The sequence below is a fragment of the Rhizobium sp. FG113 genome (assembly GCF_057809895.1).
In genome coordinates this window covers 1-56172 of sequence record NZ_JBMDKV010000027.1, presented here as the reverse complement: position 1 = coordinate 56172, position 56172 = coordinate 1, and the positions used below count along the sequence as shown (strand labels likewise).

Sequence of the window (56172 nt, the reverse complement as noted above, 5' to 3'; positions counted from 1 at the left end):
CTCGCGACCGTCTCTCGGCTCCCCGGCGGATGCTCCGTGTTTGGCGGCCTGCCACCTCGACAATTTGTCGCTGGGCTTCGATGGTCTCGAAGATTAGATGCTCATCGACCGATTGCAGACCACGAGCCCTCAAAGCGGCGACGGCCTGCCGGTGCTCGCCGAGCGTGATCCGCGGCCGGCTGAGGTCTGCAAACCGAACCGGCCAGCTTTCGCCGTTTGGCCCGTCGACGAACACGCAGGAAATGTCGCGAGGATCGTAACGGACCCGCATCTTGTCCGGCGCACCGGTCAACGGGCTCAGGACATCATCCCAATATCTGAGGCCGAACAGGTGCAGTCCGTCGCGACGTATGATGCGTTCCTCGAACGGCAGGAAATCCAGAACGAAACGGTGTTCGTCATAGGGAAGCCGCAGAGGCTCCCGACGCGAGAGGACGGCATCTTCCCAGGCCAACCGAGGCGGAATTTTTAGCGCCCGGTGGATATCAGCGTGATGGCGGCCGATGATCTCAAGGGTGAGCCACCGCTCCAGCTCGTCAAAAGTCATGACTGCATGCTTTTGGGGATTGTAATCGCCACAAGAGCCAATATCGCTCGACGTTGAACCGGGCAGAAAGTGAACGGCGCCCATCATGGTGCCGATAAGCCGCTCGATGTGACCGCCGTAATGTGGGCGAGCAACTGGTCGATGGATGAGATTGATGCCGTGCTCGGCCGCTCCCCACGCCAGCGCTTTTCCCCGAAACTCCCGAGCATTATCGAGATGGATGGCGGTGGGCAGACCGTGGACGGGCCAGTCGCCAGCCGCGTTTCGCTCCGCGAGCCACGATGTCTTCGGCAAAACCATGTGCCGGATGGCCAAGGCGACCGACGTTGACGATGGATGTTCAAGGCTCAGGTAGAAGCCGGCCACCATTCGGCTGGCGACATCGATCGCCAACGTCAGCCAGGGACGCTGCAATGGTTGGCGGTTTACAGCGTCGACAACGAAGAGATCGACCAAGGTATGATCGATCTGAACGACCTCCATCGCGGCTCCGGCTGAGTACTCATCGGTAACGGGTTTGTATTGCTGACGGGCGACGCTGGCCCCCTCTCGGGCCTTGGCCAGCTTCTTCTGGTCGGAGCGATCGATGCGAACCTTCACGGCTTTCCAGGAAGGTGCAGGTATGTCTCGCTGACGGCAAATGACGCGGACATGATCATGAACGGCGGTGATCGTCGGCCGCTCACGACGGCAATAGGTTTCCTGGATGGCGCAGGTGACGGCATCTTCCTGTTCCGATGACAAGAGCCGCCTCCCCTTCTCTGGCCCGGGCGTTTCATCCAGCAATGAGGAGGTGACCGGTTTTCGCCGGAATTGGGCGAGCAGCTGATAGAACCTTGTTGGCTTGAGGCCCAACTCCCTGCACGCGGCAAGTCTGTCCGGAGCGGTCAACTTCTTTTCGAAAGCGATGGGCCGGATGACGGCTTCGCGATTAACCGCCTTTTGCCAAGCGGCCTCTCTGACAAGCATCCTGTCGGGTGTCTGCGCCATTGGAACCTCCTAGCCGAGCTATCAGCTCGGCCACGATCAATCGCTGCACCTAGCAGAATGCCCCGCAACGATGACAGTCAGAAGACACATCGAGTTTGCCATGCACCACTTCTGCGATGAGAAACGGCAGATCACGGCATGGCACTGGCCAGCCACCACGCAGCACGTGATTTTTGCGCCTCATCGAGAGATTGGCGACGTGGCTGCCGTGCCAATGTGCGGATTGGGCGGCTCATCACCAAGTACATGGCCGTACAGCAAACAGACAGGAAACCGCCGCTATCCATCGGTCGTCGCCCGACCGGGTGTAACCAAAGGATCGAAACATGCTGAAACTCATCGCCACAGTCGCAGTCATCGCAGCAACGCCGGCACTGGCCTTCGCTAGCCCGAGCTGCACCAAGGAACCCAAGTCCAAGTGGATGACCGAAGACGCCATGAAGGCCAAGATCGACGCGCTCGGCTACAAGGTCAAGACGTTCGAGGTCACGGGCAACTGCTACGAAATCTACGGCAAGGACAAGGATGGCAAGCGCGCCGAGGTCTATTTCAACCCTGTCTCCGGCGACATTGTCCAGAAGGGTGATTGATCGATGACCGCCATCCGTTCAAGACCGGGGGGCGGCTCGCCCTCCAACAGTGGCCAGCAGGACATAAAGGTCTGGGACCCGGTGGTCAGGATTTTTCACTGGACCATCGTGACTGCCTGCATGCTCAACCTCTTCATCCTTGAAGAAGGAAAATACTGGCATCGCATGACGGGCTATGTTGTCGCGGCCGCCATTGCCGTGCGGATGATCTGGGGCTTCGTCGGCACCCGACATGCAAGGTTCTCCGACTTCTTCCCGACCCCCCGCAGGTTGAAAAATCAGCTTCGGGCTATCGTCAGCAGAAACGAGAAGCGCTATCTCGGCCACAATCCCTTGGCCTCGGTCATGATGCTCCTCCTGATGGCGCTTCTGGCGACGACCGCTCTGACTGGATGGATGACGACGCTCGATGCTTTCTGGGGAGAGAAGTGGCTTGAGCAATTGCACGGCACGATTGCCAACAGCATTATGGTGCTCGCCTTCATCCACGCCGGCGCAGCCATCGTGGAGAGCTGGAGGCATCGGGAAAACCTGGTGTGGTCTATGGTAACAGGTCGAAAGAAGGCATGAGAATTCTGCTGATCGAGGATAGCGCCCGGCTTCGCGAACTCGTTTGCGAGCTCGTGCGCAAGGAGGGTTGGAAGATCGACGCCTTCGGAACCGCCGAAGAAGGACGCTTCGCTCTTCGGGAGAATGGGTATGACCTTCTTCTCCTCGATCTCGGCCTGCCTGACGAAGATGGCATTCCCGTCCTTAAATCCTTGAGGTCTGCCGGCATACAAACGCCGGTCCTCGTGCTGACGGCCAGGGCTGCGATCGACGAGCGAATATCCGGTCTCGATGCGGGCGCGGACGATTACCTGACGAAACCGTTTCACAATGGGGAGCTCACCGCCCGCATACGGGCCCTGATCCGTCGATCGCCCAGCACCGCGATGCCCGTCCTGGAATTCGCCGCGCTGACGCTCGATGTCGCGTCGCGACAAGTCTTCTGCGCGGGCAACGAGATCGCGCTCACTCCGTCGGAGAAAGGACTGCTCGAACTCCTGATGCGTAATGGCGGGAAGGTCGTTTCCAAGTCCAAGATAGAGCACGCCTTCTCCGAGTTCGGCGACGAGAGGAGCAGCAACGCCGTCGAGCTGGCGGCATCCCGTCTGCGCAAGAAACTCGAAAGCCACCCGACGCGCGCGTCGATCGAAACGATACGGGGCGTTGGCTACCTGATGCGCGAGGTTCGGGATTGAGCCGCCTGCGTCCGACACTTGGAGCCATTCTGGCACGTCGCATCGCCTTCTTCGCGGTGCTGGCCATGCTCCTGCAACTCGCCAACGTCTTTGCGGACTACTACTGGAATGTCGGCGAGCTCTCACGGCTTTTCGTGGAACAAGAGACCGAGCGCCTCGCATCCGGAATCACGATCGACAACGGCTTGGTCAACTACAGTTTGCCTGACAGCGTGAAGGATCGCTATCGAAACGAGAGCACGGGCTATGTCGCCCGGATACGCGACGCTGACGGAACGCTGGTCTTCGAATCCTGTGACAGGGCATGTCAGGATCATTTCCTCCCGCGCGACGTTAACCCGCCGGACTTCTGGCTGCGATCGATCAAACCGGGCAAACCGCTTTCGCTCGTCGGTGGACGGGCGTTCATGATTGGCGAACGGCGCTTCCTGGTCGACATCGCGACGATCGACGATACCGCCGACGTCATGTCCGATGTCCTCTGGAACGAAGTGCTGGAGCACATGATCGTGCCGATGAGCATTCTGCTGCTATTGGTGTTCGGCGGAACCTTGTTTGCAATACGACAGGCCCTGCGGCCGGTGCGCGCGGCCGCCGACGCCGCCGACCGCATCGATCCCCTGGATTCGCGGTCGCATCTGGACCCCTCGGATATGCCGCGAGAGATTGCCCATCTCGCCACTGCGGTCAATCAGGCGTTCGAACGCGTGGGCGAACTGATGACCTCACAGAAGGTGCTGACGTCGGGGATTGCCCACGAAATCCGGACGCCGCTCGCTGCGCTGAAGCTCGAACTCGGCCAGATCGATCATCCACGCGCGAGGAAAGCGGAGGCTGACCTCGATGATCTCGTGCGTTTCGTCGCGCAGATCACGGCACTCGCACGACTGGACAGCGTCGACCACGGCATGTTCGAGGATATCGACCTGGTCGCGTTGTCATCGTCCGTGGTCGAACAGCTGGCTCCGTGGGTGTACGATAACGAACACACGCTGGAACTCTTACCAGATGTCACAAGCAGTCATGTGAGGGGAGCGCCATCTCTCTTGAGAGATGCTCTGCGCAATCTGATCGAGAATGCGGTTCGGCACACCCCGGATCACTCGGTGATCTCCTTGAAGGTCGGTGAAAGAAGCATCACGATCGAGGATCGTTATCCACCGTCAACGACGCGGGCTCCCGGTATAACGCGCTCGCACGACGGGCTTGGCATAGGGCTGAGGATTGTTGGCCGCATCGCCGAACTTCATGGAGCTTCTCTGATCAGGTCGGAAGCGTCTTCGGGCCAAACCTTCGAGATCAGATTTTCGTAGCGGCACACGACAGTATGTCACAATTAGAATGCTTCTAAAATAACGCGAACATTCGCGGTTCTCCCTCGTCGCAAGGAAGGCTGGTAGCAATGACCCACAGTGAACGACATTCGATAGATCGCATTGGCTGGTTGCGCGCCGCCGTCTTGGGCGCAAACGACGGGATCATCTCCACCGCCAGCCTTATGGTCGGGATCGCCTCCGCTTCGCCGACAGCAAATGAGGTTATCGTCGCGGGATTCGCCGGGCTTGCAGCCGGCGCGATGGCCATGGCAGCTGGTGAATATGTCTCCGTCAGCTCACAGTCGGATACCGAGGCCGCAGACCTCGCGCGCGAGAAACGTGAACTCGAAGACGCCCCCGAACTCGAACTTCAGGAGCTGGCAAGCATCTATCAAGCCCGTGGTGTGTCGCCGGAATTGTCGCTTGAGGTGGCGCGGCAGTTGACCGCCCATGACGCGCTGGGCGCACATGCCCGCGATGAACTCGGTATCACCGACACATCCACCGCCCGTCCGGTACAAGCTGCGTTGACGTCAGCCGCAACATTCGCGACCGGCGCGGCCATTCCACTGCTCACCGCCATTCTGGCACCTGGCGGTTCAATACATCTGGCCATTCCGGCAGTGTCGCTTGTCGCCTTGGCTCTACTTGGTGCTCTCAGCGCAAGCGCCGGGGGTGCCAACGTTCCGAAGCCGGCATTCCGAGTGGCTTTCTGGGGAGCGCTTGCGATGGTGACCACGGGCATCGTCGGCGCGCTGATCGGCAAGGCAATCTAAAAAACAACGTGATCGCCATACGCATCTTCAGCAAGGATGTCTGTTCAGACAATAGGCGTCCTTGTGTGGCGTCTTACGCCGTATGGTTAACGGTTGAATGATGAACATGTCCACACGTCGCGCATTCCGGCGAATCCGGAAGATTCCAATGATCCTGGCAGGGAATAAGCTGTAACATTCCAACGGAATTGATTCTGCTCAATCAAGCGGATCGACACCACCGAATCTGTGTCAATCCACGCTCTGCAAGGCCTTTTTCCATGGAAGATCGCGTCCGTTTCGCACTCGGAAAGCTGCTCAATGTTGCCAATAGCGATACCGGCCAGAGTCGGCGCGCCGCCAATTTCCTGCTCGCCTGGTGGAATGCCGCCGACAATGGCGGCTTCGACCTGACCGACCTGTCCAATGTCGACCTCGACATCGCCGAAGACATGGTGACGATTTTTACCTGGCTGGCGCGTGAGGAGGAACTTTTCTATCCAACCGAATACCGCGGCGAAATCGAACAGATCATCGCCCGCTGGCGCCCCGAAAACATCCCGGCGTGATGGCAACCGCGAAGAAGCCGCGAGCAAGTCTGGCCGGCGTCGAACGTCGTGCAGTCGAGCTCGACACGATCGCCTCGGTCCTGCCGATCGACCGGCGCGATGAGCTTGCCGAGCTGCTGACGGACGCCGACATTGAAACGCTGCGCCATCTCGTCAACGAGGGAATGGGCGCCAACACGCTGCGCGCCATCACCTCCGATCTTGCCTATATCGAAGCCTGGGCTCTCGCCGCGACGAAACGATCGCTGCCCTGGCCGGCGCCCGAAGCGCTGCTTTTGAAATTTGTCGCGCAGCATCTGTGGGATCCGCACAAGCGTGCGACCGATCCCGATCACGGCATGCCTGGCGATGTCGACGACAATCTACGCGCCCAAGGGTTTCTGAAATCGACCGGGCCGCATGCGCCGGCCACGGTACGGCGGCGGTTGGCGAACTGGTCGACCCTGACAAAGTGGCGCGGCCTTGATGGCGCCTTCGCCTCCCCTCCCCTCAAATCCGCCATTCGGCTCGCTGTGCGCGCCGTTCCCAGAAAGCGTCAGCGGAAGAGCGCCAAGGCGGTCACCGGCGACGTGCTCGCCAAGCTGCTGGCGACTTGTGCAACTGGCACTCTGCGCGATGTGCGAGATCGAGCGATCCTGATGGTGGCCTTTGCCTCCGGCGGCCGCCGGCGCAGCGAGATCGCCGGGCTTCGGATTGAACAGCTGAGCGTCGAGGCGCCGATAGAGGTTTCCGATAGCCCTCCCCTCCCCTCTTTGGCGATCCATCTCGGCCGCACCAAGACTACCAGTGGCGAGCAGGATGATGTCGTCTATCTGACTGGCCGGCCGGTCGACGCACTCAATGCCTGGATCGCGGCAGCCAGGATCGAGAGCGGCAGTGTGTTTCGGGGGATCGGGCGCTGGGGCACCGTCTCGAAGCGATCGCTTGATCCGCAATCGGTGAATGCGATCCTCAAGCAGCGGGCGGAGATGGCTGGGTTGGAGGCTGGGGAGTTTTCAGCGCACGGCCTAAGGTCGGGATATCTGACCGAGGCCGCCAACCGCGGCATTCCTCTTCCCGAGGCCATGGAGCAATCGCGTCACCGTTCGGTTCAGCAGGCATCCAGCTATTACAACAGTGCGAGCCGACGAACAGGGCGCGCCGCCCGCATGTTGTAAGCACTTCAGACAGGGCAGTCAGAGCTCATCATCTAAGTCAATCTCAGGGAACGAGTAGGTCTCATCATAGAATTGGTGAAGCTGGACTCGTCCTAATATCTCCCGATGTGCGTTCGCAAACTGTAGCTTCTCGACGGTGTCAAATCCTCGACGAATGGTGCCAGAAAGACTTTGCAGAAGTTCGACATCTAGCGTTGCCTGGGAGTCGGGGGCACCCATCTCCTCAGCCATTCTACCAACGACGCCGAGCGCAAACGAGAGGCCTCGTGGGATGAACGAAGAAGTCAGTTCCCTCGCCCGCATACAAATTCGAGCGTTCTTCTGCTCCCCATTCGGGTCCCCGCCTAAGGCAAGTTCAATTATGTTGAGAGGCTTACCCTCGATCCAAGCTAGAGTTCCCGAGCAAAGGCGGTCCAGAACACTTGTATCAATCGGGTGGTCTGACGCCTTGCCAGCTGCTGCCAGAGCGGCACGTTCGACGTCACGCAGCAAATACTCCCGCGCACGAGCATCGCTCTTTAACCACAGAAATGCCCACTCTACCCATGCCCTGACGGTGGTCGGCAACTCCCCTATGGACTTTGCGATCCGCGCCCGCAATGTTTCCAACAGGTCAACCGGAAGCCCACTTTGTGTTGCAAGTAGGATCACAACGGGCCTGTCGCAAGTTCTATCCGAGGTCAGAAATTCCCCGGATGCGGCTTGGTTTTCATGCTTTGTTAACCTTTTGAAGTCCGAAGAGGCGTGCAAGTAGGTCGTTCTGGTCGTTGACAGTCCAACCACCGGAAAAGCCGAAGCCCTTCCTCAACCATAGCATGGCTTCGAAACCGGCGATGGTTCGCCGCGCCGTGTTGAATGACTGGAAACCACCGACCTTCGGCATGTTCTTCTTCACCCGGAAGTGGTCGCTCTCGATGCCTTGTTGGAGATGCTTGGTGACATAGTGCACGGGATTGGGACGCAAAAGCCCATCATCGACGGCCATCTTGATCGTCGACGGGAAGGTGTTGGCACCATCCGTGCCGACCTTTTCCGGTGAGAATAACGGCTCCTCCTTGAGCATCTTACGGAAGAAGCGCTTCGCGGCATCGAGGTCGCGACGCGCAGCGAGCAAGAAATCTGAACCGCACCGGGTTTGCCGGAGGCCATTTCGTTTAAGTTATGCGGCCACGGCCGGTGCGTCCAGCATGGCGTAATATCGTTCTTCGGCTTCGGCTGGCGGTATGTTGCCGATGGGCTCCAGAAGGCGACGGTTGTTGAACCAATCTACCCATTCCAGCGTGGCGAACTCCACGGCTTCGAAGTTTCGCCACGGTCCTCGCCGATGGATGACCTCGGCCTTGTAAAGACCATTGACCGTTTCAGCGAGAGCGTTGTCATAGGAATCTCCAACACTCCCGACCGACGGCTCGATGCCCGCTTCCGCCAGCCGTTCGGAATAGCGAATGGACACATATTGCGATCCGCGGTCGGAATGGTGAATCAGTCCTCCACGGTGGACGGGTCGCCGATCATGAAGTGCCTGGTCGAGGGCATCGAGCACAAAGCCCGCGTGGGCAGTCCGGCTTGCCCGCCAACCGACGATCCGGCGGGCGAAGGCATCAATGACGAAGGCCACGTAAACGAAGCCCTGCCAAGTCGCGACATAGGTGAAATCGGATAACCACAGCATGTTCGGCGCGGGAGCGTAGAACTGCCGGTTCACCCGATCGAGTGGACATGGCGCGGTCTTGTCACTGACCGTCGTGCGGATCGGTTTGCCGCGAATTATGCCCTGCAGCCCCATTGCCCTCATAAGCCGAGCGACTGTGCAGCGAGCGATGTCGAAGCCCTCCCGCTGCAATTGCCGCCAGACCTTGCGCACGCCATAGACCTGGAAGTTCTCGTTGAACACCCGGCGTATCTCGACCTTCATGGCAATGTCGCGTCGAGCGCGGGCCGACAGACGGTCTACGTCCGTGCGCTTGGCGATGACCTCATAATAGGTGGACGGGGCAATCGGCAAAAGCCTGCAGATCGGCTCGACCCCGAACACGCCACGGTGTTCGTCAATGAACGAGATCATCGTTTGAAGGGGCGGTCGAGCTCCGCCATCGCGAAATAAGCAGACGCCTTGCGCAAAATCTCGTTGGCCTGACGAAGCTCGCGGTTCTCCCGCTCAAGAGCCTTCATCTTCTCGGCCGCGTCGCTCGGCAAGCCTGCTCGTTTGCCGCTGTCGACCTCGGTCTTCTTCACCCATTCATGCAGCGTGGCTGGCGAGCAACCGATCTTGCCCGCAATAGATGAAACGGCAGCCCACCGCGACGGGTGGTCAGCCTCGTGATCAAGCACCATACGGATGGCGCGTTGGCGGACTTCAGGTGAAAACTTGTTCGTTGTCTTGCTCATATCGGCTCCACTCTCTCAGAAGTTGGAGCCTCCGGCAAACCCGGTGCGGTTCAGTTCGCTGCCGGCGGATATCCCTACGGCGGCCATGTTACAGAGGCCTATTACGCCTACCGCGAGCCCGGGCGTGGGAGCCCTCACCGCCGACAGTTTGAAGAGCAGGTGGAGGCCTCACCCCGAACCCCACCCATGATGATGCTGAAGCACACCAAGTTTTTCGCCACCCCTTGCCTGGGTTTTGCAGGTGAGATCGTCAATCGAGCGACACTCGTCCGCTATGTCGCCAACAAATGCGGTGGTACTCACCACCATAGTTCCCGCACCAAGTTTGACGCGATCGAGAATCGGTTGACCGATATAGGGCACGGATTGCGGGTCCGCGGTGAAGATATGTCTGTTGTGTTCATGGAGACCTTAGGGACGGCGTGGTTTCTGTTGAAGAGCCCAGGCATCACCGCGCTACGGAAAGCTCTAGCTAGCCTGTGATCTCGCAGGAGCGAAATACTTTCACCAGTCGATGTGACGACCTAGACAGATGCCTGTTGCGCGGCGGGCTTGATGAATAACGATGAACAGGAGATAAAGTGCGATGCCGTTCAATGCCCATGGATTCGGGAATGTCGACTATTCATCGTATCACCAGCAATTCGCAGCGCCATTTCTGATCGAGGGAAACGAGGAGAATAACACCCACTTTCTCAAGGAAGCGCAGCAGAACCATATCTACGGCGTCAACAACGCACTCGATGAGCTCATCGTGAATGCCGCACTGTTGGTATCGATTGAATTGAAGCCTGACGCTGAGATGCACCTGCGCTACGGAGTATTACGCCGCTTGCGGATGATATCGACGTCATTTCGACGTTTCCAGGCTCTGATTCCACCAGAGCGAATCGTTCCTCTTACCCTACCCCAATCTGACGATGTCGCCCGTTATCTGAACTCAATCTACATCGACATCCTCGGCCTCATGGATAATTACGCTTGGACACTTGCACATCAGCTCGGTAGCTCGGACACGCTTGCTGCGAACAAAATGGACATCGGCTTGTTCAAGAGAGTCTTGGCGCGGGACCCTGCTACAGGACCGGTCATCAAGGAAATCGGCATGTTTGTCGATTGGGAGAAAGAAGTCAAAGAGAGACGTAATCCTGCCGCGCACCGTATGCCGCTTTATGTCCCGTCCGCGGCACTCACGCCTGAGGATGTCTCGACTTATAACCGCTTGGGGAGCGAAGCCTCTGCGGCTCTACATGACAACAAATTCGAGCGCTACCAAGAACTGCAAAACGCGCAGCAGCGCGTTGGAACGTTCATAGCAAAATTCCTTCATGACCCGGCAGGGCCGGTACACGAAATCTACCCCACCATGCCTACCGATATTGGATGTGCGGTCCTTATCGGTCGAATGGTTCAGACATCTCTGCGCGCAACCGAGAACCCGCCTCCGAAATTGGTGGAACGCACAATAGTGGCCGCGACAGATGAAAATTCAATCACTTAGTATGTAGTCAGCTGACTACGGGGTCGCAGTCTCGCCTTCGTCACATAACCGAAATTCGATCGCCGCATTCATGCTCGCTTCGCCTCATGTCCGTTTGCCCGTAACAATGCCATCAGCACCGGCCCAAGCGAGAACTCACCACGTCGCGCCCTCCCCGTCAGATCTCTCAAATAGCCGCCAGCCGATGAAATATGGCCGGTGCGTTCGAGGATCGCCGCCATCGTGGCGGCGGCATTTTCAGGCCCCATGACCTCGCAAGCGTCCTGATAGGCTGACGGGCTCACCCCGAGCATAGATCGCACCACAACGGCGGCGGCCATCAGATCGCGCCAGTTCTGGATATTGCCTCCGGGGCCATACATCGCGATCTCCGGGCAGGCACGAAGCACCATGCCCAATGGGAAAGCTTTTATCGGCTCGATGTTACGTCCAATATCCGGATTCGGCTTTCCGCCCTGCTCATCTTCAGAGCGAGGTTCAAGTTCATTGATAAATTCGGTATTTGAATTCTGTATGTGCTGCCGGATATCGGCATCATTGGTGTCGGATTTTTGCTTAATATCCTGAACTTCCAATCGGTTGATGACCTCTTCGCGCAGAAGTTCCAACTCTTCAAGCAAGCGCTCGTAATCCTCGGCGGTCTTGGTGATGCGAAGTCGGTCCATCAAGGCAATGTGGACGGCTTCCATTTTCCCCCAGTCGCCAAAGACGCCGTCTTCAACAGCAGCCGTAATCAACTTGCGGACGTCGCGCCGGGCGATCGTAATGCGTTCTTTGACTATCTTCAGATGCCGCTGAGCCGCCACGACCCGCTGAGCCAGCAGAGCGAGTTCTTCAGAGCGTGCAAGAAGTGGCGAAAGGCTAAAGCCATAGGCTGTCTCTATAGCTCCATCAGTGCCCTTACGGGCGTAACGCTTGCCATTGGGGCTGTCACAGCGTTGGATAAGGCCTGCGTCGATGAGATGTGCGAGGTTCTCTCGGAGCGTTGATCCCGCGATCCCGTTCGCCCTAGCCGTCAGCTGGGCATTCGACGGAAAGACAATCAGATTTCTTCCTTCGCTCAAAGCCGCCTCTGGATAGAATGTTAGGAGAGCGTTAAGGACTGCAAGGGCGCGGTCACGCAGGCCCAGCAGTGAGCGCGCATCGCAAGCGTCCCTGAAGACTTTCCACTTATCGATTGACTTGCCCGGTTTGACCTGGGCGGCCCGCATCTGCGATTTCACCAGGGCGAGCGTCATCGGCCGCCGCCCAAAGGGCGTCGTCACATTTCCAACCTGCATGTTCCTTCACCTTTCAAAAGGCAAAAGAAATCCGCTCACCAAAACGGTGCCAAAGACTATTGACTGCGATTCATTGAAATGCGATTCTCAGGCTGCTTAGACCTATGAGAGAGGCTTCCATGACGGCAACGTTTGGGGGCCTTTTTCTTTTGCGCCTGCCTTCCGATTTAGTCCTCTGTTGACGGAGCATTGCTCCTGAAATTGGCATAGAGTTCAGGAAGCCTTTCCATCAAATAGGATGCAAAGGCTTCGTCCTGTTCTCGATTGATCTGAATTTTGCAAAGCTTCCCCGTCAACGACAAGGTCGCGATCTGTTTGCCATCGGATGACCGAGCAACGGCCGGAGCTTCTGGCGTTGCCAAGCTTCCAAGTTCGCCTGTCTTCGCAGCTCTCAGTACGACCGAAAAGCGATCATCGGTATCCTTGTGGGCGAAAGCTTTGTCTTCCGTTGCCTTGCGCGCTTTCTTCTCGGCGCCGGCTACCTTGAGGCTCTCGACCAAATCGAGCCACCTCGGCCGTCCGATCTTTGGTGCGCGCCCGATTGCATCAATCAGCGAGCGAGGCACACCGCGAGCGACACTCAGAAGCTTCTGGGCTTCCTGGCGGTCGACAGAGAGTGCTGTCTGGATCAGCGAGCGCTGGATGCCGCTGTCCTCAAGCTTCAAGGCGAACATTGCCCGCTCGATAAACGTCAGGTCTTCGCGCGCCGAATTCTCCACCCCCTGGGCAACGACGAGACGATCGTCATCCAGCTCGCGGACATAGGCTTTCACCGCAATGCCGAGTTCTGACGCAGCGCGCGCCCGGCGATGGCCATAGGCAATCTGATAACGCCCGGGTGCAGTGGGGTGAACTCGTACAAGGATAGGGATTTCCTGCCCGTGTTCTGTCAGAGAAATCTTCAGCGCCTCGACTGCCGTCAGATCCTGATCGACAAAGCGGTCAGCAAAGGGGGAGGGGTCTAATAAGCCAGGATCGAGTTCAACGGGCAGGGCGCCATTCGCGACCTGCTGCTTCAGTTCCTCGTAATCGCGTTCGACTTCAGAAAATGTGTCCTTGAGCGACCGGACCGCACCTGAAGCAACACGCTGAATGGGCTGTCGAGCTTCGTCGGCAGACGCATCTTCGGTGCCACCTGCAAAAAGAGATCGGATTGACTGTGTTCGCTTGCTCATGCATGGACCTCCCCATCACGGCCGGCCTTATGATCCGGGATGTAGTCAGCTGACGACATGTTAAGTGTCTGATCTTTTTGGATAGCCATGGAGATCATCGCTGCCAGACCTCGTTCAGGAGCTCGACAACCTCGTGGTTGACGGCATTGATCGATTCCATTGCACGATCGTAAGTAGAGCGTCCAACGGCGCCTCTCGTCAGCTCGTAAAGTGATTGTTTGGTCAACCCAGCATTCGCTATCGCGGTCGATTTCCACGCGGTTGCCGCCATGACGTCCGATGCGAACACATCGCGCATCAGTCCAACGATCTCTTGCTCCGGAACGTCGCGTGGATCGTGACGGGTCACGAGAAACCGCAGGAAATCATATTCAAGGCGCCCGCCGGCCTCCTCAATGACGGACACGAGGTCCGAGGTCATCAGCAGGAACTGGCTCATCGATGCGACATCGACCATCTGTGGGTGGACGGTGACGATCATGCCCGTTGCAGCGTTCAGAGCGCCCATGGTCAGAAACCCCAACTGAGGCGGGCAATCGACGACGACGACATCAAAATCGTCTTCAACTTGGGCTATTGCGCCGGCGACCCGTCTAAAGAACAAATCCTCTGGCCGACCGCGATTTTGCAGCATAAAGCGCGGGGTTTGATGCTCGAATTCCATGAGTTCGAGATTGCCAGGAACGATGCTGATCCCTGTAAAATATGTTGGGCGGATGACATCCTTCATCGTGACGCGCTGATCGTCATAACGAAGCGCGCCATAGAGGGTCGTGTTCTCAGCGACATCAAACTCAGGCTGGTAACCGAACATGGCCGAGAGTGAAGCCTGCGGATCGAGGTCGATCGCCAAGACGCGATAACCCTGCAGCGCGAGCCCTTGAGCCAAATAAAGCGAAGTGGTGGTCTTTGCGGACCCGCCTTTGAAATTGGCAACCGTAATGACCTGCAGCTTTTCACCATCGCGCCGACGTGGAAAAAACCTTGTCGCTTCTTTAGGGCGAGCGATTGCGAGATACTGCCGCAGCTCATTGATCTGCTCGAGCGAGTAAGACCGCCGTCCGCCATTTCCAAGATCCGGCGTTGGACCTAGACCGTCGATCGATAGCTGACGCAGGTAGCCGTCCGAAACGCCGACGATCTCCGCGACTTCGCCTGATGAAAATGACCGAAGAGTTTTCTGCGCCGTCGGCGGGAATGCGCGTTCTCCAACTGCACGCAAGCGGGCAGACAGCGCTTCCGCCCGCTGTGTGATATGGGCAGAAGTTGATGCCTTTAGGATGTGCCGGTCGATCACGTTCACATTAGCCTCTGTTCTCAGACGGTTTATCGGCGTCAGACGCGCTATTACCGTCTCAAGCTAAGCCACGATTCTAACCCTGCCGCAAGAGAAATAGGGTTAACAAGACCTTAACATGCACAAGCGGGGAATTCGGCCGGCACTTCAAATCGCCACTTTATCAAACCATTTCAGGATTTTGCCTGTCGTTTCGCAGTGTCGGCCCAATTGGCCAACTAACACTTTTGCTAGTGAATTCGATGGCCGGAGCGCGGTCCGATGCACAAAAACTCATGCCTCGGCGAGAATCACTCGCTAACACTTTTGGCAGTAGATCGAACTTCTCGGCCCCGGCAAACCTCCATGCGTCACCAACGCAAGGGAGATTTGCTCGATGCGCGTCGTCGCCATCAAGAACCCAAAAAGCGAAGCTGAGCACCGCCTCATCCACGAAATGCACCGGCTCCGCGCCCGCATTTTCCGCGGGCGTCTGGCTTGGAAAGTCCGTTGCACATCAGGTCTCGAAATGGACCCGTTCGACAAGCTGAACCCTACTTACATCCTTTGCCTTGACCGTTTCGACGCGGTGATCGGATGCGCGCGGCTTCTGCCGGCCGCCGGTGGGACAATGCTGGAAGAGGTCTTTCCCCAGCTCCTGGAGATGGCACATCTCCCATCGCACCATCGGATGATCGAAAGTTCTCGTTTTTGTGTGGATACGAACGCGGCTGCCGAACGGGAGCAGGCGGGCCTCCATTCAGCGACACTCGCCATGTTCGCCGGCATCATCGAGTGGGGCATCCTCAATGGCTATCGAGAAATCGTAACCGCCACGGATGTCAGACTCGAGCGCATCCTCCGTCGAGCCGGCTGGCCTCTAAGCCGCCTCGGCCCACCTGCCCAGATCAACGAAACGAAGAGCGTCGCTGGCCTTCTCCCTGCGGACTGGGTGAGCTTCGATCGACTTCGCCCCAGCATTTATTCGTCGAGTTTCTCTCACCTTCAGAAGGAAGCGGCCTGATCATGCTCAGCACCCAAAACCGCTCACTCCCTCGTCTCGTCAGCAAGCTCCAAAACGCACTGGGAGATCATCTGTGCCTCGCACTTGAAGACCCAAGCGTCGTGGAAATCATGCTCAATCCGGATGGTCGTCTGTTCATCGAACGGCTGGGTCATGGCATGGCCGCAGTTGGCGAGATGACACGCTCTGCGGCCGAGACCGTCATCGGGAGCGTCGCCCATGTCCTGAACTCAGAGGTTGATGATGATCGTCCGATCGTTTCGGGAGAACTGCCGATCGGCGGGCATCGATTTGAAGGTTTGCTGCCGCCGGTGGTTTCCGGGCCATCGTTCACGATCCGGCGTCGCGCGTCACGCCTCATCCCTCTGGATGACTATGTGGCAAGCAAAGTGATGACCGCAAAGCACGCCGAGGTCGTTCGAAGCGCAATAGCATCGAAGCTCAACATCCTGGTGGCTGGTGGCACGGGCTCGGGCAAGACGACCCTCACCAACGCGATCCTTGCCGAGATTGTATCGAGCTCTCCCGACGATCGGCTCGTCATTCTGGAAGACACAGCCGAGATCCAGTGCGCTGCGGACAATGCAGTCAGCCTTCACACAAGTGATTCCGTAGACATGTCGCGTCTCCTGAAAAGCACGATGCGCCTTCGGCCGGATCGGATCATCGTCGGCGAGGTCCGCGACGGCGCGGCACTGACGATGCTGAAGGCCTGGAACACCGGGCACCCGGGAGGGGTCGCAACGATCCACTCCAACAGCGCGCGCTCCGCACTCCAGCGTCTCGAGCAACTGACCGCCGAAGCCAGCCATCAGCCGATGCAGGCTGTCATCGGAGACGCCGTCGATCTGATCATCTCGATCGAGCGAACGGCAAAGGGCCGTCGGATCAGCGAAATCCTTCACGTCACCCGCTTTACAGGCGGCCAGTACCAAACGGAACCCTACGCAGAGGAAAGCCGCGATGCAGCATAAGAGATCATTCCTGACACTTGCCGTTATCGCCGTCGCAGCGATCGTCGCTGCTTCGCCTGCTTTCGCCAGTTCCGGCGGAAGCCTTCCGTGGGAAGGGCCGCTCGAGCAAATCCAGGAATCCATTACTGGTCCGGTCGCTGGCTATATTGCCCTGGCCGCTGTCGCGATCGCCGGCGGCATGCTGATCTTCGGCGGCGAGCTCAACGATTTCGCTCGTAGGCTGATGTACGTGGTCCTGGTCGCAGGCATTCTGCTAGGTGCCACCACGATCGTCGGTCTGTTCGGTGCCACAGGTGCTTCGATCGGCCTGCCATCGGAGCAGGTCGCACGCTTAAATTCGAGCGGCGAAGGGGAGGGGGCCTTATGAGCCTCCACCGCAATCGCATCCATCGCGCCTTGTCTAGACCAAACCTGCTGATGGGCGCCGACCGCGAGCTGGTGCTGATCACCGGGCTTGCGGCCGTGATCCTGATCTTCGTCGTGCTGACGGTCTATTCTGCTCTTTTTGGCGTTGCGGTCTGGATCGTCATCGTCGGTGTACTCCGCATGATGGCCAAGTCCGACCCGCTGATGCGGCAGGTCTATGCCCGTCACATTTCCTACAAATCCCACTACCGGCCTACGGCCGCGCCGTGGCGCAAATACTAGAGGTTTTCCAATGGCTGCCCTCAAAGGTTTCCGCGCGACCGGTCCCTCGTTCGCTGATCTCGTTCCCTATGCCGGCCTGGTCGGCAACGGCGTCCTGCTCCTGAAGGATGGCAGCCTCATGGCCGGTTGGTACTTTGCGGGTCCGGACTCCGAAAGCGCAACCGACCTCGAGCGCAATGAGCTATCCCGGCAGATCAATGCGATCTTGTCGAGGCTCGGGACGGGTTGGATGATTCAGGTCGAAGCGATCCGGGTGCCGACGGTTGATTATCCGTCCCCAGACCAGTGCCATTTTCCCGACCCTGTCACTCGCGCGATTGATGCCGAGCGCAGGACGCACTTCCGGCGCGAGCAGGGGCATTTCGAGAGCAAGCACGCGATCATTCTCACCTACCGGCCGCTCGAGTCGAAGAAGACGGCGCTCAGCAAATACATTTATTCGGACGAGGAGAGCCGGAAGAAATCCTATGCGGACACGGTCCTGTTCGTGTTCCGCAACGCGATCCGAGAAATCGAACAGTACCTGGCCAACACCCTGTCGATCGCCCGCATGCAGACCCGCGAGGTCCGCGAAAGGGGAGGGGAGCGGATTGCGCGCTATGACGACCTCCTGCAGTTCGTTCGGTTTTGCATCACCGGTGAAAGCCATCCGGTCCGGCTACCGGAAGTCCCCATGTATCTCGACTGGCTGGCGACGGCGGAGCTGGAGCATGGCCTGACGCCAAAGGTAGAGAACCGCTTCCTTGCTGTCGTCGCCATCGACGGTCTGCCGGCGGAAAGCTGGCCTGGCATCCTCAATAATCTTGATCTCATGCCGCTGACATACCGCTGGTCGTCACGCTTCATCTTCCTTGATGCGGAAGAGGCGCGCCAGAAGCTCGAACGGACCCGGAAGAAATGGCAGCAGAAAGTTCGTCCTTTCTTCGACCAGCTTTTCCAGACGCAAAGCAGATCGGTCGATCAGGATGCCATGACGATGGTCGCGGAGACCGAAGACGCTATTGCTCAGGCCTCCTCCCAGCTTGTCGCCTACGGCTATTACACCCCTGTGGTCATCCTGTTCGATGAGGACCGTGACGCCCTACAGGAAAAGGCCGAAGCTATCCGCAGGCTGGTCCAGGCAGAAGGCTTCGGGGCTCGCGTCGAGACTCTAAACGCGACAGATGCGTTTCTCGGAAGCCTGCCCGGCAACTGGTATGCCAACATCCGTGAGCCGCTGATCAACACAAGCAATCTGGCGGACCTCGTTCCGTTGAACTCGGTATGGTCGGGCAATCCAGTGGCGCCGTGCCCGTTCTATCCGCCAAACTCACCGCCGCTGATGCAGGTTGCCTCGGGCTCAACGCCGTTTCGCCTCAACCTGCATGTCGACGATGTCGGCCACACCCTGATTTTTGGACCGACGGGCTCGGGCAAATCGACCCTTCTCGCTCTGATGGCCGCGCAGTTCCGCAGGTACGAGTTCGCCCAGATTTTCGCCTTCGACAAGGGCAACTCGCTCCTCTCCCTGACGCTTGCTGCCGGTGGCGATCACTACGAGATCGGCAACGACCAAAACGGGGAGGGGAGAGCACTGGCGTTCTGCCCTTTGTTCGATCTTTCGACCGATGGCGACCGGGCCTGGGCGACCGAGTGGATTGAAATGCTCGTCGCGCTTCAGGGCGTCACCATCACGCCTGATCACCGTAATGCGATCTCCCGCCAAATTGGGCTGATGGCGACAGCGCCTGGAAAGTCGCTATCGGACTTTGTCAGCGGCGTGCAGCTGCGCGAGATCAAGGATGCGCTCCATCACTATACCGTCGATGGCCCGATGGGTCAGCTTCTCGACGCGGAAGAGGACGGTTTGACGCTTCGAGCGTTTCAGTGCTTCGAGATCGAGCAGCTCATGAACATGGGTGAGCGTAATCTGGTGCCCGTCCTCACCTATCTCTTCCACCGGATCGAAAAGCGGCTGGACGGTTCGCCTAGCCTCATTCTCCTCGACGAAGCCTGGCTGATGCTCGGGCATCCCGTGTTTCGCGACAAGATCAGGGAATGGCTGAAGGTGCTCCGCAAGGCCAATTGCGCCGTTGTTCTGGCGACGCAATCGATCTCCGACGCAGAGCGCTCCGGCATTATCGACGTGCTGAAAGAATCCTGCCCGACCAAGATCTGCTTGCCGAATGGCGCTGCACGCGAGCCGGGCACGCGCGAGTTTTATGAGCGGATCGGGTTCAACGAGCGTCAGATCGAGATCGTCTCGGGTGCCATCCCCAAGCGCGAATATTACGTCGCCACGCCAGACGGACGGCGGCTCTTCGATATGTCGCTCGGGCCGGTGGCTCTAAGCTTTGTGGGCGCATCCGGAAAGGAAGACCTGAAGCGGATACGCGCGCTGAAGGCGGAACACGGCCAGGACTGGCCTACCCATTGGCTTGAATTGAGAGGAGTTCACGATGCCACGTCGCACCTCAACGTCCAATAACTGGATCGTCGCAACGATGACCGCGGCAATCGCGCTGTCGCCGATTACTTCCGCCCACGCTGGATCTGCAACGGGCGCTGCCACCGAATGGACGCAGCTTGCCAACAATGCTCAGCTCATTGACCTTCTGAAAAGCTCCGGCCTGCAGGTCGATAACCAGCTGACCCAGATCACTCAACTGGCAGAGCAAATCCAGAACCAGCTGAAGATCTACGAGAACATGCTGCAGAACACGGCGCAACTCCCTGATCATATCTGGGGCCAGGTCGAGAGCGATCTCAACCGACTGCGCAGCATTGTCGACCAGGGACAAAGCATCTCGTTTTCGATGGGGAATGCAGATGACGTCCTTCAGCAGCGGTTCAAGAGCTATGCGGATCTGAAAACCAATCTGCCCAATGCTGAATCCTTCTCGAGCACGTACCAATCCTGGTCGGACACGAACCGGGACACGATCGGCAGCACGCTGAAGGCAGCAAGCCTGACAGCAGATCAGTTCGATACCGAGGAGGGCACGATGAGTTCGCTGCGATCGATGTCGGAGTCAGCCGACGGTCAGATGAAGGCGCTTCAGGTCGGACACCAGATCGCGGCCCAGCAGGTTTCCCAGATGCAAAAGCTGCGCGGCCTGGTTTCGCAGCAAATGACGATGATGGGTACGTGGCTTCAGACCGAGCAGACGGACAAGGACCTCGCGCAGGCGCGGCGAGAGAAATTCTTCAATGCCGACGTTTCCACAATCCCGAGCGGCCAGAAAATGGAGCCACGCTGGTGAGCCGCCCGGTCCTGATCGTTGTCGTGCTGGTCATGGTGGCTGCAGCGGCATCCGGCGTCACCTTCTATATCGTTCAGATGAACGCCCCGGCGGCACCCGAGATGAGTGAAGAGCAGCGCATCACCCGTGAGAAATTCTTCGGCACAGCCAAGGAGCTGCCGCCGATCGAGAAAGGCCAGGAGATGCGGCCGCGATGGTGAAGCGAAATTTTGAGCGGGCCTTCGTCCTCGGGGCTATTGCCTGCGTGATCCTTGCCACCCCCGCATTTGCACAGCAGGGACAGGTTCTGACAGAACTCGAGAACCAGGTTTCTGCTGCCGCGAAGGGATGGGAAACAACCATCATGGATGCGGCGAGGTCGCTGTTCTGGATCCTCGCCGCGATTGAGGTTGGCATCGCCGCGGTCTGGCTTGCGCTACAGGCCGCGTCGCTCGACAGCTGGTTTGCCGAACTCGTCCGGCGCATCATGTTCATCGGCTTTTTCGCGTTCGTTCTCACCCAGGGGCCGACGCTTGCGAGGGACGTCGTCAATAGTCTCTACCAGATCGGTGCGGGCGGTGGATCCGCCTCACCGGCCGAAGTGTTCGACGCTGGTATTCGGGTGGCATCTCAGATGTCCAAACAGGCCAAGTTCGGGGTGTTCGAGGACAATGCGCTAGCGATCGCCGCCGTCCTTGCGATGGGCGTCGTCGTGATTTGCTTCTCGCTCGTTGCAGCGATCTTCGTCGCGGTGATGGTGGAGATGTATGTGGGGCTGCTGGCCGGCATGATCATGCTCGGCCTGGGGGGATCATCCTTTACGAAGGATTTTGCCGTCCGCTATCTGGTCTATGCTTTCGGCGTCGGCATGAAGCTCATGGCACTCGTCATGATCGCGAAGATCGGCTCGGAAGTCCTCCTCGGACTGGCGCAGGCACCGACCGCGGAAACCGATCACTTCATCACCACACTGGCCATCGCCGGCATATCTGTCGTCGTATTCATCATCGCCATGTACGTCCCCAACATCATCCAAGGTGTCGTCCAGGGTGCATCTGTTTCCGGTGGCATGGAAGCCATCCGCCACGGTGGGCAGGCTGCTTCTTTCGCGCTTGGCACAGCTTCTCTAGCTGCCGGCGCCGTCGGAGCAGGCGCCGCGGCGGCTCAATCGGCGCGCGCCGCAGGATCCTCGGTCGCGGGGGCTGCGCTGCGAGGCATGGGTGCCGGGATCGGATCAGCCGGAAAAGCAGCAGGCTCAGCTGCCAAGGAAAAGGCGATCGGTTCGCCTGGCGCTTACGCCGGCTCGATCATGGGGCTCGCCAATGCCAAGCTCGATCAGAGCCGAACCGGACAAAGCGGCCTGAAGACGCCACCGGAACGAAACGACAAGTAATCAACAGGAAGGCAAAAAGCGATGGCAGCAAACCGGCCACCCGACAGCCCTTACCTTGCCGCGCGGCAGGAATGGACCGAACGATATGGATCCTATGTCCAGGCGGCGCGCGCGTGGCGCATCGTCGGCATTCTTGGACTATCAATGGCCGTCATCGGATTTACCTACGCCATGTATCTCAGCACGCAGGTCAAACTCGTGCCGTACATTGTCGAGGTCGACAAGCTCGGCACTTCGGTGACGGCAGGCTTCCCCCAGCAGATCGAGTACGCTGATGCCCGCGTCGTCCGCGCGACACTCGGCAACTTCATCACCAGCTTGAAGTCGATCACCCCCGACGCGGTGGTACAGAAGCAATATATCGATCGGACCTATGCGCTGCTCAGGACGTCCGATCCCTCGACCCAGAAAATCAATGCCTGGTTTCGCGGCAACTCGCCGTTCGAAAAGGCCAAGACATCGACCGTCGCCATCGAGGTCAACAACATCGTGGCGCTGTCTAACCAGACCTACCAGATCGACTGGACCGAATACGAACGCGACCGCAAGGGCAAGGAAACCGGCACGCGCCGGTTTCGCGGCATCGCCACGGTCGCGCTCACCGCGCCACAAGATGAGGCGATCATCCGCCTCAACCCGATCGGTCTTTATGTCCAGGACTTCGACTGGACCGCACAGCTTTAAGGGCAGGGGTATTCACATGCACAAAACAGGATTGATCGCGGCCGTCGGCTGCATGGCCGGGCTCGTCCTTGCGGATTACGCTGTTGCGCAAAACATGACGTCGAACGAGGTGAAGGGGACCAACATCTCGCGGAAGTGGCGGGGAACGCCCGGCCTGGTGACGACCGGGCCAGATGGAAAAGTGATCTTTCTGTTCGGCGAAACCCAGCCTTCGGTTATTTGCGCGCCGCTTCAGGTTTGCGATATCGAATTGCAGGGCGGCGAAATCGTCCGCGACGTGCTTGTCGGTGACACGGTCCGTTGGAAAGTCGAACCGGCGACGTCGGGGGCAACCGGCGGGCAGGCGATCCACCTGATCGTCAAGCCGTCGGAGGCAGGCCTCGTCACGTCGATGGTCGTGACGACCTCGCGGCGAACCTATCATATCCAACTCAAATCCCATCCCAGCCAGTACATGGCCCGCATCGGGTTTGAATATCCGGAGGATGCGTCGACCAAACTGGCCGATATCAATGCCCGGCTTGAGACTGGCGGCATTCCGGGAACCGCTCCGGACAAGCTGAACTTCTCCTATTCGGTCAGCGGTAGCGCCTCTTGGCGGCCGAAGCGCGTCTATTCCGACGGCACCAAGACCTACATCCAGTTCCCGCGATCGATCTCCGGCCAGGACGCGCCGGTGCTGTTCGTCGTCAGCGGCAGCCAGAACCGCATCGTCAATTATCGCATGAAGAACGACATGATGATCGTCGACTACGCCGTCGACAAGGCTGTCCTCGTCTCGGGGGTGGGCTGGCGCCAGCAGAAGATCACGATCCGGCGGGGAGGCTGACCGATGAAGAAAACCATCGCCGCCATCATATTCACTGCCCTCCTTTCCGGTTGCCAGACTGCGGATGAAACGCTGACCACAAGCTCCACGCCGATTGCCGTCACCGGCGCCACCGCAGGCGCAATCGCCGACGACATGGCAAGCCGGCTTGCCGAACAGGTTGGACCTGCCGGCACCACAACGCTCAAAATGGAAAAGGATACCTCCGAATACGCCGCCGCGCTCGAGGCCGCGCTGAAGGGATGGGGATATAAGGTCATCATCGACGGAAAGGCTGACAAGGATCAGAAGCCGGTCGAGATCGCCTGGTCGATCGACAGCTTCGACGGACAGGTCCTGGCGCGCATCAGCACACCAACCATCGCGCTCGGACGCTCCTATACCGCGACGTCTGCCGGTGCGACGCCGGCCAGTCCGCTTTCGATCATGCAACGTAACTGAGGGGAGGGGAAACCATGGTTCAATCGCTCCAGCTCGGCACGGCGGGCAATGCCGACGATCAACAGAATATGCGACGCCTCAATCGCCTGCCGATCATCATAGCGATCGTCATCACCGTTCTGTTCTTCGGCGTCGTCATCGTCGGCTTGTCGTGGCGCGGTCTGTCCTTCAACCGTGGGAACGAGCTCGACACCACCTCCGCCTCGCCGGCGACAACGTTTGGCGATCAGCTGAAAAGAGGCGTGTCGGACGGGATCATAGGCGAACCGGAGCAGCGCGAAGTGTTTCAGCCGACCCCCGTGGTTGTCGAACGCGAGCCGGTGAGAGAGGCCGTCGTAGAGCGGCAGAATGAAGTCCGGACGGAACGGCGCTCGCAACTCGAACCGGAAGCCGAGTGGAAGACCCGGCTGAAGCGGGAACAGGACGAGCAGATTCTCCGCGAAGCGCAGCGTCAGAGGATGGCAAGCCTCCAGGCACGGGCAACAGCGCTCGATTCACCGCTTAAGGTTGACGTTTCCGAGGTCCAGAAAAGCACCTCCGAAACCAAAACCGACGCGCGCCAACCGCTCAATGCCACGACGAACAGTGCATCCGATCTCTACAGCGCTGCGATGAAGTCAGGTTTGCTCGGACAGAACGTCGATCAAAATGGCCAGACATCGAAGGAGGATTTTTTCAACCAAGACATCAAGGATCTTGGCTATCTGCCAAACCAAGTGGTCCCGCAGTTTTCGCCCTACGAGTTGAAGCGTGGGTCTGTTATTCCCGCGACGATGATCACCGGCTTGAACTCGGATCTTCCAGGCAGGATTTCGGCACAAGTCAGCCAGAATGTCTATGATAGCGCGACAGGCTACCGGCTGCTTATCCCTCAGGGGGCGAAGCTGTTTGGTCGCTACGATTCCAAGGTGTCGTTCGGGCAGGAGCGCGTGCTGGTCGTGTGGACCGACATAATCTTTCCCAACGGCTCGACACTTCAGATCGGCGGCATGTCCGGCACGGATGCCGAGGGCTATGGTGGTTTCAAGGACAAGGTCGATCGGCATCTCTGGCGAACGTTCGGCTCTGCGGCACTTGTCGCCATCATCGGCACGGGGATCGATATGTCGATGCCGGAGAGCTCGACACTGGCCATACAGGATACCGCTTCAGATGCAGCGCGGCGGAATTTTGCCGAATCTTTCGGCCGTGTTGCGGAGCAGACAATCTCCAAGAACCTAAATGTGCAGCCAACGATCAGGATTCGGCCCGGTTACAAATTCAACGTGCTGGTCGATCAGGATATAATTTTTCCGAATTCGTATCGGCAATAGAATAGAGTTCGGCGCAAACCGGTCATCGTCTATGTAATTGAATCGCGATGACATACTACAATCTTGCGTGGGTAAATTCTTTCCCATAATACTCAACTTTAGGCAGGCGCAATGGGTGTGCTTCGCCTTCGTTTCGGAGCGACCGACCCTCGACAAAGGGTACTGCCACTTATGACTGCAACCTTGTTGCGTTCATACCCTCACTCAAAGGAGGCCATGAATTGAACCAATGGTTTGAGCGTTTGACCGAACAGGTCGCCCTGGCGCATGACGAAGCCACGGTGAAGGCGACACTGGAGAAGCTAAGTCGGGAAGCAGGTTTTCGGGCATACGCCTATCTCAATCTGCAAGCGGAAACGCAAACGGCGATCTCAAACTATGACGTCGAATGGCAGCAGCGGTATTTCGAGAAGTCCTACGCGTTGATCGATCCCGTCGTGAGAAATGCGCGCGATCAGCTGGAAGCGTTCGCTTGGTCCAACGAAGCCTCGCTCCGGATGAGCAAGGAGCGCCGGAATTTCTACGGAGAGGCCGGTGAGTTCGGAATACGCTCCGGTATCACGATCCCGATCAAGACGGGATTTGGCCGGATGGCAATGCTCACGCTTGCTTCGGAAGAGGCCGATTTCGCGATGGGACAATCTTTGAACCCGGTGCTTGCCGCTTCCGCGGTCGCGCAATTGCATTCGAGGCTCGAAGGTCTTGGCGCCAAGCCGACGCATCACACCCCAATCCGCATGAAATCTGATGAACTGACCTGCCTACGCTGGTCTGCGGAAGGCAAGTCCATGAAGGCCATCGCCATCATCGAGAACACGACGTACGCCAATGTCGCGTTCTTCCTCCGCAATGCCAAATCGGCCTTGGGCGCGACAAGTTTGCCGCAGGCAACCGCAATGGCCAAGGAATTCGGCCTGATCTAGGTCAGTGGCTCTTTGATTTCGGCATGTCCGGTATGTAGCCCAAGATATCAAGAAGCGTCGATACGACCGTCTGCTGCGCGTGGACGGCGATCATGGCAGCGATATAATCTTGGCTGGCCTCACGAGCCGTCTCCGGGTCAGCTGCTGCATCGACCTTCGCTTCGAGCATCACGGCGTTGTCGCGCAGGCGACGGTGCTTTTCGATCTCGCGCACGACGTGGCGCTCGATCTCTTCGGGCGGCTGATCACTCATCAAACCGATAAGTGGGCGCAATATGAGTTTGGTATCAGACACAGGCCCGTCTGCACTTGCTTTGAACATTATCGGTCCAATTACCGTCCATATACCACTGATGTAAACCTTCTTCGAACCGAGGTATCCGCGGAGGCAAATCGGTTTAAATCTCAATTACATACTATAGTTGATAAACTTAAAGTATGTAAACGTTGATCTTCCGCGCATGGATATGCGCAAGCTGGTCGGCCGGAATTTTGCCCGCCTCCGTCGGGAAAAAGGCCTGACACAGGAGGATGTGGAGGCGCGCTCCGGCTTCAGCCAACAGTATTTAAGCGGACTCGAAAGAGGGAAGCGAAACCCCTCCATCGTCACACTCTATGAGATCGCCCAGGCCCTCGGCGTCAGCCATATAGAGCTGGTCACACCAGACCAGTCAGACTGAGTAGGCGAGATTCTCGACCGGTCAGTATGACTGGAATTCTCTCTGAGCCTACCGAGAACCGAGGTCCCACTTCACAACGCGCAGCGAAAGCGCTATATATTCTCCACAAGGAGAATAATTATGGCTCAGATGTCGCGTGCCTATACGCCTGCAGAGGCAGCTGCCGTCAGCGAAATAGCCGTGAAGTCGGTGCATAATGCAATCGACAAACGGATCATCGCACGTCGTCTTTCGGAAGACGAAGGGCGGGCACTGTCGGACGACGACCTGCTGCGCCTCAAGCTCTGGTATGGGGTCGGCTCGATTCTGTCGGCCGAGCGCCGCCAGCGGCTGTTCGATACGATTGACCAAAATCCGGACGCCGATACCGTACGAGCGGACGATTACCTAATCGTCGATGTTGCCCGAGCGCGCGAGCAGCTTGCTGCGCGAGCGGAGGCGCTTCGGGAAGCGGAACGGGTAGTCGGATCCGTGAAGGGTGTCCTCGGCGGCGAGCCGGTCTTTAACAAGACCCGCGTTCCAGTCAGGGCCGTCGCCGCCATGAAGGCGCAGGGCGCGACTACCGAGGAGATTGTCCAGGGATATCCTTCGCTCACCATGCGTATGGTCGAACTCGCGGAGATCTGGACGGCCGCTCACCCGGCACGGGGTCGACCTCGCAAGCTTTCCGACCTTGGCGCGACCGTGAAATCGTCAAAACGGCTCGCCCTTTCGAAGGCCGCCAACAGGCAGTCCGGCAGCTGATATCGTGAAGTTCCTGATTGATGAATGCCTGCACACCTCGCTCGTGGCCGTTGCCAACGATAACGGCCACGACGGCTTCCACGTAAACTGGCTTGGCCTGAGCGGCGAGAAAGACTGGGACCTGATGCCTCGCATCGTTGCGGAGGACTACACCTTCGTGACGAACAACGCGCGCGATTTCAGGAAGCTCTATAGTAGCGAGGAAATCCACGCCGGCTTGATCATAATCGTGCCTCAAGTCGTTCCGGCACTGCAGCGAGACCTGTTCACACTCATCCTCGAGGAAATTGCCGAGGGCGTGGAACTGCTGAACGAAGTGATTGAGGTCAGCATCGAGGGCGATGAGGCTGTTCTCACACGCTATTCTCTCCCGCCGAACTGAGAGCGGCAAGAATGCGCTCATGCCGCGGGACGCGCAGCGTGCTGTCCGCTATCTCTGCCCTCCGATCCTTGTCAGATCGATCCGGATACCGGCGTCATCGGGTGTGATTGGAGCTTCATCCGGCATCTCAGCAGTTTCTTCGTCTGCAACCTGGGCAGCGCCGTCACTCTCAACCGCCGACCGCTGCACGACCGCGCCACCGGGATCCTCCGCCTGGAACACGCTCTCTCCCTCGAACTTTCCGGTCTGCCAGGCGTGGACGGCATCATCGAAGAGCTGGGGAAAGACCTCATCGCTCGTCGGGTTTCCATACCATTTCGCGACGATGCGAAGGATCTTGGCAAACATCGCAGTGCCCATCCGCAGATTTGTGCAGCGGTCAACCATATCAACCTTCAGTTCCGACGCGTCCTTCAGACCGATACCCGCCGGAATCTGGGTCAAGCCCACCCGCACGATGGAACCACCGATGTTCTCGCGAATGATCTCGACAGCCTCCTCAGGTGTTTTCGGCTTCGGGACGAGGATCAGGCGGCCGCCGGACCTCACCGTTATGGCCAGCGGGTCTTCCGAGCCAACGGTCTGCACGAACTGTTCGACGATCACCGGCTTCAACGATGGGTCGGCACATTCCTTGATCAAGGCAGCATCCAGCATGCGAGCTCCAAACCTTAAATGTTGAACGAGATGACGAGAGGCAGGTTGAACAGGCGGGCCCAAGCCTCGCTGCTTGCCCGCTGAATGTCGATGATCGATGTCCCTGCAGTCCACCAGCCGTTCCCGACTGCGACGATGGCGTCGGGTCGGTGGAGCGCTGATTGCAGGATCGGCCAGACCAGAAGCTGCTCGTAGCAGATCAGTGGCGCAAAGTTCTGGTCGCCGACATGGACGACGGGATTGGCAAAGTAATGTGCCCGGGCACCGCCATGCTCGCCGATCCAGGCTCTCCATGGCTGCCACATCGAGCCCGGGACCGGCATCCTCTCCCTATAGAGAATATCGGTTCCATCAGCCGACAGTTTGACAAGCACATTGTCATAGCCCTGGTTGTCGATGACGGCCGCTCCCCCGATGACAGTGACGACCGTTCCGGCGAGAGATCGCTGCCAGACGCGGCCAACCGTCGGCGTCCAGAAACCGAGAGCGCTTTCCGGCAGCACGACCGTGGTGCCCGGCGGTTGGGCGCGCACAACGTCGATCACCTCGTGTTGCCGCTTGAGGCCAGCTTCGCGTCCGAGCGACGCGCCCATTTCAAGGTCGACACCGATCCACGACGTAGGTAGAATCGGCGGCGTCCACTCAGCGGCGGACCAGAGCCATAGGCCTGTCATGGCCATGGCTGCAGCCGACCGATACCACGTCGTCATGGCAATCAGGCCTGCTGCCATCGCACCCAGACCCCACCATCCCCAGCCGGGAAACAGAACGCCTGCCGCGGTGATGGGATGCGCCCATCCGAGAATGCCGAAAGGTGGGATCGCCATTACGACGCAAGCAGCCAGATAGCTGAGTGGCTTTTGCCATCCCTTGCGATCCGTCCAGAGCACGGAATGCACTGCTACGAAGGCGGAGGATGCGACCAGCCATAGGAGAAGACCGGGCCAGATATCCGAAGAATAAAAGTTCGCCACGCCCTGCGGAAGTCCTCGCGATGCAGCGAGGAAGTAGGCAGCAGAGATCGCCGTTGCCTGCAGACGCGTCCGTGCCAGGGACCAAAGCATGGGGAAGGTGGCTGCGACGGGCAAGAGAAGCACATCACCGCTCCAACCGATCCATCCGGCGATCGTGGATAGTGCGACGAGGACAGCCGTCCGGAAGAGGTCATGGCGCATAGGTCCAGACCTCCTGCGCCAGTCCCAGGATGCCATCCATCGGAAGAGGTCCGAAGTACCGGCTGTCGAATGACCCCGGAAACTCTGAATGCAGGAAGACCGTTCCTGACGGAACGACGCCCCCGCCATATCGCACCATCTCCCGCCCTCGGCCGTCCAGCCTTGCAACACGGGAGTGAGGAAGCGGACGGCCATCGACGCGAACACTGTCATGGATCTCGATCACCTGCCCGGACGTCGCAACGACTGTTTTGATCAGCGGCGCCACGCGGCCGGCGCAGAGGCCGAAGCGCAGATATCCACGCGCACGCGCATCGCGCATCGCGTCTGTGTTCGGTGGGCAAATAAAGACCAGATCGCCGACCAGGATCGGACGATCGGGTTTGACGATCCGCCAAAGGCCCAAGGGCTCGCTTGGTGTGAGATTGACCCTAAAACCCTGACCTCCGAGCAGCACAATGAGGCCAAGCGTGAACAGGCTGACGCTGCTGATCCGATAGAACCAGACGAGCCGCTTCATGCGCCGGAGCACTCTGTGTCGATGACGCATCTTCATTTGAGGGTGAGCCCCTGGGACTTCGTCTGACGCAGCGTCTCAGCCTGTTTGAGTGCCGTCATACTGCGCTCGTGTGCCGACAATTGCTGCACCGTCCGCATCGTGTTCCAGGCCTGCTGCACCTCGCTCTTCTGGACAGCATTCATGCCTGACGTGACGCGCTGGAATACCTCGCCACTGGTGTCCTTCGCAGCAAGTGGCAGGAAGATCCTCTCACCAAAACGTTCGGTAACCGCCTTGGCGAAACCTTCGAGCTCGGCCTTCACCATCTTGTCAGCAAGAGCATATTCGAGGCCAGAGGGCAGGTCGTTTCGGTCGATCGCATCACGCACGCGCTCGAGAACGTTCTTCGCATTGGCAGAAAGGGCGGGAATCTCCAGAGCGACTTGTCTCCGAACGGCAAGTTCCTGTGCATGGTTGTGGCACTCGGCCTCGCCACGCTGACGCAGATAATCGCTGATGCTGTCGGCAAGCGGCGTAACATTCCTCAGCGCACGCTCGCGATCCGCCTTGTCGCTGCGGCTCGCGAGTAGGCCCGTTTTCCCTTTCAGGCCGCCGAAGGCTTCGGGCTCTGCAGTGATCCTGGAGATTGTCTTTGCCGCGGCTGCCTGATCGTGCAGCATCGCGTCGACGTTCACCGCCTTGAACGCAGCTTCAGGGTTAGCAAAAACATGGTGGAAGCGCATGGACACTTCGTCCCACTGCTTCTTCAAGGCAGGGTCGGCGGCGATCCTGTCTTCGACTGCCTGGTTGACAGACCTGGGGAAGGTAGTGATGCCTGATACCATCGGCTTTTCATCCTTGGCTGCTTTCGGGATGGAGATGTTGCTGCTGCCGCGTGCTAAGCCGAGCTTCGCGCCGAGCGCCGTGAGCTTTGTGGCGAGATCAATCAGCCGGTGCTTTTGACGGACAGTCCAAGCGAACCGGTCCCTCGAGATCGTTCGTGCGACATTCATCAGATCCAGGCCACGCGCCTCTGCAAATCGCAGCGCGGCGCGATAGGTCGAAGCGCCCTCATAATCGAGGGTCGTTTCCTTCGATCCATCGCGGGCCAGCCGCTCCTTAAGCCGCTCCATCGCCAATTCCTTGATGGGCGTGACCTTCCAGGTATTCCGCTCGGCTGTCGTGCCGTCCGGCAATGTGACCGTCTCCGATCCATCGTGCTTCAGACCGATGCGATCACCGATGTCGGGCTGAGCGACCTCGATGGCACGTTTGAGATCGACGCCCCAGATGGTGCGCTGCTGTCCGTCCCGATGCTCGAGCGTCACGAAGTAGCTGTCGCGGTTTCCGGGCTTGTTTTCGTAGGGCGCGACACCATGCTCGACGAGTATTCCGCCGCGGTGGTTAGTGAACTCTTCCATGCTGACGTGGAGCTCGGCTGCCTCTCGATGGCGCGTCATCGCAACATAGGTCAGGTGACGGTCGAGCGTGCTGGAGGCTAGGACTTTGACACGGTCGACGGTTGCGCCCTGGGATTTGTGGATCGTCGTCGCATAGCCATGATCAACATTGGCGTAGAACCGCTGTTCGATGATGACCTGCGTGCGGCTCTCCCCGTCGCCGATCTCGGCCACGATGCGACCTAGTGCTGCTTCAACCACTTTGGCCAGCATGCCGTTCTTGACGCCAAGACTGCCTTCGTTCTTCAGAAAGACGATCTGGTCGCCGGGGGCAAAGTGGCGCTGACCATCCTCGGTCTTGAACGCGAAACCTTCGCCGACAATGCCGCGCTCCACGAGCCTGGTACGCGCAAGCTCGTTCAGTTCACGAACGTCACGGCGACGGTGAGCAAGTATGAGCGTGGTCTTGTCCGGATCGAAATCCTGGTTCCAGCTTTCGATCAAGCCTTCTATCGCGCCCTGTCGTGTCCAGTGGGCTTGCACCAGCCCAGCCTGCTCATAGGCATTGAGTGCAGTCGCCACGTTTCCGCGCGCCAGATCGAGAGATGCATCACGCATCCACTGATCCTTCTGGCGATAGATCGTCTCCAGCTCAGCGTAACCGACGCGGTCCGCAATGGCCCTGAAAGCCGCACCAGCCTCGATCGGCTGCAGCTGATCGGGATCTCCGATAAGGACAAGCTTGGCGCCCGCCTTCGTTACCCCACCAACGAACAACGCAAGCTGGCGCGACGACACCATGCCGGCCTCGTCCAGCACGAACACCGTCTTCTCGTCGAGCTGCCCGCGACCCTGGTTCCAGCGGAGTTCCCAGGACGACAGCGTGCGCGAGACGATACCCGCCTCCGTCTCCAGGCCCTCGGCCGCCTTGCCGGCGAGTGCCCCGCCGACGACACGATAGCCGGCCGCCTCCCACACCTCGCGGGCGGCTTTCATCATCGTCGTCTTGCCAGCGCCTGCACGGCCTATTACCGCAGCGATCCGCTCAGAACCAGCGACATGTTCGATCGCCGTCTTCTGCTCGTCGGACAGCCGTTCATGGCGTGCGAATGTCGCCTCGAGCACCGCCTCGCGAACACTGTGCGAGGAGCGGTGCGAGAGCCAAATCGCACGCTTGGCCATCTCTGCTTCGAGCCTGATCAGCTCGCGCGTCGTGTACTTTGCCGATGTCCGGGCCCCTGTCGCGAAGTCCACCCGCTCGCGATCCAGACGGAGGCTCTCCGGGCTCTGCAGGATACGCGCCATCAGGCTCTGGAAGAGGCCCGCATCGTCGATATAGCGATGGAGGATCTTCGCGATATCGCGTTCGTCGAACACGCTTTTTTCCCGCGTGATCAGGTCGAGCACCAGCTCCGGATTGCGCTGGATCCGACGAGCATTCTCTGCCCGCCGCTCTTCCTGCAGCTCCAGCCGTTCGAGTGCGGTGTTCTCCTCCCCACCCTCAGCTTTCCTCTCGATCGCCTTCGTGCCGACGCCGAGATGGATGGTCGGCGTCAGTTCGATACCCTGCTTCTCGAAGGACCGGCCATCGACCCGGATATCGAGGCCCGCTAACGCCAGATGCCGGTTCTGGCAGGCGAACCACCCGTCGCGAAACGCATTGAATTTTTCGAGGCCACCTGCCCAGAGTTCGTAGACAAACTTGCCGCTATCGTTGCGCAGCGCTTTGCCGTCCGGCCCAGTGACCGCCACCTTCTTCGGCCCAAACCCGTCCACGGTCAGCGGCCGCAACGTTGTCATCAGATGGATATGCGGATTGCCCGGTGCGTCGTGGAAGACCCAGTCTGCCACCATGCCCTGAGCGGTAATGTGGCGCGTCACAAAGTCCCTGACGAGTTCGATGTTCTGCTCAGCTGACAGCTCTAACGGCAAGGCGATAGTGATATCCTTGGCGAGCTGTGCATCCGATCGCTTCTCGAATTCTTCGACCTTGTTCCAGAAGGCTTCAGAGGCTCCCGAGACAGACCGATCGGCAATCATCGATTGCAGCCATTCCGGGGCATCGGCCGGGATAACAAACTCTTCGTGCAGCAGCCCTTGCTTGCGGGTGTAGTCGATCGTCCTGGCTTCCCGCTCATAGTCCATCTTGGCGCAATGCCGGTAGGCCGCCGACAGCACAGCGCTGCGGCCGGAACCACGAGCAACGATGCTGACTGAGAAATGCGGGATGGCCATTGCCAGATAGGTTCCTTCGATCGAACAAAATCAACGTGTTCGCTAGGAGCGGAGGGTCCCGCCAGGGCCAGAAAGCAAAGCGTCGCTTCAGCGACGTATAATTGCGCCCTTCGGATCCGTCCTTGCGAACGGACGGGATGATGCTCAAAAGCGTAGGCTCCGCCTACTCGCATTTCTGTTAGTAGATCGGCACGCCGATCTGGAAGACTCTGGCTGTGTGAACAAGGTCATGCAGCAACAGAGGACAATCCAAAGATGAAGAAGCCATCCTCCAAGATTCGCGAAGAAATCGCCAAACTTCAGGAGCAGCTAAAGCACGCGGAAACGAGAGAGGCCGAGCGTATCGGTCGCGTCGCACTGCGGGCAGGCCTTGGAGATATCGAGATCGAGGAGACCGAACTTCAGGCGGCGTTCGAGGAATTGGCGAAACGCTTTCGCGGAGGCAAGTCGGGCACGAGCGGAAGGAAAGGGGCAGGCGACAGCGGTACGGGCAGCGGGCAGTCCGAGACGGTCGCGTCTGGCGCGGCTTCGGGCAGCGCTGGTGAGGATTGAGCGGATGAGCAGGAACGCGACATCCGACGCCCGCAAGAAAGACACGCGCGAAAAGATCGAGCTCGGCGGCCTCATCGTCAAAGCGGGCCTTCGCTTCGAAAAGCGCGCGCTTTTGCTCGGCGCACTGATGGATCTGCAGCATCGGCTTAAGTCCGACGACAGTGAGCGATCGCGCTTGACCGCGATTGGGACGGAGGCGTTCGGCAATGAAGGCGAATAGAATTGCACTCGTACTTCTGCCTGTGATCATCATGGCCGCGACCGTGCTCACGATAGCTGGGATCGAGACCTGGCTTGCCGGGTTCGGGAAGACCGAAGCGGCAAAGCTCACCCTGGGACGGGCAGGGGTAGCGGCGCCATACGTGGCGGCTGCCGCGCTCGGCCTGATTTTCCTGTTCGCAACAGCCGGTTCAGCCAGCATTCGTGCCGCGGGCCTCGGAGCTACAGTAGGAAACGCCGCAGTTCTCCTGACAGCTTGCGTGCGGGAGGGCGCGCGGCTTGTGTCACTTTCCTCGCAGGTCCCGGCGGACAAATCCGCACTGTCCTATCTCGATCCGTCGACGATGATCGGCGCGGCTGCAGCACTCATGTCGGGCTGCTTCGCTATGCGCGTCGCGATAATCGGCAACGCCGCTTTCGCGCGGGCTGCGCCGAAACGTATCACTGGCAAACGCGCCCTACATGGCGAGGCCGACTGGATGTCACTTGCCGAAGCAAACAAGCTGTTCCCGACAACCGGCGGCATTGTCGTCGGTGAGCGGTATCGCGTCGACCGCGACAGTGTTGCCGGCATCTCTTTCCGTGCCGATACCACCGAGACCTGGGGGGCAGGTGGCAAGTCTGCGCTGCTTTGTTTTGACGGGTTGTTCGGCTCCTCCCATGGTATCGTCTTCGCTGGATCAGGTGGTTTCAAAACGACCTCCGTCACGATCCCGACCGCTCTTAAATGGGGCGGATCGCTCATCGTGCTCGATCCGTCGAACGAGGTCGCGCCCATGGTTTCGAGGCATCGCGAAGGGGCGGGGCGGCGTGTGCGGATCCTCGATCCGCGCAAACCCGCTACCGGCTTCAACGCCCTCGACTGGGTCGGTCAGTATGGCGGCACCAAGGAGGAGGACATTGCCTCGGTCGCGTCATGGATCATGAGCGATAGCGGCCGCGCAAGCGGAGTCCGAGACGACTTCTTCCGTGCCTCAGGCCTGCAGCTCCTGACGGCGATCATCGCGGATGTCTGCCTGTCCGGGCACACTCCCAAAGAGCAGCAGACGCTGCGCCAGGTACGCAGCAATCTGTCCGAACCTGAGCCGAAACTTCGACAGCGCTTGCAGGATATCTACGACAATTCGGCATCGGAGTTCGTGAAGGAGAACGTCGCCGCCTTCGTCAACATGACGCCGGAAACATTCTCCGGGGTCTATGCGAATGCCATCAAGGAAACGCATTGGCTGTCGTACCAGAACTATGCGGCGCTGGTCTCGGGTTCGACTTTCCGGACCGAAGATATCGCATCGGGAAAGACGGACGTGTTCATCAACATCGACTTGAAGACGCTGGAAACCCATAGCGGATTGGCGCGTGTTGTGATCGGCTCGTTTCTGAACGCGATCTACAATCGAGATGGCGCGATGGACGGCCGCGCCCTCTTCCTCCTCGATGAGGTCGCCCGCCTTGGCTACATGCGCATACTGGAGACCGCGCGCGACGCTGGCCGCAAATACGGTATCACGCTGACGATGATCTATCAGTCGATCGGCCAGCTGCGCGAAACCTATGGCGGGCGCGACGCCTCCAGTAAATGGTTTGAGAGCGCGAGCTGGATAAGCTTTGCCGCCATCAACGATCCCGAAACCGCCGATTACATTTCTCGCCGGTGCGGCATGACGACGGTCGAAATCGATCAGGTCAGCCGAAGCTTCCAGTCGCGCGGCTCGTCGCGGACGCGGTCAAAGCAACTGGCCGCTCGGCCACTCATTCAGCCACATGAGGTGCTGCGCATGAGGGCGGACGAGCAGATCGTGTTCACGGCGGGCAACCCGCCGATGAGGTGCGGTCGCGCCATCTGGTTCCGGCGGGAAGATATGAAAGCTTGCGTTGATCAGGGTCGGTTCCAACCCGCTGCTGCTCAGAAATCTGCTGAACAGAATTTAGGCTCGTGACGTTTTCTCCCAGAAATACCGGGCACCTCGTCCCATATAGTCTTTGAACTCGGCCTCGCCCATTTTCTCGTGGCGGGCGTCGTAGGTCGCACTATTCTGATTATAGGGCGAGCTGGTGCTGAAGAATACCATCGTGCCCTTCAGGTACCTTACGACGCTTCTGGAACCCTCCGGCAGTTCTTCCTCGCGATCAAAGCGGTCGTCGTAAACGTTGGGATGATCATACTCACCTGGACGAAGCTCGGATAGATATTCGATGTAGTCTTCTGGCTTCACAGGATAGTGGCCGGTCGGCGCCACCGGCTCCGCTTCGAGACGCAGGTAGTCCCAGTTCGGGTCGAGGCCGAACGACACATAGGTAAGCTTCGCGGGTTTCAGCAGAACCGCGAAATCAGTGTCGAGATCGATGAACCCAGGCTCCGAAGCGCGTCGAATGGCCCTCAAGGTCATGCCGCCGCCATCGGGGAAAAACAGATGGTTCAGACCGGGTACTTTGGCGATTTCGGACAGCACGGTTATGATCGCATCCTGGTCGGTCCAGGTTGCTTCCTCCGGCGGCTGAAGGGGGAAGAATTTTTCGGCGAATTCTCTCCACTCATAGGCGTTTTGCAGCTGGAAGTCGTCGACGACTTTAAGCCATTCATTGAGGCGCTTCACAACTTCGGTGATCGCGGGGCGTGCGAGCGGATCGTGCTGGGTACAATCCGTGAGCAGCTTGTCCAGGACCGTCGTGTATTCCTTTCCCAGGAAGTTCTTCAGGCCCACGCTCGACCCGGCAATATACGGTCCGTCAAAGCCGAGCGACTGGCCGGCAAGAAGGATCCAGAGTGTTTTTGCGAATGAGAAGACGTCGGCAGGTAGGCCATCGGCACCAGCCGCCTCTCGTCGCATCTCCGGCGCCATCGTGAACTTCGCGCCTACATCGCGCCGTTCAGGCGTGATCGGTGCGAGATCCGGATATTTGACGAGACCGAAGTCGGAAAAGCAAAGGCGGCCGTTTAGGCCGAGAAGGTTTTCAGGCTTGATGTCTCGGTGAGCGATCTTAAGAGCGTGCAGCTTTTCGAGCGTCTGGCCAAGACGCACGAATTCGGTGACGATCGCCTTGGGGTCGGCGTTACGAAGGAAATGCCGACAGGATTGAGCGACCGGCATCGCGTACCAGGGTCTTGCGCCTTTGCCTTCTGGAAAATCGGACTCGAGCATCGGAATGATCCCGTCCATGTCACCGAGCTTTTGAAGCGCCGCGATCTCCCTGCGGAACCGCGCATAGGTCTCGTCTTTGAGATTGCGGAGAATCTTGACGGCACCCATCTGGCGATCGCTACGCCGTGCCAGCCAAACGTCGGCGTTACCGCCTGCGTCGATATTCTTGATGAGCGTCCAGGCTCCTAGACAGTCTCCGGGTTTCGGTTGGCCGCTCATGTAATCTCGTTTCGATGGAGTAAGGTCCGGACTGCAATATCGCCAGTTCGTCGAGTCGACAATTCAGACACTGCTCCACCCGGCGCAGGTCCGCGCCTAACGTCGGTGCAAAGAGGTACCCGAAACTTCTGAAAAAAATGCCGTTCGGGTACGGAAGGAGCGCGCCCGTTGTCGTAGCGTCATCTCGATACATTATCTCAGAGGATTGCCATGAACCGCCCGTCTGCTACCGAACTATGCGAAACCTTCCTCCGCTCCGAGATCAAGGACTGCGAGGAAAAAGGTATCCTTCGAAGCGAGGTGGTGGTTGCACGACGTCTGCTGAGCAGAAGTCTCGAGCTGAAGGAAGCGTACAGCGAGATCGATCAGCAGCTTAGCCATCGGCCACATGCCGTTGAAACGTGCCTGAAGGCCATCCTGTACACCACGGCACAGTGGAACCCACAAAAGCTGGCGACGGCCAGAGATGATCGCAAACAGCTAGACGCTGTGAATCGGTTGATAGCGGAGAAAGCGGCCGAACTATCCGAGCTGCTCGAGAAGCGTAGTCGCCTGAATAACTCATCGCGCTTCCACAGCGAAACGCACTTCGACATTTGTGAGGTCATAGATGCTGCTTCCCGCCACAACTATCTGTTTCAGTCTTACGTCCGTGAAGAGCTCATGGCCCTCAGCGGCCGCTTTGACATGAAATACTGGCCGAGCCTGGCGGATGTCGTCAAAGCGCTGAGCACAGATGCGGGCCAAGCTACGTCGGAGGCCTCGGACCCGATGACGATGGTCGGGACTGAAGCGCGCCGATCGTCTCAGGCTGACTATATCAAGGCGTTGTTCCGAGCTTTTAAGGACATTACGGTCGGTCTGAGCGGATTTCTCCCAGCGTCGTTTTCGCTCAGCGATGCGGCTTACGCAGCCATTGCGTCCTGTGCCCTTGATCTGGTCGATGACGACATCCTCGATGCCGACTACGTGAAGCGCTTGCGCCAGCGCGAGCGTGAAAACCCGTCCCGTTGATGTCGTCCGCCAAGCGATAAGGCATCTGTGCGCGGGAGGATCGTCACCCGGATGGGCGAAGACCGTTTGCGGGCTTCGTTCGCCGGAGGCGAATAGAGCCGTACACCGAAGGTGGACCGCCCGGTACTTCACCCAAATGAATCGATGATGACTGACCGATTCAAAACTGTCGTTGGACGCTCACGCCCGAAAACGCGATTCTCTCATCATGATCGCGCAACCCTATCAGTTTTACGTGGAACGAACGGACCGGACAAAAAATATGTCCCGCTTCTATGCGATGTCGATCGAGCCGAGCCTTTTCGGGGAAACCTGCCTGATGCGGCGTTGGGGTCGAATTGGCGCCAAGGGCAAGACAATGATCCACCATTTCGAGCGAGAACAGGATGCGGTAGAGCTATTCCTGGAACTCATGCGCCAGAAACGGAACCGCGGATACTGCATGCCTTCCGGCCGCAGTCGCTGACCTTCACGCAAATCACTTCTCAAGAGATCCGGGCCCTGAGAGAATCTGATACAGCATGCTTGGCCTATCCTATCGAAGGATTACATTTTGAAAGTCGTTACGCTATCCGCCCTCGTTGTCGTCATCTCTGTCGCAACAGGACTGGAGGCTCCCTTATCCCTCGCGGCTTCCGGGCACGTATCTCAGTTTCGAAAATGCGTTTTCGGATCACGAACGAACTGTGTGGTCGATGGTGACACGATCTGGATTGCCGGTGAGAAGATCAGGATCGCGGATATCGATACGCCCGAGATCAGCGAACCGAAATGCAAATCCGAGCTCGCGCTTGGCAACAAGGCGACCACCCGTTTGATCGAGCTGATCAACGCTGGCCCCTTCGAGCTCCATGCCTGGCCGGAGCGCGACGAAGACCGTTATGGACGAAAGCTTCGAGTCCTCGTCCGCGATGGTAAAAGTCTTGGCGACATGCTCGTCGCTGAAGGTTTGGCACGGACTTGGTCCGGACGGCGCGAACCATGGTGCTGAAGCACGGCTCGCAGCAGGGCGAGCCGGGCGCGGCGCCTATCGCCGTCTGGTCCAATCGGTCTCGAAGTGGACTTCAATGTCCACGAAGAACGGGATCTTGATCGCGATCTTCAAGCCGAGTTTGCCCTTGCGGGAGAAATGGCAGATCACCTTGGCGAGGGTGCGAAGCCGGCGGCCGGTTGCCGTCAAGAATTTGGCGAGTTGTTGCATATGGTTTCTCCTGTCGATTGCGTTTCGTCGCGGGGATGAAATGCGGATCGGGAAGGAGTGCTGCACCGGTCACGGCCGCAGCGCAGCGGAGGACCTGATGCCGGCTGAATTTTGATGCGCGAGGAGCCGCAGGCGGGGAAAATTCTGCCGGCATCAGGTTGCGGCAGGACGCACGATCCGCATCATTCCCAATGTCGATGAAATGGGATCGACAGGAGAATTGCGGCAGCTCGACTTCGAAGACAACCGACGAAGGAAACCGCCTCAGAAAGGCGGTTCGCTCTCTGCAAGGCCGTACAACTCGGCGCCCGCGACAATCAGCTCTGCCTGAGCGGTATCGAGTTCGGCCTGGATCTGACGGCGCTCCGCACCGTCGATGGCGTTACGCAGCTCTGCCCGCAGCTCTTCGATCTGGATTTCAAGTTCATAGGTCATCTTCGTCTCCTGACGCTTGTGAAAAATGACCGGCGGGTCCGAGAGGCGATGGTTGGGTCAAGGATCGCGTAAGCGACCGGCAGAGCCGGGGAGTGGGGGAGCCGATTTGCGGAGACTGCCCGACAGGGCGGGCGGAGCAAATTGATGATGTGGACGGCCCTCCGAACCCGTCGCGCGAAATGCTAAGATCACTCTGCGCAACTCAGAGAAGGAACCGTGTCATGACTTTCGATAAGATCACTGTCGTCGGCCTGGATCTGGCCAAGAACGTGTTTCAAGTTCATGCTATCGATGACGTCGGCAATGTTATTGTCCGGCGGCAGCTTCGCCGAAACCAGCTCCTGCATTTCTTCGAGCAGTTGCCACCCTGCCTCGTCGGCATGGAAGCTTGTTCGACTTCACATTACTGGGCGAGGGAACTCGGTGCCTTGGGCTTCGATGTGAAGCTTATGCCTCCGGTATATGTAAAGCCGTATGTGAAGCGCGGGAAAAACGATGCAGCAGATGCCGAAGCGATTTGCGAGGCAGTCACCCGTCCAACCATGCGCTTCGTACCGGTGAAAAATTGCGAGCGTCAGGCTCTTCTTATGCAGCACAAGACCCGAGATCTTTTCGTGCGGCAGAGAACAGCTCTGATCAACGCACTCCGAGGCCATTTGGCCGAATTCGGTATCATCACGCCTCAAGGAAAGTTCGGGCTGAAAGCTGCCCTCGAAGCCTTACACGTCGCGAAAGACCATCTTCCTGAACCGTCGTGGCAACCCTTCAAGCACATTCAGATGCAGCTAGAAGAGCTGAGCAATAATATCGCCGAGCTTGATCGCACCATAATGCAGTGGTGCCGGGACCAAGCTGCCGCTCGGAGGCTGATGACCATCCCAGGCGTCGGCTTTCTCACCGCGGCAGCAATCGCGGCTTCGGTTGGAAATGCCGAGGAGTTCAAATCAGCGCGACAGTTCGCGGCTTGGCTTGGCTTAACGCCCCGACAAAATAGTAGTGGCGGAAAGGAGAGGCTAGGGCGGATCAGCAAGCAGGGCGATCGGACAATCCGACGCTTGCTGGTAGTCGGCGCCACTGCCGTCATACGACGGGCGCGCATTGATGCCGCATCATTCCCATGGATCGCGAAGCTCTTGCAGCGCAAACCGGCACGCATGGTGTCGGTAGCGATCGCAAACAAGACCGCCCGCGTCGCGTGGGCTCTTCTGAGAAGAGAGGAGACTTACTGGCACGCAGCCGTTTGAAGGAATCCGGCTCGGCAATCGTCGACCGGAGGAATGAAGGACTGAGTAATGATGGCGAACCGGTTGGACCGGGGATGGAGCAAAGCCTAGGTTCCCCCAGAGCCTTGAGCTCGACAAATTGATTGGCTCTCCATCCGCGGACTTCATCAGGGCCAGTGGCTACAATGCCACGATAGAAGGCCGGACACATGACTGAACCTGACCGATCCCATCGATACAAAAGTCTTGCATTCCACGGGCCGTCCACACATGGGGGAACCGCTCATCCTCTGACGCAGGCAACTCCGATCGGTACCATAAGCATTCTGAGCAGCTTCCCCACCTCGCAATATGGCACCAAAAAAGCAGGACCGTGGCTCGACGCTAGGTCCGGCTTTCGCTTCTCGGTCGAGAAGAAGGCCCCGCCGGTGGCGGAGCCTCATGATGTCGATCAGTCCCGGTTCGGGCGGGACCAGATGAGCTGAAGGCCATCCTCGCCTTCAACCTCGGCGAGCGTTGCGTAGATCGGAGCCGGGAAGCTCGGATCGTCGAGCTTGACCGAGAGGTAGTCGCGGCCCTGCTCGGAGGTCTTCTGCCAGGCGGCGCCGAGTTCAACGCTGCCTGCGTAGACGCGGAACTGCGGTCCTTTGTCGGAGGGGTTCTCGACCCGCGCGATGCGCGCCTTGACGTTGAGTGCGAGAGTGCGAATGGAGCCGGTGAAGCCGTTTTCGGTGGAGGTGAAGGTGCCGATCGTTGCCATTGTTGTATTCCTTTTCGTTGTTCGGGCCGCGCCCATCGCGGCCTCGATGGCTGTCGCAAAGACCGGTGACGATCGGACCGCACCTGATAAGGCCGCAATGAAATGGAGGGCGGCAAGTCGCAGATTTGTTAGTGGGCGAGGAGGAGCCTGCAGGGCTCCGGGGTAAGAAATCGTAAGCCTTGTCGTTGCGGGAATACGATCGAGGCGCAGCCGGTCTCCGGTCAGACATGCCTCATCGAGCCCGCAGATGGGTTGCCGGAAACTCTGACGTGAAGGGATATGGCAATGGCGTGCCGCCGCATTTTCCCTGAGCACGAATGGCACCGTTCCATCGCCTCACTCGCACCGCCGTCACGGCATGATTGAGTTGGGGAAACGAGACCCCCGCAAACATTGGCCGGCTTGCTCGCTATGCCTCCTGCGATATCGTTGCACCCGCGAATCGCAACTGGAGGAACAATGCGGCAGCAGAGCAAGCCGTTCATCATCGAACGCAAACCATCCCGCAAACCAAAACCCGACGCTGCAAAACCGTCGATCTGGGGAAGGCTGGATGCTGATATTGCACAAGGTCTTCAAGACCAGCGCGACATGGATCACGCGGCCGCCACCGGTGGTGCCGACCGCGCCTGAGTGTCAGGCAGCAGCCTTCAAATCCGCGTCCGGCTGCAAGGAATGCAGGAAGCTCACCGCGCGCTGCGCATGCGCCGCAGCCTGGAAGATCGCCCGCTTGTCGTTGGCAAGGACCGATAGCCACGATTGCAGATAGGATGCGTGATCCGGCCGCGGCTCGAGCTCCGGCGCGATGCCAAGATCGGCGCAGAGGAAGCAGCTGCCGAGTTCGGCAATAAGTTCTTCGCGGGCCCGATCCGTCCGATCCTTGGCATATCGAGAAAGATCACGCCCGACCCGATGTTCAGCCGCTGTCCAGTGCGTCGCCTCATGGCTGAGGACGGCCGCGTATCCGGCCGCATCGCGAAACGCCTCAAAGGGCGGCATCTGGATGTAGTCCAGACCCGGTGAATAATAAGCCTGGCTACCGCCATGGCGGATGACGGCGCCGGTGTTACGAAAGAAGCGGTCGGCGCTCTCGATCCGCACAATCGGGTCGAGCACTTTTGCCGGCGGTGTATAATAGCTGTCCGGCAAACCCTCGATTTGCTCGACATTGAAAACTGAATAGGCCTTGAGGAACGGAATTTCTCGATCCACCTCGTTGCCGTTGGCATCGGCTTGCGCCTTGGTGTAACGGCTGGCGAAGACCACCGTCGAACCTGTTTCGCCTTTCCGCACGGCGCCGCCCAGTTCCAACGACTGCTTGAATGTCATCCACATCGAAGAGGCGAAGCCGCGCGACACCTGCTCCGACCACAGAAGAAGCACGTTCATGCCTGAATAGGGCATACCGTTGTGACGCAACGGTCTGGAGATACGACCATTCGTATGGGCGGCGCTCCAGGGTTTCATCCAGGGGCGAACGCCAGATTCCAGATCCTCGACGATCCGTTCGGTGATCCGCGTGTAGATGTCGGCACGATCAGTACCCGCTTTCTTGCCCATCACTTCTTTCTCCTTTTCAGGAACCGCGCCTGTCGCGGTCCGTCACGGAGGTCCGAGGTCAGGGGCCGATGGTGTGCTCATGCACCGGAACGGCCGCAACAGCGTGGAGGACGGCAAAGCCGTTGCATGGGCGCCCGGCTCCTGCAGGACCGCCGACCGGGACGGGCCGCGACAGGCGCATCTCCAGGCCTGCTCTTCGACAGGAAAAAAAGGCCGGCGCGCGCAAGCGCCGGCCAGTCAGGGAAGAACGTGTCAGCCGAATGCGGCCATCTGAGCCTCGGCCGCCTTGCGGTCGAGCGATGCGCCTGGGTTTTCAACCGGCCGGTCGAACGGCTTCCAGCTCTCGCCGACAACCTGTTCGTAGGCCGCCACGGCGCCCTCGGCTGCCATGCGCAGCGCATGGGACTGGACACCCATGTCGGCTGCGAATTCCCGTTTGCGCTGGGCGGCGCTATCGTAGCCGACCGGACCGTCGAGATCCTCGTCGCGGGCATCGTTCGATGCCTTGGCCGTTGCGTCGCGTGCCTCGGTGACGGCCCGGGAGTAGAACTGTCCGGCGCCATGCGCCGATCCGACGAAGGCCCCGACGATCCTTTGCAGATGGATCTGCATGGCCTTTTCGCCCAGGCCTTCGGAGAGGCTTTCGGCGGTCTCGACGATCAGCCGCTCATGCAGGCTGCGGATGCCATCGCTGTCGACGACCGTGGTGCCGAAGCTTTCGGCGATCTTGAGGGCCTGGGTGGCGTCGGGGCAGGAGAGGCGGACCATTTCGAGTGTGGTGCCGCGGCGCGATTGCTGCGACCTGGCGTTGGAGCGATTGGTGGTGGTGGGCTTGGCCATGTCTGGTCCTTCCGTTGCTGCCGAAGCGGTTCCGGCCCGTGCCGGTCTGCCCTTCGATGCGGACGACCAGAACCGGCAAAGGACGGGCGGCTTCACAGGTCCGATCCGACTGAGCCAGCAGGGTAGGTTTGCGGGCCAGCAGGTTTCGACCTGCTTGGGACCGCGGGCCTGCTCTCGCGCAGTGAGGTAGGGTCGGCCGCCCCGCGGCGCGCCAGCGGCCTTGAAACGGCCGGCCGCCGGTTCAGACCGCAACGAAAAGAAGGGCAGTCCGGCACGGGTCCGATATCAAATGCCGGCCGGCGGGGGACGACATGGCCAAGCCCGCCATCCTCGGGGCCGCATGGTGGTGACAAAGCACCCCGCAGCTCACTCGGTTTCTGAGTCGCCTATCCCCCGTGAGGCAAAACAGGCGCATCATCGCAATCCGCGAGCTCATCGATGAGCTGCTCCTGCACGACCAGCCTGCATGTGAGCGTGTCGAGTTCGCCCCAGCGTTCAAAGGCCAGACGATCGGCAAGCTCCTGATGATAGAGACGAGAGCCGGATCGGCGACGCGCCCTGCTCCGGACCTTCACAGTGACAGCCTGCCGCCCGGCGCGCGCCGCAATCTGCCGGGTCAGACAATCCAGATGCCGCAGGGTTTCGCGTTGGGCGCCGATTGCCTTCGCCAGCGATCTTGAAGCAAGGACGGCGGTCATGATCCATTCTCCCGGCCTCGCCCACCGATGAAGGAAGATGGCCCGTGATATTCGGCATGACGGGCGGGATCGATAACGAAGCCGAACCGGCCGCGCCTGGCGTACTCATCGCTTCGCACCAGGAAGCGACGCTCATCGTCGCCGGATCTCCGGTTACCGCCGACGGCCGCCACGACCTCGGTCATTCCGGGGTTCTGGTTGGAAAAGATCGCCGACATGACAATATAGTCCGCCGCATGACGTTGATCGAACGCTTGTCGGTCCTTGGCCCAGCTTTCACCCTCAGTCAGCGCGCAGCCGTGGATCGCCTCCCAGACATCCGGCCAGGTATTGCGGATGGTCTTTTCGGCCATCGACCGCTCATAACCGGTAAACAGCTCCGGAAAGCTGAGCGCCACGATCGCCCATTCGCAATCTTCCTCGTACCATGGGGTGTCCTTCCGCAGCAGCGGATGGATTTTAGCATTGCGAGCGGGAGAAAGATGGAAGCCGCCGTGGCCGGCTGTACTGTGGGCAACGACACCGTCGACATAGATAACAGCCATCTGCGATCCGCCCCAGGGCGTGCCTGCCGACATACGGATCTGGATGCGGTTCAACTTCGCCAGATCGCGTTTATGACCGGCGGTCTCGGCGACACGCGCCCGGAACTCGGCCTCGTCGGCAACCCGGCCGTCATGCCCGATAAAGTCGGCCCGCGTCAGCTCGGCGAGCGGCCGGCGGACAAAGACAGCACTCGCGAGATAGGCAAAGCCGCTCGGCGCCGTGACCATGGCCAGGACCAGGTCATCGATGCGGGCGATAGGCAGACCGTCCGCGCTGATGGCAAACTCCACCCCCGAAAGATCGGGGGTGGGTGCTGCCATGTTCGACTGGAGGGCGGCGGTCATGCTGCCGCCCTCTGGTCGAAATCCTGGTCATGCTCGTCTTCGGAGCCGACCTCGATGTCCTGCGGATCGTCGTGATCCCCTTCTTCGCCGGCGTGGCCTTCCTGCACCGCACCGAGGTCCTCACCATGACCGTCGTCATCCTCGCGTCTGCCCGAGGCGATGACGTCAGTGGCTGCACCTGCGCGGATCCACTCGAGCAGCTCGTCGGCCGGCGGCGCGAAGCGGCCGGCGGGATGGACGAAGTGCTGAGTTGCGAAATGCTCCACGAGCGCTGCGCGGGTTTCGCGCACCTTGGGCCGAGGCAGGACAGACGCCTCGGCGCAAGACGCCTCCAGCGCCTGGCGCGACAGGCACAAGAGAAAATCTTCCGAGCCCATGTTGGGCAGGAATTCGTCAGCGCCGATCACGTCGCCAGCGATGCGCGCGATCATGCCACTGTTCGACATGCCACGGCGGCACGAGAGGACATCGATCAGCACGGAGCGGACGGCGACCCGGAGCGTATCCTGATCGAAGGCCAGCTTGCCGTTCTCGTCGAACAGGCCCACTGCATGACGCGAGAAGCGCTTGCCACCATAGAAGCTCCCATCAGCACCGGAGTCGACTCGGACGTTCTGACCGGCAAAAGCCAGAACCATGAGTGCCATCAGCATATCGTCCTCGATCGGTGCGCGACCGAGTGCGTCATGCAGTGCATCCGTGCGGAAATCACCGATCATGTCGTGGCCCTTCTGGGTCACATCCGGCCGTGCCTTTGGCGCGACGATCGCATCGGCGTCGTCGCCGCCAGTGATCGGTCCGTCGCCAGCAACGCCCTTCGGCTTCGCCGCCTCCGGCATCCGGTAATGCACCGTCTGGACCTTGCCCTCGCGATCGAGATAGATCGCCGCGTGGTCGGACTTCGACGGCTTGCCGTAGACCTGGTTTGCCTTCTTCGGCAGTTCCGGTTGCCCCCAGCTGTTGACCTCGACAATCCCGCCGCGCTTCGGCAGGTTGCGCGTCATCCATTCATGCTGGGCGCCGAGAAAACCTTCGACGTTGGTGGTGTAGCGTCCGTCCTGGTCGGCCGGTGCGAAGAGATCCTCGACCCACTCGATGCCATAGGCCTGAGCGAGATCGTCGCCAAAGCTGGCATCCCTGGCATACATCCGCTTCTTCGTCAGGGCATTGGCGATCTGCCACCAGGGCGCCGTGTCGCCCTTCTTGGGCTTGTGCGCCTTCCACACTTCCTTCTGCTCCACCTGGCCGGCGGCCGCGATGATGCGCAGCTGCTGCTCGGACGGCATGTCGCCCAGCGCCATCTGCTCGAGCATAGCCGGCAGGACATTGGCGAGGAGCCGGAGCTTGCGGATCTGGCGGACGGGGAGGGCGAGGGCGACAGCAATCGCTTCCTCGGTCCAGCCAAGGGCAACGAGTCGTTCGATGCCACGCCACTGGTCAACGGGATTGAGCGGTTCGCGAACCGAGTTTTCGACCATCGAGCGCATCGCGCCGTTATCATTCGCAGCGTCTACCACCAGAATTTCGATCTCTTCGAGGCCGGCAGCAATCGCGAGCCGGACACGGCGATGTCCGGCGTCGATGATGTAGCCATTTCCGCCATCCGCTTCCGGCGCGACGACAGGCGGCTGAACAATGCCGACGGCCTTGATCGTGGCCAGCATCAACGCGTCAGCCTGCGGCGACGACTTCGACTGGCGCATCCGGTCGGGGTTCTCCTTCAGAGCGCGCGGGTCAACCTTCATGATCTGCATGGGATCTGTCCTTTCGGGGTTCGGACCAGCGCCTTGCCAGCCCTTCCTGTCTTCATTTTTCTCGAAGACACCCCCCGGACCGCCGAGCGGCCGGACTGACGCAACTGCGACCGAGCAGCCCTGCTGCGAAGGACAAGCGGGGCTCTTGAGCCCTGCGAAGGACGAGTGGCCGGGATGGCGCAGGTGGCGGTTGAGCGACAGCGACGGCAGGAGGACCGCTCGGCGACGGGTTCTTTTCCGCCTCCCTCTCCATTTCTTTTTTAGATCTGGCACGCAGACGCGGATGTCAGACGGCAAGCAGGACCTCGGCTGGAATAGAAACGCAAAAAGGGCGCTCGACCCGCGAGGGGAGCGCCCTTTTGCTGATCCCGGACGACATCGAAAGCCACCGCAATTGCGGCGGCAGGACATCATCTGAACGGGAAGTGATCCTTAAATATTATCGAGGCTGAGGGATTTCAAGTATCGGCTCCCGCCATCTGGCGAAGGCCATGGCGGGAGCAGGAACAAGCCGCAAGACCGGCCTGGTTTACGTTTATCATGCGGCGATCTGGTCTGCTTCAGCGATGGCCGAAGCAGCAAGTTCTTCCTCGATCTCGCGAAGCTGCTTTCTTTTCGCGCCAAGCTCCTCGCCGAACTGGAAGGCGCCACCGATGCGCGACTGATACGAATTCAGCCGGCGCTCGCCATCTTCAAGTCTCCGGCGATGTTGCCGCTGCTCTTCGTCGAAGCCATCAAGTCCATGCTCCAGCCGCGAGATCGCGCCAAGGGGCGTCACTGTAATAGCAAGGTCGATCTCGTAGTCCGCGCCGGTGCGCTGGAGCAGTGTCTCGAAGCGATAGCCATCGCCCTTGCCAAAACGCTCGCCTTCATAGACGAGATCGAAGCCGCCGATCGTCGCCAGATGGACCTCGCCCTCCTGTTGCAACTGTAGAAGCGTGAGGATCTCCCTCATCAGCGCGCGACCGGCCTCCTTGCGCTCGGTATAGTTCTCACCGAGCACCGTCATGGTGAACGCATCGCCCGTGGTCGGCCGGAGGCGCTTGATGTCCTGGCCGATCTCGCCGATGCGCCGGGTCGAGATCTCGACGTCGCGCTCCGCATCGCGCATCTGCCGACGGACGGCATATTGATCGTCCTCATGCGCGGCGCGCAGCCGTTCAAGCCGGGCAATATCGGCCTCCAGTCCCGCCTTCTGCATCAGCCGCTCGTCGCCCGATGCGATGGCCTTTGCCATAGCGAACTGGTTGGCAGCGCCTTCACCAACGTCTTCGAGCCGCCGGATCGAGGTGTCGCCCGAAAGTGCTGCGGCGATGAACCGGGCCTTGCGCTCGTTGTTCTGCCACATCGAGGCGTCGAGCGAGCCCTCCGTGGCATAGGCGAAGATATCGACCTCATCATGCTGATTGCCCTGCCGCACGATCCGGCCCTCACGCTGTTCGATCTGCGATGGCAGCCATGGCACATCGAGGTGATGGAGCGCCTTGAGCCTCAACTGAGCATTGACGCCAGTGCCCATGGTTTCGGAACTCCCGATCAGGAACCGCACTTTGCCGGCGCGGACGTCGCCGAAGAGCCGCTGCTTGGCATCGGTCTTTTTGTAATCCTGCATGAAGGCGATCTGGGCGGCCGGAACACCGAGCCGGATCAGCTCGTCGCGAATGAACCGATAGGCCGAGAATCCGCGGGTCTTCTCCACGTTAATTGTGCCGAGATCGGAAAAGATCATCTGGGCGGCGCCGGGCAAATCGAAATCCTTGCCGTCGGGGCGCCGATAGATCGCTTTGCCGGTTTCCTGCCAGATGCGGTGGGCATTGCGGACGAGCAGATTGAGCTTGTTGTCCGCCTCGTTCTCGGCAGCCGGCATGACGAAGCGCAGGTCGATCGCCGCATGGCGGCCATCAGTGATGACGGAGAGCAGAATGTCGTCGCCGGGTTTGGCCGGACCTTCGCGCTTCTCGATCGCCTTGATCCTGGTGTCGAGCATCTGCTGATAGGTCTTGAACAGCGCCGTCGGCTTAGCCGTGAGGATCTGCCGCCGGCCCGTCGAGATATTCGGCACCTTCACATATTGCCTGAGATCGTCGGGCATGACGACATCGGCGAAGGACCGGAACATGGCGATCAGTTCGGGCACGTTCACGAAGGAGGCGAAGCGGCTGACCGGCTTGTATTTGCCCGACGGCTGGATTTCGAGTTCGGTCGTCGTATCGCCGAAGCAGGACGCCCATGCATCGAATTCGTGCAGCCCACGCTCGGCAAGTGCTGCAAGGCCGAGCAAGCGCTGGATCGAAAACATCTCGCCGAGCGTATTCGTAATCGGCGTTCCCGAGGCGAGAACCAGCGCCCGGCCAGGGTTCTTCGTCTCGATATAGCGGGATTTGACATAGAGATCCCAGGCGCGCTGCGAGCCGTTCGGGTCGATACCCTTCAGCGTCGACATGTTGGTGGCGAAAGACAATTTTCGGAATTCCTGTGCCTCGTCGACGACGATCTGGTCGACGCCAATTTCGGAGATGGTGAGAAGATCATCCTTGCGGGTCGAGAGACCTTCCAGCCGCTCCTGCAAACCTTCTTTGAGCCGCTCGAGGCGCTTGCGCGAGACGCGGTCCTCGCTGTCGACCTTGGTCAGAAGATCCTCATAGAGCTGAAGCTCGTCCTGGATCATCTCCTGTTCGAAGGCTGAGGGAACGGCGATGAAGCGAAACGCGGAATGGGTGATGATGATCGCATCCCAGGTGGCGGTCGCCGCGCGCGACAGGAACCGGGCGCGCTTGTCCTTCGAAAAATTGGTCTCGTCGGCGACGAGGATGCGGGCATTCGGATAGAGCGCGAGGAATTCGCGGGCGGCCTGCGCCAGGCAATGGCCGGGCACGACGAGCATCGCCTTGGCGATCAGGCCAAGCCGGCGTTGCTCCATGATGGCAGCCGCCATCGTCATCGTCTTGCCGGCGCCGACGGCATGGGCCAGATAGGTGGAGCCATCGGAGATGATCCGCCATATGCCGCGTTTCTGGTGTCCATAAAGAACAAAGGCGCCAGAGGCGCCGGGAAGTTTGAGGTGGGAGCCGTCGAATTTGCGCGGCGCGATGTTGTTGAAGCGATCATTGTAGTCCCGCGCCAGCCGGTCAGTGCGATCTGGATCGGTCCAGACCCAGTCCTGGAAGGACTGCTTGATCCTCTGCAGCTTGTCGCGCGCGGCTTCGGTATCGACGACGTTTAGGACCCGGCGCTCGCCGTCGAGGTCCTTGAACACGTCGAAGATCTGCGGGACCCGGCTGTTGAGCGCATCGGCCAGCAGATCGCCGGCATGGCGGCGGCTGGTGCCCCATTCGGACGTCCCCGAGGCGCTATAGCCGAGTTGCCGAGCCTCCACCGTCCAGGAGCCGAGCTCCGGCATGTGATGAATGCGGATGTCGGCTTCCATCTTCTCTTTGACGAAGGCGACGACGTCGGCGGCCGGGATCCACGGCGCGCCGAGACGCGCGGTGATGTCGGAGGGGCGAAGATCGGCCGGCTGGACATCAGTCAAGGCGCGGACATTGCGCTCATAGGCCGGGTCGATCTCTGCTGTAGCCTGCGCCGCCGACAGCTTGGTGCGTACCGCGCCGGAGAGATATCCGTCAGCTGTCTTCCAGGATCCGTCGGCCGGATCGCGGAACACGGCGTCACCAAGCTTGTCGATCACGGCTGCGGGGTCAGCGTGCAACAGTTCGGCGATATGATCGATATCGACATGGCCGCGTTCATTCAGCACGACGGCGAGTGCATCTGCCGGCGACGTGATCGTCGGCGCCGCGGGGGGAGCTATTACCCGTTCGGAAAAGATCGGACCGGCCTTGGCCGTGTCGGTCTCGAGATCATAATCTTCGATCGAGGCGACCAGCCAGCAATCGGGATCGTCGCGGAAGGGTGCAAGGTTCGGCTGTCGATGGGTCTCCTTGACTTCGCCGGTCTCCGCGTCTTCCTGGATCGAGACCGTGGTGTGGTTGATCGGCCCGAAATCGCGCACGAAGCTCGACCAGGCGATGCGCAGCCGGACCTGCAGATCGCGCCAAGGCCGATCGGTCTCCTGCGCCTTCAGCACGTCGCGGACGGCATCCCGGATCGGGATCAGCTTCGAGATGATCCGGACGTGCTTTTCCGAGATACCATCCCCGGTCCGGCCCTTGCGGACGGTAACCGGCACGGCCGATCCGTCGAGCATCTGCATCAGGCCCTTGGAACGGTCGAGGAAGAAGCTGCCCTCGCGAACGGGCCCGCCCTTCGGCTGCAGGTCGACGATCTCGGCGAGTTCATCCTCCAGGTCGATGTCGATGGGCGTCGGCTCGCCGTCGTAGAGGTCGCCCGGCAGAAGCTCGATGGCGGCGGCAAGAGCGGCTTCAAGATTTTCGTCACCGCGCGGCCGGCATGTATAGGTCTCACCGAAGGGTCCGGAGGTCAGTGCGTGGGTGCCGAGCACAAAACCGGGATGCCGAGCGAACCACCTGTTGACGCGGATCGGTCCCTCGTCATCGGTAGCGGGCCTGACCTCGTCCACATCGAGCCACATCTGATCGCCTTCCGGCTCTCCTGTCTTGCGCTTGCGGAAGAAAAGGATGTCTACGACGACATCGGTCCCCGCATCCCGGCGAAAGCTGCCCTCAGGCAAGCGGATCGCCGCGATCAGGTTTGCGGATTTTGCGATATGTTCGCGCGCTGCCGTGTCGACCTTATCCATCGTGCCATGCGAGGTCACGAAAGCGGCGAGCGCGCCGGGCTTCAAGTGATCGATCGACCGTGCAATGAAATAATCGTGCAGCCGGAGACCGAGCGCCCGGTAGGCGCGGTCCGAGCGAACGGTACGGTCGGAGAAGGGCGGATTGCCGATGGCGAGATCGTAGATCGGCGACAGATCGGTGCGGGCAAAGTCGCCATTGATGGTGCGAGCCTTCGGCTGCAGCAGGTCGACGATACGGGCCGAGACCGGATCGAGCTCAATCCCGGTGACATAGGCGGCGTCACGAAAGCGCTCCGGCATCAGGGCTGGGAACAGACCTGTTCCGATACCGGGTTCAAGCACGCGGCCGCCGCGCCAGCCGAGTTTTGCGATCCCGGCCCAAATCGCGCGGATGATGAACTCCGGCGTGAAGTGGGCATATTGGGTGCAGCGCGTGAGCGACGCATAGTCAGCTTCAGAGACCGCAGTTTCGAGTGACGAGCCGAGATCATCCCAGCCCTGCCGGAAATCGACCTCGCCGGGCCGTCGAAACATACCGTTGGCCAGCTCGCCAGCGCCAAAGCCGGTGAAGCGGATCAGCTGCGCCTGCTCCGTGGGCGTTGCCGGCCGGTCCTGCTTGGCAATGCCATCGGCAACGAGGATCGCCGCAACGTTGGCGCGGGCGCGGTCCTTCCAGGATGCGCCCAGTTCGCGGTCGCCGTCGAGGTAGAAGTTCGCCCGATGTCCGGCACGCCGCACAGGCGTGGCAATGACTGGGAGGGCAGGTGCCGGCGCGGGCGGAGTGGGATCCGGGTCATCATCATTGGCAGCATCGGGAGAGAAACCGCCAAACGCGGTCACGCCAAGCCCGAGCCCGGAGGACAGGGCAGAGCTGCCGAACATGTCGAAGGTGAAGGGATCGTTGCTCATGGAAAACTCCTTTGGAAGGCGGACGTGCGCCATCGTCCGGTCGAGGGTTCGGCCGGCTGCAGCGCCCGGATTTTGGGAATTGGGTGCGGCTTAGGCCGCTAGGACCGTGGGCAGGTGGCGCAGATGCACCGGCAGCTTGGCGGCGATCTCCTCGTCGCTCAGTGTTTCGAGAAGCTTCAGAAAGGTGCCTTCCTTGCCACCATAGAGCATGACGGTGCGATGGCCCCGCATTGACTTGGGCCAGCGGGAGCCCGCATAACCGCGATAGTCGTCCGCGGTGGCGCTCCAGATGTGCTCGAGCCGCTCTTCCCGGCTCATCGCTCGAACGGGCCGGGTTTCGCGGTCAAGGATTGAGGAGCGCATCGCCTCCACCGAATCCGGATCGGAGAGGTCGCAGTAGGTGTGGAAATAGCGGACGGCGGCATCGATCCGGATCGCGTAGAAGACCGACGTCACAGAACCCGTCATGAACTCGCGCATCGCAAAGATCGGTCCACGCATCCACAGCGGCGGAAGGATGTCGAGCATGTAGGTGTAGGAGATCTCGTCGATCTCGAACCATTCGCCGGCATAGGTGGCAGACTGATCACCGCCAAAACGATCTGGGCGCTTGGCGTGCCGGTCGAACATGCGGAACATTTCGTTGCGCTTGGCCACACCCTGAAACACTTTGCGGGGGAGGGATATCGATGTCATCAGCTTGGTCCTTTCGGGGTTTGGACCGATGGCAGCAATGTCGTTTCGACCTCACCATCCTCTTCAGTCCTTCATGACCCCTCCCGAGCAGCCGGCCTCGTGTTCGGCCGGGTCAAGGGCCGGCCTTGGCCGGGCGAAGCCTCCCTTGATGCGGTCGGCGCGCATGCGGCAGGCCTCATCTTCTTTTCAATTTTCCTTTCCCGTCTCTCCTCTTCTCTGTTCTGCAAAACCTCGTTCCAGTCGTTTTCCGGCGGGCGTAACCTCTGCCAGTCGCAGCCGTACTCCTCGGCAAGAGCACGCAATCGCTCTGCGTAAATGTCTCCTGGGGAATTGGCATCCGTCGCAGCCACCAGTGTGAGATCCGGCCGCGCGACAAGTTCGCCGATCGCAGCATCGGTCGCCGGAGACCATCCGCCGCCGGTACTGAGATATAGCGTTCTCTCGCGCAAGCCCTCAAGCGCTGCGAGGCTCATCGCGTCGATCGCCGCCTCGGTCACGCAAAGGCGGTTCGCGTCACTCGGGCCTAGTCGGAACAGCACCTTTGAGCCCCCCGTAGAAAATCCGCGCCATTTTGGACCGCGCTCTTCCCAGCCGACGACCCGGCCGTGGCCATCGGCATGCGCCGCCCACATGCTGCCGAAAGGTCCCTCTCGCAGGATGTCTTCCCGAATGGCCTGCCGGACGACGGCAGGAGGGACCCTGCGCTCCCAGCACAGATATCGCCAGGTGTCGGAGTCGGTTGACGGCATACGCCGGCTTCTCCAACGTTCAGCGACGTTTCCCGTCGCTGCTGACGACCGCGGTGACGTCCATTCTGGTCGGGAAAGTCGAAATCCGACAAGCGTTGCAACCGCCTCTGCCGCGATTGGGAAAGCGACCTTTTCAAGAAACATGGCGAGGCCGAAGACGTCGCCTTTCTCATCGCTGAGTGGATCGAACCAGCCCCGTCCGTCATGGGTGACAATCACGATGCTGCCGCCACGCCGGTATTTGACGGCACGGCGCGTGCTTTCTCTCACATCGAGTTCGAATCCGGCCTGTTCCAACACGGCTTCGCAACTCACCTTTGCGCGTAGCGCCTCTAATTCTTCTCGTTTCACATGTTCATCGGCCGCGTAGCGGACGCCTCTTCTTAATTCCCGCAGTCTGCGGGCCACCCTTTTCCCGCCGCGAAGAGCGGAGGGCGCAAGGGCGCAGCGCGCAACTGACAAAAGTTGCAGCAAAGCGCTGCGGCGAAGCTTCCCTTGCGGCCGACGGGTCGCCAGCGGCAGGAACAAGCGGGTCTCAATGAGACCCGCGGGGGAAATATTCATGCACGATCTCAAGATCGTC

55 protein-coding genes, 1 pseudogene and 1 other annotated feature (1 of these 57 only partly in view) are annotated in these 56172 nt (G+C 59.8%); of the genes and pseudogenes, 33 read left to right on the top strand and 23 right to left on the bottom strand.

Annotation, left to right across the window (positions count from 1 at the left end; all coding sequences use genetic code 11):
• A protein-coding gene (locus tag ACODTZ_RS33130) for a transposase (protein WP_489031191.1) crosses the window boundary here: on the bottom strand, window positions 1-1291 show its 5' portion. The gene continues 101 nt to the left of window position 1, outside the view; only the first 1291 of its 1392 coding nucleotides appear in the window; it begins with the start codon at window positions 1289-1291; its stop codon lies off the left edge, out of view.
• 572 nt (window positions 1292-1863) lie between these two features.
• Here ACODTZ_RS33130 and ACODTZ_RS33125 point away from each other — a divergent pair.
• From ACODTZ_RS33125 to ACODTZ_RS33095, 7 genes are all read left to right on the top strand, one after another.
• The gene (locus tag ACODTZ_RS33125; protein WP_047636060.1) at window positions 1864-2127 is read left to right on the top strand and encodes a PepSY domain-containing protein; all 264 of its coding nucleotides are present in this window, start codon (window positions 1864-1866) and stop codon (window positions 2125-2127) included.
• A gap of 3 nt (window positions 2128-2130) precedes the next feature.
• A complete protein-coding gene (locus ACODTZ_RS33120; protein WP_047636059.1) occupies window positions 2131-2697 on the top strand; it encodes a cytochrome b/b6 domain-containing protein in 567 nt (188 codons plus the stop codon).
• Window positions 2694-3371 (top strand): response regulator transcription factor, encoded by a 678-nt coding sequence (locus tag ACODTZ_RS33115; protein ID WP_047636058.1) that lies wholly within the window; start codon window positions 2694-2696, stop codon window positions 3369-3371. The genes ACODTZ_RS33120 and ACODTZ_RS33115 overlap by 4 nt, the downstream gene beginning before the upstream one ends.
• Window positions 3368-4684: an ATP-binding protein gene (locus ACODTZ_RS33110; RefSeq protein ID WP_047636057.1), complete on the top strand. Its 1317-nt coding sequence runs from the start codon at window positions 3368-3370 to the stop codon at window positions 4682-4684. The genes ACODTZ_RS33115 and ACODTZ_RS33110 overlap by 4 nt, the downstream gene beginning before the upstream one ends.
• An 89-nt stretch (window positions 4685-4773) precedes the next feature.
• Window positions 4774-5463 (top strand): VIT1/CCC1 transporter family protein, encoded by a 690-nt coding sequence (locus tag ACODTZ_RS33105; RefSeq protein WP_112636350.1) that lies wholly within the window; start codon window positions 4774-4776, stop codon window positions 5461-5463.
• A 260-nt stretch (window positions 5464-5723) separates the two neighbouring features.
• Entirely contained in the window at window positions 5724-6011 is a 288-nt protein-coding gene (locus tag ACODTZ_RS33100; protein WP_489031187.1) for a DUF7673 family protein, read from the top strand.
• A complete protein-coding gene (locus ACODTZ_RS33095) occupies window positions 6011-7168 on the top strand; it encodes a site-specific integrase (protein WP_489031186.1) in 1158 nt (385 codons plus the stop codon). The genes ACODTZ_RS33100 and ACODTZ_RS33095 overlap by 1 nt, the downstream gene beginning before the upstream one ends.
• A gap of 709 nt (window positions 7169-7877) precedes the next feature.
• On the opposite strand, the pseudogene ACODTZ_RS33090 reads toward ACODTZ_RS33095, so the two are convergent.
• A pseudogene (locus ACODTZ_RS33090) lies at window positions 7878-8288 on the bottom strand (DDE-type integrase/transposase/recombinase); the annotation flags it as partial.
• A gap of 39 nt (window positions 8289-8327) precedes the next feature.
• Window positions 8328-9556 (bottom strand): IS3 family transposase gene (locus ACODTZ_RS33085; protein WP_203431501.1). Its coding sequence is split into 2 segments (ribosomal slippage): window positions 8328-9262 and window positions 9262-9556, totalling 1230 coding nucleotides; the frame shifts between segments, so codons are not numbered across the junction.
• Window positions 9159-9275, bottom strand: a sequence feature (AL1L pseudoknot). It overlaps the preceding gene by 117 nt.
• A gap of 186 nt (window positions 9557-9742) precedes the next feature.
• On the opposite strand from ACODTZ_RS33085, the gene ACODTZ_RS33080 reads away from it, so the two are divergent.
• Together ACODTZ_RS33080 and ACODTZ_RS33075 are read left to right on the top strand one after the other, a co-directional pair.
• On the top strand, window positions 9743-10039 hold the full coding sequence (locus ACODTZ_RS33080) for a hypothetical protein (protein ID WP_489031184.1): 297 nt from the start codon (window positions 9743-9745) through the stop codon (window positions 10037-10039).
• A gap of 103 nt (window positions 10040-10142) precedes the next feature.
• Window positions 10143-11057, top strand: coding sequence for a hypothetical protein (locus ACODTZ_RS33075; RefSeq protein ID WP_489031182.1), 915 nt, complete (start codon window positions 10143-10145; stop codon window positions 11055-11057).
• A 68-nt stretch (window positions 11058-11125) separates the two neighbouring features.
• Here the strand turns inward: ACODTZ_RS33075 and repC are convergent, their stop codons facing one another.
• The 3 genes from repC to repA form a co-directional block, all read right to left on the bottom strand.
• Entirely contained in the window at window positions 11126-12337 is a 1212-nt protein-coding gene (gene repC / locus ACODTZ_RS33070) for a plasmid replication protein RepC (protein WP_489031180.1), read from the bottom strand.
• A 167-nt stretch (window positions 12338-12504) separates the two neighbouring features.
• Window positions 12505-13512: a plasmid partitioning protein RepB gene (gene repB, locus ACODTZ_RS33065; RefSeq protein WP_489031178.1), complete on the bottom strand. Its 1008-nt coding sequence runs from the start codon at window positions 13510-13512 to the stop codon at window positions 12505-12507.
• A gap of 94 nt (window positions 13513-13606) precedes the next feature.
• On the bottom strand, window positions 13607-14815 hold the full coding sequence (gene repA / locus ACODTZ_RS33060; protein ID WP_489031176.1) for a plasmid partitioning protein RepA: 1209 nt from the start codon (window positions 14813-14815) through the stop codon (window positions 13607-13609).
• A gap of 370 nt (window positions 14816-15185) precedes the next feature.
• Here repA and traI point away from each other — a divergent pair, with 370 nt between their 5' ends.
• The 13 genes from traI (at window position 15186) to ACODTZ_RS32995 (ending at window position 26238) form a co-directional block, all read left to right on the top strand.
• The gene (traI, locus tag ACODTZ_RS33055) at window positions 15186-15812 is read left to right on the top strand and encodes an acyl-homoserine-lactone synthase (protein ID WP_489031174.1); all 627 of its coding nucleotides are present in this window, start codon (window positions 15186-15188) and stop codon (window positions 15810-15812) included.
• A 2-nt stretch (window positions 15813-15814) separates the two neighbouring features.
• Window positions 15815-16786: a P-type conjugative transfer ATPase TrbB gene (trbB, locus tag ACODTZ_RS33050; RefSeq protein ID WP_489031172.1), complete on the top strand. Its 972-nt coding sequence runs from the start codon at window positions 15815-15817 to the stop codon at window positions 16784-16786.
• Window positions 16776-17153, top strand: coding sequence for a TrbC/VirB2 family protein (locus ACODTZ_RS33045; RefSeq protein WP_489031170.1), 378 nt, complete (start codon window positions 16776-16778; stop codon window positions 17151-17153). Before trbB ends, ACODTZ_RS33045 begins: the two co-directional genes overlap by 11 nt.
• A complete protein-coding gene (locus tag ACODTZ_RS33040) occupies window positions 17150-17434 on the top strand; it encodes a conjugal transfer protein TrbD (RefSeq protein WP_111793716.1) in 285 nt (94 codons plus the stop codon). The genes ACODTZ_RS33045 and ACODTZ_RS33040 overlap by 4 nt, the downstream gene beginning before the upstream one ends.
• Window positions 17435-17444: 10 nt before the next feature.
• Window positions 17445-19901: a conjugal transfer protein TrbE gene (locus tag ACODTZ_RS33035; RefSeq protein ID WP_489031167.1), complete on the top strand. Its 2457-nt coding sequence runs from the start codon at window positions 17445-17447 to the stop codon at window positions 19899-19901.
• The gene (gene trbJ / locus ACODTZ_RS33030) at window positions 19873-20676 is read left to right on the top strand and encodes a P-type conjugative transfer protein TrbJ (RefSeq protein WP_489031165.1); all 804 of its coding nucleotides are present in this window, start codon (window positions 19873-19875) and stop codon (window positions 20674-20676) included. The genes ACODTZ_RS33035 and trbJ overlap by 29 nt, the downstream gene beginning before the upstream one ends.
• Window positions 20673-20876, top strand: coding sequence for an entry exclusion protein TrbK (trbK, locus tag ACODTZ_RS33025; protein WP_489031163.1), 204 nt, complete (start codon window positions 20673-20675; stop codon window positions 20874-20876). Before trbJ ends, trbK begins: the two co-directional genes overlap by 4 nt.
• A complete protein-coding gene (trbL, locus tag ACODTZ_RS33020; protein WP_489031161.1) occupies window positions 20870-22048 on the top strand; it encodes a P-type conjugative transfer protein TrbL in 1179 nt (392 codons plus the stop codon). The genes trbK and trbL overlap by 7 nt, the downstream gene beginning before the upstream one ends.
• Window positions 22049-22069: 21 nt before the next feature.
• On the top strand, window positions 22070-22732 hold the full coding sequence (locus ACODTZ_RS33015; RefSeq protein ID WP_062428114.1) for a conjugal transfer protein TrbF: 663 nt from the start codon (window positions 22070-22072) through the stop codon (window positions 22730-22732).
• A gap of 16 nt (window positions 22733-22748) precedes the next feature.
• Window positions 22749-23561, top strand: coding sequence for a P-type conjugative transfer protein TrbG (gene trbG / locus ACODTZ_RS33010; protein ID WP_489031159.1), 813 nt, complete (start codon window positions 22749-22751; stop codon window positions 23559-23561).
• Window positions 23562-23564: 3 nt separating this feature from the next.
• Window positions 23565-24002, top strand: coding sequence for a conjugal transfer protein TrbH (gene trbH, locus ACODTZ_RS33005; RefSeq protein ID WP_489031157.1), 438 nt, complete (start codon window positions 23565-23567; stop codon window positions 24000-24002).
• A gap of 14 nt (window positions 24003-24016) precedes the next feature.
• The gene (gene trbI, locus ACODTZ_RS33000) at window positions 24017-25315 is read left to right on the top strand and encodes an IncP-type conjugal transfer protein TrbI (RefSeq protein ID WP_489031155.1); all 1299 of its coding nucleotides are present in this window, start codon (window positions 24017-24019) and stop codon (window positions 25313-25315) included.
• Between the two features lie 221 nt (window positions 25316-25536).
• Window positions 25537-26238 carry an autoinducer binding domain-containing protein gene (locus ACODTZ_RS32995; RefSeq protein WP_489031153.1) on the top strand — a complete coding sequence of 234 codons (702 nt, stop codon included), beginning with the start codon at window positions 25537-25539 and terminating at the stop codon, window positions 26236-26238.
• A 1-nt stretch (window position 26239) separates the two neighbouring features.
• Here ACODTZ_RS32995 and ACODTZ_RS32990 read toward each other — a convergent pair whose 3' ends face one another.
• Window positions 26240-26560 (bottom strand): transcriptional repressor TraM, encoded by a 321-nt coding sequence (locus tag ACODTZ_RS32990; RefSeq protein ID WP_489031151.1) that lies wholly within the window; start codon window positions 26558-26560, stop codon window positions 26240-26242.
• A 139-nt stretch (window positions 26561-26699) separates the two neighbouring features.
• Here ACODTZ_RS32990 and ACODTZ_RS32985 point away from each other — a divergent pair, with 139 nt between their 5' ends.
• The 3 genes from ACODTZ_RS32985 to ACODTZ_RS32975 all read left to right on the top strand — a co-directional run bounded on the left by ACODTZ_RS32985 (window position 26700) and on the right by ACODTZ_RS32975 (window position 28044).
• A complete protein-coding gene (locus tag ACODTZ_RS32985; RefSeq protein WP_489031149.1) occupies window positions 26700-26918 on the top strand; it encodes a helix-turn-helix domain-containing protein in 219 nt (72 codons plus the stop codon).
• 120 nt (window positions 26919-27038) lie between these two features.
• Entirely contained in the window at window positions 27039-27662 is a 624-nt protein-coding gene (locus tag ACODTZ_RS32980; protein WP_489031147.1) for a DUF433 domain-containing protein, read from the top strand.
• 4 nt (window positions 27663-27666) lie between these two features.
• Window positions 27667-28044 carry a DUF5615 family PIN-like protein gene (locus ACODTZ_RS32975; protein WP_489031145.1) on the top strand — a complete coding sequence of 126 codons (378 nt, stop codon included), beginning with the start codon at window positions 27667-27669 and terminating at the stop codon, window positions 28042-28044.
• 48 nt (window positions 28045-28092) lie between these two features.
• Here the strand turns inward: ACODTZ_RS32975 and ACODTZ_RS32970 are convergent, their stop codons facing one another.
• Genes ACODTZ_RS32970 through traA form a run of 4 tightly spaced genes read right to left on the bottom strand, consistent with a single transcriptional unit; the run spans window position 28093 to window position 34010 of the window.
• Window positions 28093-28701 (bottom strand): TraH family protein, encoded by a 609-nt coding sequence (locus tag ACODTZ_RS32970; protein WP_489031143.1) that lies wholly within the window; start codon window positions 28699-28701, stop codon window positions 28093-28095.
• Between the two features lie 14 nt (window positions 28702-28715).
• Window positions 28716-29876, bottom strand: coding sequence for a conjugal transfer protein TraB (locus ACODTZ_RS32965; RefSeq protein ID WP_489031141.1), 1161 nt, complete (start codon window positions 29874-29876; stop codon window positions 28716-28718).
• Window positions 29866-30396, bottom strand: coding sequence for a conjugative transfer signal peptidase TraF (gene traF, locus ACODTZ_RS32960; RefSeq protein WP_489031139.1), 531 nt, complete (start codon window positions 30394-30396; stop codon window positions 29866-29868). The genes ACODTZ_RS32965 and traF overlap by 11 nt, the downstream gene beginning before the upstream one ends.
• Before the next feature lie 32 nt (window positions 30397-30428).
• The gene (traA, locus tag ACODTZ_RS32955; RefSeq protein ID WP_489031137.1) at window positions 30429-34010 is read right to left on the bottom strand and encodes a Ti-type conjugative transfer relaxase TraA; all 3582 of its coding nucleotides are present in this window, start codon (window positions 34008-34010) and stop codon (window positions 30429-30431) included.
• Window positions 34011-34265: 255 nt separating this feature from the next.
• On the opposite strand from traA, the gene traC reads away from it, so the two are divergent.
• Genes traC through traG form a run of 3 tightly spaced genes read left to right on the top strand, consistent with a single transcriptional unit; the run spans window position 34266 to window position 36718 of the window.
• Window positions 34266-34562, top strand: a complete 297-nt coding sequence (gene traC, locus ACODTZ_RS32950) for a conjugal transfer protein TraC (protein ID WP_489031135.1) — start codon at window positions 34266-34268, stop codon at window positions 34560-34562.
• 4 nt (window positions 34563-34566) lie between these two features.
• Entirely contained in the window at window positions 34567-34782 is a 216-nt protein-coding gene (gene traD / locus ACODTZ_RS32945; protein ID WP_489031134.1) for a type IV conjugative transfer system coupling protein TraD, read from the top strand.
• Window positions 34769-36718 (top strand): Ti-type conjugative transfer system protein TraG, encoded by a 1950-nt coding sequence (gene traG / locus ACODTZ_RS32940; RefSeq protein ID WP_489031132.1) that lies wholly within the window; start codon window positions 34769-34771, stop codon window positions 36716-36718. The genes traD and traG overlap by 14 nt, the downstream gene beginning before the upstream one ends.
• On the opposite strand, the gene ACODTZ_RS32935 is transcribed toward traG, so the two are convergent.
• Window positions 36707-38140, bottom strand: coding sequence for a serine/threonine protein kinase (locus tag ACODTZ_RS32935; protein ID WP_489031130.1), 1434 nt, complete (start codon window positions 38138-38140; stop codon window positions 36707-36709). The two genes, traG and ACODTZ_RS32935, sit on opposite strands and share 12 nt — an antisense overlap.
• A 210-nt stretch (window positions 38141-38350) precedes the next feature.
• On the opposite strand from ACODTZ_RS32935, the gene ACODTZ_RS32930 reads away from it, so the two are divergent.
• From ACODTZ_RS32930 to ACODTZ_RS32920, 3 genes are all read left to right on the top strand, one after another.
• The gene (locus tag ACODTZ_RS32930) at window positions 38351-39154 is read left to right on the top strand and encodes a hypothetical protein (protein ID WP_489031128.1); all 804 of its coding nucleotides are present in this window, start codon (window positions 38351-38353) and stop codon (window positions 39152-39154) included.
• Between the two features lie 208 nt (window positions 39155-39362).
• Window positions 39363-39620, top strand: a complete 258-nt coding sequence (locus ACODTZ_RS32925) for a WGR domain-containing protein (RefSeq protein WP_489031126.1) — start codon at window positions 39363-39365, stop codon at window positions 39618-39620.
• A gap of 141 nt (window positions 39621-39761) precedes the next feature.
• A complete protein-coding gene (locus ACODTZ_RS32920) occupies window positions 39762-40145 on the top strand; it encodes a thermonuclease family protein (RefSeq protein WP_489031197.1) in 384 nt (127 codons plus the stop codon).
• 36 nt (window positions 40146-40181) lie between these two features.
• Here ACODTZ_RS32920 and ACODTZ_RS32915 read toward each other — a convergent pair whose 3' ends face one another.
• Both ACODTZ_RS32915 and ACODTZ_RS32910 read right to left on the bottom strand, forming a co-directional pair.
• Window positions 40182-40355, bottom strand: coding sequence for a hypothetical protein (locus ACODTZ_RS32915; protein WP_489031124.1), 174 nt, complete (start codon window positions 40353-40355; stop codon window positions 40182-40184).
• A 264-nt stretch (window positions 40356-40619) separates the two neighbouring features.
• Window positions 40620-40790 (bottom strand): hypothetical protein, encoded by a 171-nt coding sequence (locus ACODTZ_RS32910; RefSeq protein ID WP_489031123.1) that lies wholly within the window; start codon window positions 40788-40790, stop codon window positions 40620-40622.
• A gap of 221 nt (window positions 40791-41011) precedes the next feature.
• Between ACODTZ_RS32910 and ACODTZ_RS32905 the strand changes: the two genes are divergently transcribed.
• The gene (locus ACODTZ_RS32905; RefSeq protein WP_489031121.1) at window positions 41012-42034 is read left to right on the top strand and encodes an IS110 family RNA-guided transposase; all 1023 of its coding nucleotides are present in this window, start codon (window positions 41012-41014) and stop codon (window positions 42032-42034) included.
• 430 nt (window positions 42035-42464) lie between these two features.
• Here the strand turns inward: ACODTZ_RS32905 and ACODTZ_RS32900 are convergent, their stop codons facing one another.
• Window positions 42465-42773 carry a DUF736 domain-containing protein gene (locus tag ACODTZ_RS32900; RefSeq protein WP_018326263.1) on the bottom strand — a complete coding sequence of 103 codons (309 nt, stop codon included), beginning with the start codon at window positions 42771-42773 and terminating at the stop codon, window positions 42465-42467.
• A 459-nt stretch (window positions 42774-43232) separates the two neighbouring features.
• Here ACODTZ_RS32900 and ACODTZ_RS32895 point away from each other — a divergent pair, with 459 nt between their 5' ends.
• Window positions 43233-43406, top strand: a complete 174-nt coding sequence (locus ACODTZ_RS32895; protein ID WP_489031119.1) for a hypothetical protein — start codon at window positions 43233-43235, stop codon at window positions 43404-43406.
• 3 nt (window positions 43407-43409) lie between these two features.
• Here ACODTZ_RS32895 and ACODTZ_RS32890 read toward each other — a convergent pair whose 3' ends face one another.
• The 8 genes from ACODTZ_RS32890 to ACODTZ_RS32855 form a co-directional block, all read right to left on the bottom strand.
• Window positions 43410-44333 (bottom strand): ArdC family protein, encoded by a 924-nt coding sequence (locus tag ACODTZ_RS32890; protein WP_489031117.1) that lies wholly within the window; start codon window positions 44331-44333, stop codon window positions 43410-43412.
• 252 nt (window positions 44334-44585) lie between these two features.
• Window positions 44586-45173, bottom strand: a complete 588-nt coding sequence (locus tag ACODTZ_RS32885; protein ID WP_489031115.1) for a hypothetical protein — start codon at window positions 45171-45173, stop codon at window positions 44586-44588.
• A gap of 386 nt (window positions 45174-45559) precedes the next feature.
• Window positions 45560-45871: a hypothetical protein gene (locus tag ACODTZ_RS32880; protein ID WP_489031113.1), complete on the bottom strand. Its 312-nt coding sequence runs from the start codon at window positions 45869-45871 to the stop codon at window positions 45560-45562.
• Entirely contained in the window at window positions 45868-46761 is an 894-nt protein-coding gene (locus ACODTZ_RS32875; RefSeq protein ID WP_489031112.1) for a DUF7007 domain-containing protein, read from the bottom strand. Before ACODTZ_RS32875 ends, ACODTZ_RS32880 begins: the two co-directional genes overlap by 4 nt.
• Window positions 46758-48515 carry a ParB/RepB/Spo0J family partition protein gene (locus tag ACODTZ_RS32870; RefSeq protein ID WP_489031110.1) on the bottom strand — a complete coding sequence of 586 codons (1758 nt, stop codon included), beginning with the start codon at window positions 48513-48515 and terminating at the stop codon, window positions 46758-46760. Before ACODTZ_RS32870 ends, ACODTZ_RS32875 begins: the two co-directional genes overlap by 4 nt.
• A 538-nt stretch (window positions 48516-49053) precedes the next feature.
• Window positions 49054-54144 (bottom strand): DEAD/DEAH box helicase family protein, encoded by a 5091-nt coding sequence (locus tag ACODTZ_RS32865; protein WP_489031108.1) that lies wholly within the window; start codon window positions 54142-54144, stop codon window positions 49054-49056.
• Between the two features lie 90 nt (window positions 54145-54234).
• Window positions 54235-54840 carry a DUF1419 domain-containing protein gene (locus ACODTZ_RS32860; protein WP_489031106.1) on the bottom strand — a complete coding sequence of 202 codons (606 nt, stop codon included), beginning with the start codon at window positions 54838-54840 and terminating at the stop codon, window positions 54235-54237.
• Between the two features lie 71 nt (window positions 54841-54911).
• The coding region (locus ACODTZ_RS32855) for a DUF3991 and toprim domain-containing protein (protein WP_489031104.1) at window positions 54912-56172 on the bottom strand (1261 nt) is incomplete at its 5' end.

Excerpts from the sequence above, each read along its gene's own strand:
- ACODTZ_RS33125 (WP_047636060.1), top strand. The coding sequence starts at position 1,864 with ATGCTGAAACTCATCGCCACAGTCGCAGTCATCGCAGCAACGCCGGCA.
- ACODTZ_RS33120 (WP_047636059.1), top strand. The coding sequence starts at position 2,131 with ATGACCGCCATCCGTTCAAGACCGGGGGGCGGCTCGCCCTCCAACAGT.
- ACODTZ_RS33115 (WP_047636058.1), top strand. The coding sequence starts at position 2,694 with ATGAGAATTCTGCTGATCGAGGATAGCGCCCGGCTTCGCGAACTCGTT.
- ACODTZ_RS33105 (WP_112636350.1), top strand. The coding sequence starts at position 4,774 with ATGACCCACAGTGAACGACATTCGATAGATCGCATTGGCTGGTTGCGC.
- ACODTZ_RS33100 (WP_489031187.1), top strand. The coding sequence starts at position 5,724 with ATGGAAGATCGCGTCCGTTTCGCACTCGGAAAGCTGCTCAATGTTGCC.
- ACODTZ_RS33095 (WP_489031186.1), top strand. The coding sequence starts at position 6,011 with ATGGCAACCGCGAAGAAGCCGCGAGCAAGTCTGGCCGGCGTCGAACGT.
- ACODTZ_RS33080 (WP_489031184.1), top strand. The coding sequence starts at position 9,743 with ATGATGATGCTGAAGCACACCAAGTTTTTCGCCACCCCTTGCCTGGGT.
- ACODTZ_RS33075 (WP_489031182.1), top strand. The coding sequence starts at position 10,143 with ATGCCGTTCAATGCCCATGGATTCGGGAATGTCGACTATTCATCGTAT.
- repC (WP_489031180.1), bottom strand. The coding sequence starts at position 12,337 with ATGCAGGTTGGAAATGTGACGACGCCCTTTGGGCGGCGGCCGATGACG.
- repB (WP_489031178.1), bottom strand. The coding sequence starts at position 13,512 with ATGAGCAAGCGAACACAGTCAATCCGATCTCTTTTTGCAGGTGGCACC.
- traI (WP_489031174.1), top strand. The coding sequence starts at position 15,186 with ATGCGCGTCGTCGCCATCAAGAACCCAAAAAGCGAAGCTGAGCACCGC.
- trbB (WP_489031172.1), top strand. The coding sequence starts at position 15,815 with ATGCTCAGCACCCAAAACCGCTCACTCCCTCGTCTCGTCAGCAAGCTC.
- ACODTZ_RS33045 (WP_489031170.1), top strand. The coding sequence starts at position 16,776 with ATGCAGCATAAGAGATCATTCCTGACACTTGCCGTTATCGCCGTCGCA.
- ACODTZ_RS33040 (WP_111793716.1), top strand. The coding sequence starts at position 17,150 with ATGAGCCTCCACCGCAATCGCATCCATCGCGCCTTGTCTAGACCAAAC.
- ACODTZ_RS33035 (WP_489031167.1), top strand. The coding sequence starts at position 17,445 with ATGGCTGCCCTCAAAGGTTTCCGCGCGACCGGTCCCTCGTTCGCTGAT.
- trbJ (WP_489031165.1), top strand. The coding sequence starts at position 19,873 with ATGCCACGTCGCACCTCAACGTCCAATAACTGGATCGTCGCAACGATG.
- trbL (WP_489031161.1), top strand. The coding sequence starts at position 20,870 with ATGGTGAAGCGAAATTTTGAGCGGGCCTTCGTCCTCGGGGCTATTGCC.
- ACODTZ_RS33015 (WP_062428114.1), top strand. The coding sequence starts at position 22,070 with ATGGCAGCAAACCGGCCACCCGACAGCCCTTACCTTGCCGCGCGGCAG.
- trbG (WP_489031159.1), top strand. The coding sequence starts at position 22,749 with ATGCACAAAACAGGATTGATCGCGGCCGTCGGCTGCATGGCCGGGCTC.
- trbH (WP_489031157.1), top strand. The coding sequence starts at position 23,565 with ATGAAGAAAACCATCGCCGCCATCATATTCACTGCCCTCCTTTCCGGT.
- trbI (WP_489031155.1), top strand. The coding sequence starts at position 24,017 with ATGGTTCAATCGCTCCAGCTCGGCACGGCGGGCAATGCCGACGATCAA.
- ACODTZ_RS32990 (WP_489031151.1), bottom strand. The coding sequence starts at position 26,560 with ATGTTCAAAGCAAGTGCAGACGGGCCTGTGTCTGATACCAAACTCATA.
- ACODTZ_RS32985 (WP_489031149.1), top strand. The coding sequence starts at position 26,700 with ATGGATATGCGCAAGCTGGTCGGCCGGAATTTTGCCCGCCTCCGTCGG.
- ACODTZ_RS32980 (WP_489031147.1), top strand. The coding sequence starts at position 27,039 with ATGGCTCAGATGTCGCGTGCCTATACGCCTGCAGAGGCAGCTGCCGTC.
- ACODTZ_RS32970 (WP_489031143.1), bottom strand. The coding sequence starts at position 28,701 with ATGCTGGATGCTGCCTTGATCAAGGAATGTGCCGACCCATCGTTGAAG.
- ACODTZ_RS32965 (WP_489031141.1), bottom strand. The coding sequence starts at position 29,876 with ATGCGCCATGACCTCTTCCGGACGGCTGTCCTCGTCGCACTATCCACG.
- traF (WP_489031139.1), bottom strand. The coding sequence starts at position 30,396 with ATGAAGCGGCTCGTCTGGTTCTATCGGATCAGCAGCGTCAGCCTGTTC.
- traA (WP_489031137.1), bottom strand. The coding sequence starts at position 34,010 with ATGGCCATCCCGCATTTCTCAGTCAGCATCGTTGCTCGTGGTTCCGGC.
- traC (WP_489031135.1), top strand. The coding sequence starts at position 34,266 with ATGAAGAAGCCATCCTCCAAGATTCGCGAAGAAATCGCCAAACTTCAG.
- traD (WP_489031134.1), top strand. The coding sequence starts at position 34,567 with ATGAGCAGGAACGCGACATCCGACGCCCGCAAGAAAGACACGCGCGAA.
- traG (WP_489031132.1), top strand. The coding sequence starts at position 34,769 with ATGAAGGCGAATAGAATTGCACTCGTACTTCTGCCTGTGATCATCATG.
- ACODTZ_RS32935 (WP_489031130.1), bottom strand. The coding sequence starts at position 38,140 with ATGAGCGGCCAACCGAAACCCGGAGACTGTCTAGGAGCCTGGACGCTC.
- ACODTZ_RS32930 (WP_489031128.1), top strand. The coding sequence starts at position 38,351 with ATGAACCGCCCGTCTGCTACCGAACTATGCGAAACCTTCCTCCGCTCC.
- ACODTZ_RS32925 (WP_489031126.1), top strand. The coding sequence starts at position 39,363 with ATGATCGCGCAACCCTATCAGTTTTACGTGGAACGAACGGACCGGACA.
- ACODTZ_RS32915 (WP_489031124.1), bottom strand. The coding sequence starts at position 40,355 with ATGCAACAACTCGCCAAATTCTTGACGGCAACCGGCCGCCGGCTTCGC.
- ACODTZ_RS32910 (WP_489031123.1), bottom strand. The coding sequence starts at position 40,790 with ATGACCTATGAACTTGAAATCCAGATCGAAGAGCTGCGGGCAGAGCTG.
- ACODTZ_RS32905 (WP_489031121.1), top strand. The coding sequence starts at position 41,012 with ATGACTTTCGATAAGATCACTGTCGTCGGCCTGGATCTGGCCAAGAAC.
- ACODTZ_RS32900 (WP_018326263.1), bottom strand. The coding sequence starts at position 42,773 with ATGGCAACGATCGGCACCTTCACCTCCACCGAAAACGGCTTCACCGGC.
- ACODTZ_RS32895 (WP_489031119.1), top strand. The coding sequence starts at position 43,233 with ATGCGGCAGCAGAGCAAGCCGTTCATCATCGAACGCAAACCATCCCGC.
- ACODTZ_RS32890 (WP_489031117.1), bottom strand. The coding sequence starts at position 44,333 with ATGGGCAAGAAAGCGGGTACTGATCGTGCCGACATCTACACGCGGATC.
- ACODTZ_RS32885 (WP_489031115.1), bottom strand. The coding sequence starts at position 45,173 with ATGGCCAAGCCCACCACCACCAATCGCTCCAACGCCAGGTCGCAGCAA.
- ACODTZ_RS32880 (WP_489031113.1), bottom strand. The coding sequence starts at position 45,871 with ATGACCGCCGTCCTTGCTTCAAGATCGCTGGCGAAGGCAATCGGCGCC.
- ACODTZ_RS32875 (WP_489031112.1), bottom strand. The coding sequence starts at position 46,761 with ATGACCGCCGCCCTCCAGTCGAACATGGCAGCACCCACCCCCGATCTT.
- ACODTZ_RS32870 (WP_489031110.1), bottom strand. The coding sequence starts at position 48,515 with ATGCAGATCATGAAGGTTGACCCGCGCGCTCTGAAGGAGAACCCCGAC.
- ACODTZ_RS32865 (WP_489031108.1), bottom strand. The coding sequence starts at position 54,144 with ATGAGCAACGATCCCTTCACCTTCGACATGTTCGGCAGCTCTGCCCTG.
- ACODTZ_RS32860 (WP_489031106.1), bottom strand. The coding sequence starts at position 54,840 with ATGACATCGATATCCCTCCCCCGCAAAGTGTTTCAGGGTGTGGCCAAG.